This is a genomic window from Paenirhizobium daejeonense (genome assembly GCF_014280875.1).
GTDB classification, from domain to species: Bacteria; Pseudomonadota; Alphaproteobacteria; order Rhizobiales; family Rhizobiaceae; genus Allorhizobium; species Allorhizobium daejeonense.
This window is the reverse complement of the sequence record NZ_JACLAL010000001.1, coordinates 681,257-738,332: the sequence shown is the minus strand read 5'-3', so window position 1 is coordinate 738,332 and position 57,076 is coordinate 681,257. Positions and strand designations below refer to the sequence as shown.

At 60.3% G+C, this 57,076-nt stretch carries 56 protein-coding genes (1 of these 56 only partly in view); 30 read left to right on the top strand and 26 right to left on the bottom strand.

The window, feature by feature from the left end; translation table 11 throughout:
• Positions 1-1,617: the 5' portion of a pyruvate, phosphate dikinase gene (gene ppdK, locus H4I99_RS03565; protein WP_163904629.1), read on the bottom strand. The gene continues 1,062 nt to the left of window position 1, outside the view; only the first 1,617 of its 2,679 coding nucleotides appear in the window; the start codon lies at positions 1,615-1,617; its stop codon lies beyond the left edge, outside the window.
• A gap of 94 nt (positions 1,618-1,711) precedes the next feature.
• Positions 1,712-2,644, bottom strand: coding sequence for a LysR family transcriptional regulator (locus H4I99_RS03560; RefSeq protein WP_163904627.1), 933 nt, complete (start codon positions 2,642-2,644; stop codon positions 1,712-1,714).
• 129 nt (positions 2,645-2,773) lie between these two features.
• Between H4I99_RS03560 and H4I99_RS03555 the strand changes: the two genes are divergently transcribed.
• Both H4I99_RS03555 and H4I99_RS03550 read left to right on the top strand, forming a co-directional pair.
• The gene (locus H4I99_RS03555) at positions 2,774-3,025 is read left to right on the top strand and encodes a DUF1127 domain-containing protein (RefSeq protein WP_163904625.1); all 252 of its coding nucleotides are present in this window, start codon (positions 2,774-2,776) and stop codon (positions 3,023-3,025) included.
• 101 nt (positions 3,026-3,126) lie between these two features.
• Positions 3,127-4,125 (top strand): VOC family protein, encoded by a 999-nt coding sequence (locus H4I99_RS03550; RefSeq protein WP_163904623.1) that lies wholly within the window; start codon positions 3,127-3,129, stop codon positions 4,123-4,125.
• Between the two features lie 45 nt (positions 4,126-4,170).
• Here the strand turns inward: H4I99_RS03550 and H4I99_RS03545 are convergent, their stop codons facing one another.
• The 4 genes from H4I99_RS03545 to H4I99_RS03530 all read right to left on the bottom strand — a co-directional run bounded on the left by H4I99_RS03545 (position 4,171) and on the right by H4I99_RS03530 (position 9,523).
• Positions 4,171-4,593: an Ivy family c-type lysozyme inhibitor gene (locus tag H4I99_RS03545; protein WP_163904621.1), complete on the bottom strand. Its 423-nt coding sequence runs from the start codon at positions 4,591-4,593 to the stop codon at positions 4,171-4,173.
• A 34-nt stretch (positions 4,594-4,627) separates the two neighbouring features.
• The gene (locus tag H4I99_RS03540; RefSeq protein WP_163904619.1) at positions 4,628-8,092 is read right to left on the bottom strand and encodes a chromosome segregation SMC family protein; all 3,465 of its coding nucleotides are present in this window, start codon (positions 8,090-8,092) and stop codon (positions 4,628-4,630) included.
• A 78-nt stretch (positions 8,093-8,170) separates the two neighbouring features.
• A complete protein-coding gene (locus H4I99_RS03535) occupies positions 8,171-8,848 on the bottom strand; it encodes a DsbA family protein (protein WP_163904617.1) in 678 nt (225 codons plus the stop codon).
• A gap of 156 nt (positions 8,849-9,004) precedes the next feature.
• Positions 9,005-9,523 (bottom strand): DUF721 domain-containing protein, encoded by a 519-nt coding sequence (locus tag H4I99_RS03530; protein WP_163904615.1) that lies wholly within the window; start codon positions 9,521-9,523, stop codon positions 9,005-9,007.
• A gap of 271 nt (positions 9,524-9,794) precedes the next feature.
• Between H4I99_RS03530 and mutY the strand changes: the two genes are divergently transcribed.
• The 5 genes from mutY (at position 9,795) to H4I99_RS03505 (ending at position 13,966) form a co-directional block, all read left to right on the top strand.
• Positions 9,795-10,898 carry an A/G-specific adenine glycosylase gene (mutY, locus tag H4I99_RS03525; protein ID WP_425314352.1) on the top strand — a complete coding sequence of 368 codons (1,104 nt, stop codon included), beginning with the start codon at positions 9,795-9,797 and terminating at the stop codon, positions 10,896-10,898.
• A 3-nt stretch (positions 10,899-10,901) separates the two neighbouring features.
• Positions 10,902-11,513 carry an HAD family hydrolase gene (locus tag H4I99_RS03520; protein ID WP_163904611.1) on the top strand — a complete coding sequence of 204 codons (612 nt, stop codon included), beginning with the start codon at positions 10,902-10,904 and terminating at the stop codon, positions 11,511-11,513.
• Between the two features lie 102 nt (positions 11,514-11,615).
• A complete protein-coding gene (locus tag H4I99_RS03515) occupies positions 11,616-12,077 on the top strand; it encodes a MarR family winged helix-turn-helix transcriptional regulator (RefSeq protein WP_163904609.1) in 462 nt (153 codons plus the stop codon).
• Between the two features lie 46 nt (positions 12,078-12,123).
• On the top strand, positions 12,124-13,290 hold the full coding sequence (locus tag H4I99_RS03510) for an NAD(P)-dependent alcohol dehydrogenase (RefSeq protein WP_342345154.1): 1,167 nt from the start codon (positions 12,124-12,126) through the stop codon (positions 13,288-13,290).
• Between the two features lie 313 nt (positions 13,291-13,603).
• Positions 13,604-13,966 carry a nuclear transport factor 2 family protein gene (locus tag H4I99_RS03505; RefSeq protein ID WP_163904607.1) on the top strand — a complete coding sequence of 121 codons (363 nt, stop codon included), beginning with the start codon at positions 13,604-13,606 and terminating at the stop codon, positions 13,964-13,966.
• Positions 13,967-14,133: 167 nt separating this feature from the next.
• On the opposite strand, the gene H4I99_RS03500 is transcribed toward H4I99_RS03505, so the two are convergent.
• The 6 genes from H4I99_RS03500 to H4I99_RS03475 form a co-directional block, all read right to left on the bottom strand.
• Positions 14,134-15,264, bottom strand: coding sequence for a site-specific DNA-methyltransferase (locus H4I99_RS03500; protein WP_163904605.1), 1,131 nt, complete (start codon positions 15,262-15,264; stop codon positions 14,134-14,136).
• A 167-nt stretch (positions 15,265-15,431) separates the two neighbouring features.
• A complete protein-coding gene (locus H4I99_RS03495; RefSeq protein WP_163904603.1) occupies positions 15,432-15,854 on the bottom strand; it encodes a DUF1284 domain-containing protein in 423 nt (140 codons plus the stop codon).
• A gap of 2 nt (positions 15,855-15,856) precedes the next feature.
• Positions 15,857-16,435 carry a biotin transporter BioY gene (locus H4I99_RS03490; protein ID WP_163904601.1) on the bottom strand — a complete coding sequence of 193 codons (579 nt, stop codon included), beginning with the start codon at positions 16,433-16,435 and terminating at the stop codon, positions 15,857-15,859.
• 220 nt (positions 16,436-16,655) lie between these two features.
• Positions 16,656-17,324: a GntR family transcriptional regulator gene (locus tag H4I99_RS03485; RefSeq protein WP_163904599.1), complete on the bottom strand. Its 669-nt coding sequence runs from the start codon at positions 17,322-17,324 to the stop codon at positions 16,656-16,658.
• Positions 17,325-17,482: 158 nt separating this feature from the next.
• On the bottom strand, positions 17,483-17,833 hold the full coding sequence (locus tag H4I99_RS03480; protein WP_163906230.1) for an antibiotic biosynthesis monooxygenase family protein: 351 nt from the start codon (positions 17,831-17,833) through the stop codon (positions 17,483-17,485).
• Entirely contained in the window at positions 17,830-18,159 is a 330-nt protein-coding gene (locus H4I99_RS03475) for an NIPSNAP family protein (RefSeq protein ID WP_163904597.1), read from the bottom strand. Before H4I99_RS03475 ends, H4I99_RS03480 begins: the two co-directional genes overlap by 4 nt.
• 72 nt (positions 18,160-18,231) lie before the next feature.
• Between H4I99_RS03475 and H4I99_RS03470 the strand changes: the two genes are divergently transcribed.
• From H4I99_RS03470 to H4I99_RS03455, 4 genes are all read left to right on the top strand, one after another.
• Positions 18,232-18,912, top strand: coding sequence for an ArsR/SmtB family transcription factor (locus H4I99_RS03470; protein WP_163904595.1), 681 nt, complete (start codon positions 18,232-18,234; stop codon positions 18,910-18,912).
• Between the two features lie 104 nt (positions 18,913-19,016).
• Positions 19,017-19,364, top strand: a complete 348-nt coding sequence (locus H4I99_RS03465) for a DMT family transporter (RefSeq protein WP_163904593.1) — start codon at positions 19,017-19,019, stop codon at positions 19,362-19,364.
• The gene (locus H4I99_RS03460; protein ID WP_163904592.1) at positions 19,361-19,939 is read left to right on the top strand and encodes a TetR/AcrR family transcriptional regulator; all 579 of its coding nucleotides are present in this window, start codon (positions 19,361-19,363) and stop codon (positions 19,937-19,939) included. The genes H4I99_RS03465 and H4I99_RS03460 overlap by 4 nt, the downstream gene beginning before the upstream one ends.
• An 83-nt stretch (positions 19,940-20,022) precedes the next feature.
• The gene (locus H4I99_RS03455) at positions 20,023-20,712 is read left to right on the top strand and encodes an HAD family hydrolase (RefSeq protein ID WP_163904590.1); all 690 of its coding nucleotides are present in this window, start codon (positions 20,023-20,025) and stop codon (positions 20,710-20,712) included.
• Positions 20,713-20,749: 37 nt separating this feature from the next.
• On the opposite strand, the gene H4I99_RS03450 is transcribed toward H4I99_RS03455, so the two are convergent.
• Together H4I99_RS03450 and H4I99_RS03445 are read right to left on the bottom strand one after the other, a co-directional pair.
• A complete protein-coding gene (locus H4I99_RS03450) occupies positions 20,750-21,670 on the bottom strand; it encodes a YegS/Rv2252/BmrU family lipid kinase (protein ID WP_186663205.1) in 921 nt (306 codons plus the stop codon).
• Between the two features lie 97 nt (positions 21,671-21,767).
• The gene (locus H4I99_RS03445) at positions 21,768-22,325 is read right to left on the bottom strand and encodes a hypothetical protein (protein WP_163906228.1); all 558 of its coding nucleotides are present in this window, start codon (positions 22,323-22,325) and stop codon (positions 21,768-21,770) included.
• Positions 22,326-22,629: 304 nt separating this feature from the next.
• Between H4I99_RS03445 and thrC the strand changes: the two genes are divergently transcribed.
• From thrC to H4I99_RS03425, 4 genes are all read left to right on the top strand, one after another.
• Positions 22,630-24,036 (top strand): threonine synthase, encoded by a 1,407-nt coding sequence (gene thrC / locus H4I99_RS03440; protein ID WP_163904586.1) that lies wholly within the window; start codon positions 22,630-22,632, stop codon positions 24,034-24,036.
• Between the two features lie 21 nt (positions 24,037-24,057).
• The gene (locus H4I99_RS03435) at positions 24,058-25,359 is read left to right on the top strand and encodes a M16 family metallopeptidase (RefSeq protein WP_163904584.1); all 1,302 of its coding nucleotides are present in this window, start codon (positions 24,058-24,060) and stop codon (positions 25,357-25,359) included.
• 78 nt (positions 25,360-25,437) lie between these two features.
• On the top strand, positions 25,438-26,052 hold the full coding sequence (locus H4I99_RS03430) for a GNAT family N-acetyltransferase (RefSeq protein ID WP_163904582.1): 615 nt from the start codon (positions 25,438-25,440) through the stop codon (positions 26,050-26,052).
• Positions 26,053-26,108: 56 nt separating this feature from the next.
• Positions 26,109-28,961, top strand: coding sequence for an EAL domain-containing protein (locus H4I99_RS03425; protein ID WP_244624891.1), 2,853 nt, complete (start codon positions 26,109-26,111; stop codon positions 28,959-28,961).
• Positions 28,962-28,994: 33 nt separating this feature from the next.
• Here H4I99_RS03425 and H4I99_RS03420 read toward each other — a convergent pair whose 3' ends face one another.
• On the bottom strand, positions 28,995-29,600 hold the full coding sequence (locus H4I99_RS03420; RefSeq protein WP_163904577.1) for a YqgE/AlgH family protein: 606 nt from the start codon (positions 29,598-29,600) through the stop codon (positions 28,995-28,997).
• 175 nt (positions 29,601-29,775) lie between these two features.
• Here H4I99_RS03420 and H4I99_RS03415 point away from each other — a divergent pair, with 175 nt between their 5' ends.
• Together H4I99_RS03415 and H4I99_RS03410 are read left to right on the top strand one after the other, a co-directional pair.
• Complete coding sequence (locus H4I99_RS03415) at positions 29,776-30,609, top strand: protein-disulfide reductase DsbD domain-containing protein (protein ID WP_186663203.1); 834 nt, start codon at positions 29,776-29,778, stop codon at positions 30,607-30,609.
• A gap of 69 nt (positions 30,610-30,678) precedes the next feature.
• A complete protein-coding gene (locus H4I99_RS03410) occupies positions 30,679-31,164 on the top strand; it encodes a peroxiredoxin (protein ID WP_163904575.1) in 486 nt (161 codons plus the stop codon).
• A gap of 144 nt (positions 31,165-31,308) precedes the next feature.
• Here the strand turns inward: H4I99_RS03410 and ndk are convergent, their stop codons facing one another.
• Positions 31,309-31,731: a nucleoside-diphosphate kinase gene (gene ndk / locus H4I99_RS03405; protein ID WP_163904573.1), complete on the bottom strand. Its 423-nt coding sequence runs from the start codon at positions 31,729-31,731 to the stop codon at positions 31,309-31,311.
• 169 nt (positions 31,732-31,900) lie between these two features.
• On the opposite strand from ndk, the gene H4I99_RS03400 reads away from it, so the two are divergent.
• Entirely contained in the window at positions 31,901-32,767 is an 867-nt protein-coding gene (locus tag H4I99_RS03400; protein WP_163904571.1) for an AraC family transcriptional regulator, read from the top strand.
• A gap of 43 nt (positions 32,768-32,810) precedes the next feature.
• Positions 32,811-33,359: a YbhB/YbcL family Raf kinase inhibitor-like protein gene (locus H4I99_RS03395; RefSeq protein ID WP_163904569.1), complete on the top strand. Its 549-nt coding sequence runs from the start codon at positions 32,811-32,813 to the stop codon at positions 33,357-33,359.
• A gap of 3 nt (positions 33,360-33,362) precedes the next feature.
• On the opposite strand, the gene H4I99_RS03390 is transcribed toward H4I99_RS03395, so the two are convergent.
• On the bottom strand, positions 33,363-34,046 hold the full coding sequence (locus tag H4I99_RS03390) for a glutathione S-transferase family protein (RefSeq protein ID WP_163904567.1): 684 nt from the start codon (positions 34,044-34,046) through the stop codon (positions 33,363-33,365).
• 143 nt (positions 34,047-34,189) lie between these two features.
• Between H4I99_RS03390 and H4I99_RS03385 the strand changes: the two genes are divergently transcribed.
• The 4 genes from H4I99_RS03385 to H4I99_RS03370 all read left to right on the top strand — a co-directional run bounded on the left by H4I99_RS03385 (position 34,190) and on the right by H4I99_RS03370 (position 38,945).
• The gene (locus tag H4I99_RS03385; protein WP_163904565.1) at positions 34,190-34,699 is read left to right on the top strand and encodes a DinB family protein; all 510 of its coding nucleotides are present in this window, start codon (positions 34,190-34,192) and stop codon (positions 34,697-34,699) included.
• 189 nt (positions 34,700-34,888) lie between these two features.
• Positions 34,889-35,989, top strand: a complete 1,101-nt coding sequence (locus H4I99_RS03380; RefSeq protein WP_163904563.1) for a GGDEF domain-containing protein — start codon at positions 34,889-34,891, stop codon at positions 35,987-35,989.
• 121 nt (positions 35,990-36,110) lie between these two features.
• Positions 36,111-37,997, top strand: coding sequence for an ABC-F family ATP-binding cassette domain-containing protein (locus H4I99_RS03375; RefSeq protein ID WP_163904561.1), 1,887 nt, complete (start codon positions 36,111-36,113; stop codon positions 37,995-37,997).
• Positions 37,998-38,099: 102 nt separating this feature from the next.
• The gene (locus tag H4I99_RS03370; protein WP_163904559.1) at positions 38,100-38,945 is read left to right on the top strand and encodes a polysaccharide deacetylase family protein; all 846 of its coding nucleotides are present in this window, start codon (positions 38,100-38,102) and stop codon (positions 38,943-38,945) included.
• A 46-nt stretch (positions 38,946-38,991) separates the two neighbouring features.
• On the opposite strand, the gene H4I99_RS03365 is transcribed toward H4I99_RS03370, so the two are convergent.
• From H4I99_RS03365 to H4I99_RS03350, 4 genes are all read right to left on the bottom strand, one after another.
• Positions 38,992-40,149, bottom strand: a complete 1,158-nt coding sequence (locus tag H4I99_RS03365; RefSeq protein WP_163904557.1) for an MFS transporter — start codon at positions 40,147-40,149, stop codon at positions 38,992-38,994.
• Positions 40,146-41,477: an HdeD family acid-resistance protein gene (locus H4I99_RS03360; RefSeq protein ID WP_163904555.1), complete on the bottom strand. Its 1,332-nt coding sequence runs from the start codon at positions 41,475-41,477 to the stop codon at positions 40,146-40,148. The genes H4I99_RS03365 and H4I99_RS03360 overlap by 4 nt, the downstream gene beginning before the upstream one ends.
• Before the next feature lie 212 nt (positions 41,478-41,689).
• Complete coding sequence (locus tag H4I99_RS03355) at positions 41,690-42,139, bottom strand: DNA polymerase III subunit chi (protein ID WP_163904553.1); 450 nt, start codon at positions 42,137-42,139, stop codon at positions 41,690-41,692.
• A gap of 31 nt (positions 42,140-42,170) precedes the next feature.
• A complete protein-coding gene (locus tag H4I99_RS03350; RefSeq protein WP_163904551.1) occupies positions 42,171-43,670 on the bottom strand; it encodes a leucyl aminopeptidase in 1,500 nt (499 codons plus the stop codon).
• A gap of 223 nt (positions 43,671-43,893) precedes the next feature.
• Between H4I99_RS03350 and H4I99_RS03345 the strand changes: the two genes are divergently transcribed.
• From H4I99_RS03345 to rsmA, 7 genes are all read left to right on the top strand, one after another.
• Complete coding sequence (locus H4I99_RS03345; RefSeq protein ID WP_244624855.1) at positions 43,894-44,652, top strand: phosphatase PAP2 family protein; 759 nt, start codon at positions 43,894-43,896, stop codon at positions 44,650-44,652.
• Between the two features lie 109 nt (positions 44,653-44,761).
• Positions 44,762-45,940: an LPS export ABC transporter permease LptF gene (gene lptF, locus H4I99_RS03340; protein ID WP_163904549.1), complete on the top strand. Its 1,179-nt coding sequence runs from the start codon at positions 44,762-44,764 to the stop codon at positions 45,938-45,940.
• Positions 45,937-47,019 (top strand): LPS export ABC transporter permease LptG, encoded by a 1,083-nt coding sequence (lptG, locus tag H4I99_RS03335; RefSeq protein ID WP_163904547.1) that lies wholly within the window; start codon positions 45,937-45,939, stop codon positions 47,017-47,019. Before lptF ends, lptG begins: the two co-directional genes overlap by 4 nt.
• The gene (locus H4I99_RS03330; RefSeq protein WP_163904545.1) at positions 47,019-49,361 is read left to right on the top strand and encodes an LPS-assembly protein LptD; all 2,343 of its coding nucleotides are present in this window, start codon (positions 47,019-47,021) and stop codon (positions 49,359-49,361) included. Before lptG ends, H4I99_RS03330 begins: the two co-directional genes overlap by 1 nt.
• 185 nt (positions 49,362-49,546) lie before the next feature.
• Positions 49,547-50,488, top strand: a complete 942-nt coding sequence (locus H4I99_RS03325) for a SurA N-terminal domain-containing protein (RefSeq protein WP_163904543.1) — start codon at positions 49,547-49,549, stop codon at positions 50,486-50,488.
• A 14-nt stretch (positions 50,489-50,502) separates the two neighbouring features.
• Positions 50,503-51,528, top strand: a complete 1,026-nt coding sequence (gene pdxA, locus H4I99_RS03320) for a 4-hydroxythreonine-4-phosphate dehydrogenase PdxA (RefSeq protein WP_163904541.1) — start codon at positions 50,503-50,505, stop codon at positions 51,526-51,528.
• Positions 51,528-52,355 (top strand): 16S rRNA (adenine(1518)-N(6)/adenine(1519)-N(6))-dimethyltransferase RsmA, encoded by an 828-nt coding sequence (gene rsmA / locus H4I99_RS03315; protein WP_163904539.1) that lies wholly within the window; start codon positions 51,528-51,530, stop codon positions 52,353-52,355. Before pdxA ends, rsmA begins: the two co-directional genes overlap by 1 nt.
• Before the next feature lie 110 nt (positions 52,356-52,465).
• On the opposite strand, the gene gmk is transcribed toward rsmA, so the two are convergent.
• From gmk to H4I99_RS03290, 5 genes are all read right to left on the bottom strand, one after another.
• Positions 52,466-53,131, bottom strand: a complete 666-nt coding sequence (gene gmk, locus H4I99_RS03310) for a guanylate kinase (RefSeq protein ID WP_163904538.1) — start codon at positions 53,129-53,131, stop codon at positions 52,466-52,468.
• Positions 53,132-53,134: 3 nt separating this feature from the next.
• Positions 53,135-54,025, bottom strand: coding sequence for a YicC/YloC family endoribonuclease (locus H4I99_RS03305; RefSeq protein ID WP_163904537.1), 891 nt, complete (start codon positions 54,023-54,025; stop codon positions 53,135-53,137).
• A 23-nt stretch (positions 54,026-54,048) separates the two neighbouring features.
• The gene (gene mltG / locus H4I99_RS03300) at positions 54,049-55,266 is read right to left on the bottom strand and encodes an endolytic transglycosylase MltG (RefSeq protein ID WP_163904536.1); all 1,218 of its coding nucleotides are present in this window, start codon (positions 55,264-55,266) and stop codon (positions 54,049-54,051) included.
• Between the two features lie 128 nt (positions 55,267-55,394).
• Positions 55,395-56,654, bottom strand: a complete 1,260-nt coding sequence (fabF, locus tag H4I99_RS03295) for a beta-ketoacyl-ACP synthase II (RefSeq protein ID WP_099057312.1) — start codon at positions 56,652-56,654, stop codon at positions 55,395-55,397.
• A 118-nt stretch (positions 56,655-56,772) separates the two neighbouring features.
• Complete coding sequence (locus tag H4I99_RS03290; protein WP_099059947.1) at positions 56,773-57,009, bottom strand: acyl carrier protein; 237 nt, start codon at positions 57,007-57,009, stop codon at positions 56,773-56,775.
• Positions 57,010-57,076: the final 67 nt, after the last annotated feature.

The window sequence follows — 57,076 nt, the reverse complement described above, 5'->3', positions numbered from 1 at the left end:
TTGCATCAGCTTGGCGAAATCGCCGGAAAGCTCCGGTTGCAGCATAGGCACTTCGCCCTTGAGAACCTGGCCGGAAGAACCGTCGATGGTGATGATGTCTCCCTTACGGAGCGTCACGCCCATGCCGATCAGCAGCTCGTTCCTGAGGTCGACGCGCATGGTGCCGGCACCGGCGACGCAGGGAATGCCCATGCCGCGGGCAACGACGGCCGCGTGGCTGGTCATGCCGCCGCGTGTGGTAAGGATGCCCTCGGCCGCATGCATGCCGTGAATGTCTTCCGGGCTGGTCTCGACGCGCACGAGAATGACCTTGCGCCCCTCCTCCTCCGCCTCGACCGCTTCTTCCGCGGTAAAGACGATTTCGCCGGTTGCCGCTCCCGGCGAAGCGGGGAGGCCCGCACCGATAACGTGTCGATCGACCTTGGGGTCGATGGTCGGGTGCAGCAACTGGTCGAGTGACGAGGGCTCGATGCGCAACACCGCCTCTTCCTCGCTGATCACCCCCTCCGACACCATGTCGACAGCAATCTTCATCGCCGCCTTGGTGGTGCGCTTGCCGCTTCTGGCCTGCAGCATCCACAGCTTGCCGCGCTCGATGGTGAATTCGAGGTCCTGCATGTCGCGATAATGCGCTTCCAGCCGGTCGCAGATGCGGCTGAACTCGGCGAAGGCGTCCGGCATAACCTTTTCCAGCGACGGCTTATCGGAGCCGGAATCGATACGGGCAGCCTCGGTGATGGATTGGGGCGTGCGGATGCCAGCCACCACGTCCTCCCCCTGAGCGTTGACGAGGAATTCGCCGTAGAGCAACTTCTCGCCGGTCGATGGGTTGCGGGTGAAGGCGACGCCGGTCGCGGACGTAGAGCCGAGATTGCCGAACACCATGGCCTGAACGGTGACGGCCGTTCCCCATTCCGCCGGAATGTTGTGAAGCATGCGGTAGGTGACAGCACGCGGGTTCATCCAGCTGCGGAAGACGGCGCCGATCGCCCCCCAGAGCTGGACATGCGGATCCTGCGGGAAGGATTCGCCCAGTTCCTCCTCGATCACCTGCTTGAACAGCGCGGTGACATGCTGCCATTCGACGGCGGAGAGATCGGTGTCGAGTTCATGGCCAAACCGCGCCTTCTCATCCTCCAGAATTTCCGCGAAGACCTCATGGTCGAGGCCCATGACGACATCGCCATACATCTGGATGAAGCGGCGGTAGCTGTCCCAGGCGAAGCGGGCGTCACCGGCATTGTGTCCCAGCGCCTCGACCGTGTGGTCGTTGAGGCCTAGGTTCAGAACTGTATCCATCATGCCGGGCATGGAGGTGCGGGCACCGGAGCGAACGGACAGAAGAAGCGGCTGGTTGGCATCGCCGAAACCGCGACCGGTCGCAAGCTCCATGCCCTTTATGCCTTCCAACACCTGCGCCTTCAGGTCATCGGGCAATCCACGGCCATTCTGATAATACCAGGAGCAGGCATCGGTGACGATCGTGAGGCCCGGCGGCACCGGAAGACCCAGGCTCGCCATCTCGGCAAGATTGGCGCCCTTGCCTCCCAGATGTTCACGATCCTCCGCCCCACCCTCGGCCTTTCCGTTGCCGAAGGTGTATACCCACTTCCTCATGCCTTTGCTCCACCCAAACAGGCTGTTTTCCGACGCTTTACAGCAAATACGAATGCTTGGGAACGCCACATGCTGATCTTCATGCTGCAATGCATCATAATTGCGGCAGAGGCACGGAGAGCCCGGCCTCAGGCGAGAGGAAGGCCGGTCGCCCCTCGGGCGTCAGGCGCGCATTCGCCTCCAGCCAGTCCAGAAAGATGTGGGCGTTCTTCGTCAGCTTCCCGCGACGGGTGTCGTAGGGGCGGACATAGAAGCCTTCCTTGAACACCAGAAAGCCGGCAGGCGCGACCAGCGCACCGCTCGCCAGCTCCTCCTCGATCAGAAAACGCGGGGCAATAACCGCCCCCATGCCCATGCGCGCCGCCTCGAAAGCCAGATAGGAATGGTCGTAGGTCATCGCTTTTTTCCAGTCCACAGCGATGCCGGAGATCCTCGACCAGTTCGCCCAGACGATTTCCGCTCCGCGCCTGTCAATCCGGGTCGCAAACGAAAGGATAGCATCGGCAAACGTGTGGGGATGGGACGGAGACACGACAGGTCCCATATGCACATCGCCGAGCGAAACGGTGAAGGTCTCCTCCCCCATCGGCGTCAGCAGCCGGTCCCAGGACATGACGAGGTCGGGCGCCACCTCGAGCTCGCGGCTGCCGATCGGTCCGACAAGCCTGATGAGGATATCGATATCGGGGTGATCGATATTGAACCTCGATACCGTCGGAATGGCCCAGACACGGGCGAAAGTGGCGCTGACGGCAATCGTCACCGTCGACTGGTCGCTCCTGCCCCTCAACGTCGCATAGCCGCCCCGCATCTCCTCGAAGGCCGCGGTGACGACCTTGGCAAAGGCCTTTCCGCCGGGTGTCAGGACAAGGCCCGTTCCCTGCTTGCGGAACAGTTCTACGCCTGCATGGTCCTGCAGCTGGTGCAATTGCTTGCTGACGGCCGAATGGGTGCGGCCGAGCAGATCCGCAGCACCCGTCACGGATCCAGTGCGGAACACAGCCTCGAAGGCCAGCAGTGACGACAAGGGAGGCAGATGTTCCAACGAGACACTTTCTGTAACTTTTTCTCACAGAGTCAATTCTTATTATTCAATTTTCTGCCCGAGAAACAAGCGTATCCTTCCACCCATAAAAGTGACAGGAAGGCAAGATCGATGAAAATGACAGTATCGGGAGTTCCCCGCATAACCCAGAGCGTAGCCGTTAGCCGCAAAGGCCAGCAACAGGCGGTCGGTGTCCAGTTCGGACGCATGATGGCAACGCTGGAGGTCTGGTACGGGCGTTATATGGAAAGACGGCAATTGCGGAACGACCTTTCCGCCATGACGGATGAAATGCTGAAGGACTACCGCCTGACCCGCAAACAGGCAAAAGAGATCGCCAACGCGCCGTTCTGGCGAGCCTGAAATACGAGGCCGTGTGAAGGCGAAAAAACACACGCAGTTGTGAGATGCAGAGCGACCTGCCGCCGTGTATCCCGAACGGAACACAAGCGACAGGAAGTCTGATGAGCGCCGCCCTTACCCGAAGAACCCTTCTCCAGCTTTGCGGCGGCGTAAGCCTTGCCAGCGCCATGGCCGGCGCCCTTCGGGCAGAAGGACTGACTTCGCCCGTGGCACCCCAGACGCAAGCCGCTGGCCTGCCTTTCGCGCTCACCACGCCCCTTCATGTCGGCGAAGTCAGCCTCAGGGCCAAGGACATGGCGCTGCTCAAGCGCTATTACCAGCAGATGCTGGGCTTCGAGGTGATCCGCGAAGATGGCGATATGGTCACACTCGGAGCCGGCGGAACACCTCTCCTGAACCTGCTGAACCGGCCGAATGCAGAATATGAAGCTGGCGGCGAAGCCGGGCTCTACCACACCGCCTTTCTGATGCCGTCGCGGGCCGACCTGGCGAAGTGGCTGGTGCATGTGGCGATCAACCAGATCCCGCTTGTCGGCTTTGCCGATCACAGCGTCAGCGAAGCGGTCTACCTCGCAGATCCAGAAGGCAACGGCATCGAGGTCTATTCCGACCGCTCCAAGGAGGGCTGGGTATGGAACGAGGGCCGCGTGACCATGGGAACCAAGCCGCTCAACGTCGATGACATACTGCACAAGACCGGAACCGGCACGGACCGGGACGTCTACACAGGTGCGCCCCCGGCACTGAGGATCGGCCACATTCACCTGAAGGTGGGCACGCTTGAAAAGGCCCGCTCCTTCTATCAGGCGGGCCTCGGGCTGGACGTCACCTCGGGCTCAGACGAGCGCGGTGCGTCCTTCCTCTCCTCCGGCGGCTATCACCACCACATCGGCGCCAATATCTGGGAAAGCGAAAATGCCGGTCAGCGCAACGAGACCACGACCGGCCTCGACTGGTTCTCGCTGACGACGGCCGATGCTGGCATCATCGACCGGCAGAGGGAACAACTGAAGGCGCAGGGCTTCACCTTTGCCGAAACGGGTAACGGCATCGAGGCAGCCGACCCCTGGGGCACCCGCGTTCGTCTGGCAAAGGTCTGAAATCCGGGCGTCTGAGCAGCCGCCCGCTGAGGCCGCGAAAGGAGTTCAGCGCTCCAGCGCTTCCTTTTCCCCGGCGCTCGGATCGCCGAGAAACTGCTCCCCGCGCTTCTTGTCACGAACCAGTACGACGGCATGCTTGCCATCGGCGGAAAAAAGCACCCGCATTTCGCTGTCCACGCAGGTTCTCGGCTCGCAGGTCTTGAAGAACTGCATCGGGCGTCCTTCGACCTCCACCTTTTCCGAGGCAAGGGAAATATAGCGGGGATCGGTCATCATCGACTTCACCCAGACCGGCATCCGTTGCCTGCCCTTGATGAGCTTGGTCAGCGAGACACGATGCGGTTCGGAGGAGGCAAGCACGGAAGCGAGGAAGTTTCCGGAGAGCACCGGCTGATCGTCTGCCTGCCCGGAACGAGCAAGAGCGAGAAGAACGAATGCGGCAAGACTGGCGGTGATGGCAGCTTTCATTCGCATCCTGCCTGAGGTCTGCCGCATGTCGCGATCACACGACTTCTCGCTCGCGCAGCGCCTCCGCGGTCTGGAGGTCGACGGAGACGAGCTGCGATACGCCTTGCTCGGCCATGGTCACCCCGAACAGCCGGTTCATGCGCGCCATGGTGATCGGATTGTGGGTGATGACGACGAAACGGGTCTCGGTCGAAGCCGCCATCTCGTCCATCAGGTTGCAGTAACGCTCGACATTGTGGTCGTCGAGCGGAGCATCCACCTCGTCCAGCACGCAGATCGGCGCGGGGTTGGTGAGGAACACCGCGAAGATCAGCGCCATAGCCGTCAGCGCCTGCTCGCCGCCGGACAGCAGCGTCATGGTCTGCGGCTTCTTGCCGGGCGGCCGGGCGAGGATTTCGAGGCCGGCTTCCAGCGGGTCTTCGCTCTCGATGAGCTGAAGCTCTGCCGTGCCACCATTGAACAGATGGGTGAAGAGCCGCTGAAACTGGGCGTTCACCACGTCGAAAGCGGCAATCAGCCGTTCGCGGCCCTCGCGATTGAGGCTCTGGATCGCGCCGCGCAGCTTGCGGATTGCGTCGATCACATCGTCGCGCTCCTTAACCAGCGCTTCGAGCTTGTCGGAAAGTTCCTTCTGTTCCTCGTCTGCGCGAAGGTTGACCGCGCCGAGACGCTCGCGCTCGATCCGCAGGCGGTCGAGGTCGCGTTCCACTTCGCGAAGATCCGGCATCTCTGCCGGGTCCTTCAGGCCAGTCAGCCGGAACGCCTCGTGGGGAGGCACATTCAGGCCTTCCTGAATACGCTGCTCGGCCTCCTTGCGCCACTCGCGCGCCGAAACCAGACGTTCTTCCGCGCGGCCGCGCTTTTCCCTGCTTTCGGCAAGTTCTGAAAGGGCAGCAGCCGCCTTCTTGTCGGCTTCCCGCTGACGTCCCTCGGCCTCGATCAGGCGGTCGGCGGCTTCGCGCCTTGCCTTATCGGCCTTATCCAGTTCCGACAGCAGGGCGCGGCGTTTTTCGTCGAACTCGTCGGGCGCGAGTTCCAGCGCCATCATTTCGTCCTGGGCTTCCGCCTCACGTTCACGCAGGGTGGCGATATGGTCTTCCGCGCTTCTGGCACGGGCCTGCCATGTGGACCGCTCCTGCCGGATCGCCAGAATGCGACGGCGGCGGCTCTCGTCCTCGCGGGCAAGGCCTTCGAAACGGGCTCGCGCCTCGGCAAGCCTGCCGCGATCGGTGGCGACTTCGGCCTCGGCCTCGCGCAGACGACTGTCGAGCGCGGAAAGATCCGGCGTTTCCTCGATCTCTATCCGGGCGTTTTCTTCCTGTTCGAGAATTTCCTCGATCTGGCCCTTAAGGCCGTTGACGGCTTCCTCGATGACGACACGGCGGCGCACGAGATCGCCGGAGGCGCGCTCAGCCTGGGTCAGCGCTTCACGCGCATCGGCAAGGTGGCGAACCGAAAGGCGCTGCATCTCGCGCGCTTCCGAAAGCCTATCCTCCTCCATGCGGATCGCTTCCATCGCTTCCGCGAGACGTTCCTCGGCCTCGGACAGCGCGTAACGCGCCTCCTCGACCTCGCCCTCGATTTCGGCAAGACGGTTTTTCTGGGCCAGACGAAGCGCCGCAGCGCTCGGCGCTTCGGAACCCGTCACATGACCGTCCCAGCGATAGACCGCACCATCCTTCGTGACCAGTCGCTGGCCGGGACGAAGTTGCGACATCAGCCTCAGCGCCGCGGCTTCGTCTGCGATACCGATCTGGCGCAGACGGCGGGCAAGCGCGGCTGGCGCGGTCATGTGCGCAGCAAGCGGAACAACCCCTTCCGGCAGCGGCGGATCACCGGCACCATCGCCATTATCCGTCCAATGGGCCGGGGCGGAGGGATCCAGAGAACTGTCGAGATCATCACCGAGTGCGGCACCGAGCGCCGTTTCAAAACCACGGTCAACCGTCAGTTCGTCGGCAACAGGCGAAAAATCTCCGGCGGCGGCAGAGGCCAGCATGCGGCTGATCGTACGCGCCTCGGTTTCCAGCCCGTTGAGCTTCGAACGAGCAGCTTCAAGCGGTGCGCGCAGCATGCTTTCGCTGCGGCGAGCCTCGGCAAGAGCTGTTTCTACATCCGCGACGGCGACCTCGTTGTCTGAAAGCGTCTGTTCGGCCGCTTCCACCATTTCCCGTTTTTCTTCCGGGTCGGGAAGTGCAGCGATGCGGGCGGTGACCTGGTCCAGTTCGCGGGCAGCCTCTTCCGCCTGCCGTTCGATACGCTGGCGGCGGTCGGCAAGATCGCGGATCAGGCGTTCCAGCTGGTTGCGGCCGGCAGCAGCTTCGGCGCGCTCGGCGGTCAGCGCAGTGAACCGCTTCTCGCTCTCTGCAAGCGTCGCAGCGGCGGCCTCGAAAGTCTCGCGCGCTTCTTCGCCGTAGCGGCCGGCATCGGCAAGAATCTCCTCAAGCTCAACCTCTTCCGACGAAAGCCGTTCGAGCACTTCGGCGTTGTCCGCGACCATGCTCTCTTCGCGCCGGATGTCTTCCCCAAGCTGCGCCATCCGCCGGGTGAGCTCGTCGCGACGCTTGAGAAGGCGGCTCACCTCTTCGTCAAGCTGGGTACGGGCAATCTGCAGGCGCTGGAGGGCGGCGGCGGCGCGCGCCTCCTCCTCACGCAGTTCCGGCATCTTCAGGCTAGCAATGCCCTGGGCCTTAGCCGCCTCCATCTGCGCCTGCGCCTTTTCGGCTACGATGGCGGTTGCCTGGTTCAATGCGCTTTCCGCCTCGCCTTCAGCCTGCTTGGCCTGGCTCCAGCGGATATGCAGCAGGATGGCTTCGTGCGCGCGGATATCGGCAGAAAGCATCTTGAAGCGATTTGCCTGACGAGCCTGACGTTTCAGGCTCTCGATCTGGCTTTCAAGCTGGGCGGTGATGTCTTCTAGCCGTTCGAGATTGGTTTCGGCAGCACGCAGTCTGAGCTCCGCCTCATGACGGCGCGAATGCAGGCCGGAAATGCCGGCCGCTTCTTCCAGCAATTGCCGACGCGCCTGAGGCTTTGCCTGAATGAGTTCGCCGATGCGGCCCTGCCCGACCATGGAGGGTGAGCGGGCGCCGGTGGAGGCATCGGCAAAGAGAAGCTGAACGTCTTTCGCACGGGCTTCCTTGCCGTTGATACGGTAGACCGAGCCCTCGCCGCGCTCGATACGGCGCGTTACCTGGATTTCATCGGCGTCGTTGAAGGATGCGGGCGCGGTACGATCCGCGTTATCGAGGTAAAGACCGACCTCGGCGGTATTGCGCGCCGGACGGTTGCCTGAACCGGAGAAGATCACGTCGTCCATGCCGGACGCGCGCATGTTCTTGTAGGAGTTTTCACCCATCACCCAGCGCAGGGCTTCGACAAGATTGGACTTGCCGCACCCGTTAGGGCCGACAACGCCTGTCAGGCCTCGCTCGATGATGAATTCCGTCGGCTCCACGAAGGATTTGAAGCCGAGAAGGCGGAGACGGTTGAACTTCATTCAACCTCTCCGCCGACGAAGATCGGGAAATCGGCCGCACGTGTCCTGCCGCCGCCCGACATCAGTCCGAAGCGCGGATCAGAGCAGACTGTCGATGAGCGCCGACATGGTTTCAACCGACATGTCTCCAGAATAGCTCTTGCCATTGATCAGGAAGGTTGGCGTCGACTGGATGCCGAAATCCTTTGCCGCGTGGTCCCTGCCCGCCGTCACATCAGCGGCAAGCTGCGCGTTCGTCAAGCAGGCGTCAAAGCTCTCCTGTGTAAAACCACCAAGTTTCGACAGTTGCAGCATCGCCGCCCGCACATCGTTATCCGCCGGAGCGGCCCAGGCCATCTGCTGCTTCAGGAACATGGAGACGAAGGGGAAGTAGCGATCCTCCGGCGTGCAACGCGCCAGCATGAAGGCGGCGAGCGATGCGGTGTCGCGCGGGAACGGGAATTCGCGAAGGATGAAATACACCTTGCCGGTATCGATGTATTTTTCCTTGATCGTATCGAAGGTCTTGGCATGGAAATTGGCGCAATGCGGGCAGGTCATTGACATATATTCGACGATCTTGACCGGAGCGTTCGCGTCGCCGAGCGCCATGTCCTTCAGCGGGCCCGGCTTCAGCACTTCTTCCATGTCGACGTCGCGGTCCGGCTTCGGAATGTCAACGGCAGCCGCGGGAGAGGAAAACGCCACGCCGACACCGGCGACGGCAATGCCGCTCAGCAGGCTGCGCTTGGTGAGTTTAAGTTCAAGGTTCGACATGGGACACCCGTTAGAGCTGTTTTGAGTTTGAACCACCGTTATAATGCGACGCGGCCGCAAACAAGGCGGCGGGAATGCCGTTTCATCAAAGAATCGTGACCTTTTCACCGCTAACAGATTAATTCTTCTCCATGTTTGCGGTATGACGACAGTGCGTCAACGCTTACGCCGCGACAGCACACCGGTGCCGAGCCGCTCGATCGCCAGTCTCAGCTTCTCATCCTCGATCCCATCCATCATCGCGGCAAGCCTTTTCGCCTTTTCGCCTTCCAGCTTGCGTGGACGGGAAGGACGCAAAGAGGCCGTCGACACGGGTTTCTGGACAATGCGGATCTGACTGATCGCGGGATAACCAAAGAAGCCGTTGATACGAGCGATCAACTCTCCCTGGGCATGGGAAAGGAAAAGCGCCCGCGCGCCTTCGCAGGCAATCGTCAGGACACCGGGCCGATGGCCTCCCTCGTCACCCGGATCGCCGCGACGTGGCCAGGCGATCTTTTCCGGACGGGAACACTCGGCAAAGTTCTCACCGGCGATTTCGTCCCAAGACCCAAGTAGCGCAGTCGAAATACCCGCACGGCGCGACAGCACCGGATCGATGATTCCATTGGCGATTTCGGAGATCTGCAATTCTCCCCTACGCCTGAAGCGCTGAGACTTTTCAATTGGGGCCATGACCCGCATTCATCCTGTTCGAGAGGAACGAAGCATTTCGCCCCCATATAGCAGTCATTGAATTCCATACCACGTCTTGGCGACGCCGATCACGGGCGTCTCGACAAAAAGATATATCGCTGGAAAGCCTGTGTAAAAAGACGGAACGCGCGGCACAGGCACCTGCCCGTTGGCACGTTCCGTTCCCGGCACCGCCGAAGGGGGCCGCATTCCCCAACTTTTGCACAGGCGGCAATTGGCGAAAAGCGGCGCTGCCCCTATGTTCCAGCCAATGAACACCTCCCCCACTCCGACAACAGGGCGCACGCTCGCAGAAGAACTGCTCGACTGGTACGACCGCCATCACCGCGATCTTCCCTGGCGGATTTCTCCGTCCATGGCGGCGCGCGGCATCCGGCCGGAACCTTATCACATCTGGCTTTCCGAGGTGATGCTGCAGCAGACCACGGTTCAGGCAGTGAAGGCCTATTTCGCCAAGTTCGTGGCGCGATGGCCAACCATCGACGCACTGGCGGCCGCGCCCTCCGAAGACGTTATGGCGGCCTGGGCCGGCCTCGGCTATTACGCCCGCGCCCGAAACCTGAAGAAATGCGCCGAAGCGGTTGCAAGCCTTCATGGCGGGCGCTTTCCCGATACGGAAGACGGTCTTCGCAGCCTTCCCGGCATCGGCGACTACACCTCCGCAGCCGTCGCCGCTATCGCCTTCAACCGCCCTGCGGCGGTGATGGACGGAAATGTGGAACGGGTGATTTCCCGCCTCTTTGCCATCGATGCCCCCCTTCCCGGTTCGAAGCCCGCAATGAAGACGCGTGTGGCAGAACTGACGCCAATCGATCGTCCAGGGGATTTCGCGCAGGCGATGATGGATCTCGGAGCAACCATCTGTACCCCGAAGCGGCCTGCCTGCGCACTCTGTCCGTTTCGCGGCGACTGTCGCGCGCTCGACGGACATGATCCGGAACGATTTCCGGTCAAAGCCGCCAAGAAAGACAAGCCGATCCGTCAGGGGGCTGCCTTCATCGCCATCGACATGGAGGGCAAGGTGCTCCTGCGCCGCCGGGTTGAAACCGGACTGCTGGGCGGCATGACGGAGGTGCCGACGACTGCCTGGAACTCCCGCAAGGACGGCGAAACGGGAACCTCCGCGGCCCCCTTTTCCGCCGAATGGCAGGCCTGCGGCACTGTCACTCACGTCTTTACCCATTTCGAACTTCGCCTGAGCATCTATCGCTTTCATGGGCCGGCGCCCGAAGGCGCCGATGTTCACGGTTGGTGGGAGGATGTCGCAAATCTTGATGCGCAAGCCTTGCCAACCGTAATGAAAAAAGCGATTTCGCAGGCCATTCCGGAAGCCTTCCCGGTCAGCAGAGGATAATGCATGTCCGCCATCCGCCACATCGTCTTCGACATCGGCAAGGTCCTGATCCATTACGACCCCAACCTCCCATATTCGAAGATCATCCCCGACGAGGCGGAGCGCCGCTGGTTTTTCTCCAATGTCTGCACCAGCGCCTGGAATCTGGAACAGGACCGTGGAAGAAGCTGGGCCGATGCGGAGGCAGAGCTCATTACCCGCTTCCCCGATCGCGAAGCCGATATCCGTGCGTTCCGCAAGAACTGGCGCGCCATGGTTCCCTACGCCTACCAGGATAGTGTCGAGATACTGACGTCCCTCGTCGATGCAGGCCGCGACGTTACGATGCTGACCAACTTCGCCGCTGACACCTTCAGGGAAGCGCGCGAAATCTTTCCCTTTCTGAACCTTCCTCGCGGCGTTACCGTTTCCGGCGAGATCGGCCTCATCAAGCCGGATGTCGAGATCTACCAGTGCCATGCAGCGGATTTCGGGCTGGAACCATCGGCGACGCTCTTCATTGATGATGTGATGGAAAATGTCGAAGGCGCACAGGCCTCCGGCTGGCAGGCCGTGCAGTTCATCGGCGCCGAGCAGCTGAAAAGTGACCTCGCCAGCTTCGGCGTCACACACTGACCCGAAAGGCCAGATTTCGCCGGTTGCCTCAGTTTAGCAACCGCGCCACGATAGACGACCACCCCAAATCGGGGTGGCAAGATAATGGGGTAAAAGAAGAAAATGGTCAGGCCGGAAGACGCGGAACGACTTTGGGAATGCCTGCGCCGCATGGCGCCGCTGTTCAAGGTCGAATGCCAGATCATGGCAGACACACCCTATTCCAGCCTCAACCTCTCCGATCTATCGGTCATCGCATTCGTCGGCGCCTATCCTGACTGCACCATGGGCGATGTCGCCAACGAACTCTCCTCGCCTCTTTCGACAGCCACCACCGTCGTTGACCGTCTCGTCCGCAAAGGCCTGATCGTGCGTCGGCGGTGTGAGGAAAACAGGCGTACCGTCCGACTTCAGCTCACACCGCTGGGACAGCAGTTGCAGGATCGCATTACGGCCGCCAAACGAGCAAGCTGTGAGGCGGTGCTGGAATCCCTGAAGTCCGGCGATCGCGACATCTACATCGATCTTATGGAGCAGATTGCGGAGAACGCACAGTCTCTTCGCCGCGACGCAAAAATTCGATAGACGAACACTTCGTAATCCGTATAGTTATAAACAGGTCGCTTTTTGAGTGACCGGTTCGTCCCCCACCGAGCCCGGCATTCCGGTATCATCCGCCACCGGAATGCCGTTCGTGGCGGGAGAACTGTTGTTCAGTTCCACCACGCGTTGGAGGCTATCGATGATTGCGAAGGGCTATGCCGCATCCGAAGTAGGCGGCTCGATGATCGGGTGGACATTCGACCGGCGCAAACCGAGACCGGAGGATGTGGAAATCGACATCCTCTATTGCGGCGTCTGCCACTCCGACCTCCACCATGCCAGAAACGACTGGCAAAACACCGTGTATCCCGTTGTTCCCGGCCAGGAAATCATCGGCAGGGTTCTTGCCGTGGGTGGTTCGGTACGAAAATTCAGGCCGGGAGATATCGTCGCCGTCGGCCCCATCGTCGATGCCTGCCTCGAATGTGCCCACTGCGCCGCTGGCGAGGAGCAATATTGCCTCAACCGTCCTACCTTGACCTACAACAGCCGTGACCGGGTAAGTGGCGAAGTAACCTATGGCGGGTATTCAACCGGCATCGTCGTATCGGAAGAGTTCGTGATACGCCTTCCCCAAGGCCTTGCGGTGAACCGCGCAGCGCCGCTGCTGTGCGCCGGCATTGCCGGCTGGTCGCCACTGCGCCGTTGGGAGATCGGCGCTGGCAGCCGCGTAGGCATCGTCGGCCTAGGCGGCGTCGGACATATCGCGGTCAAGCTTGCGGTGGCGCTCGGCGCGCAGGTCACAGTCATCACATCATCGCCGACCAAAATCGAGGATGCACGGAAACTCGGGGCAACAAATGTGGTTCTCATCTCCGACGAGCAGGCCATGGCGGATGCGTCGGGCCATCTCGATTATATTCTCGACACGATCCCGGTCCCCCACGACCTTTCCATTTACCTCGACCTTCTGAGCCTCGAAGGCTCGCTCGTCATCATCGGAAGTCTGGGCAGCCATGGCACGATAAGACCGGAATCCCTATTGCGAGGCAGAAAGCAGATTTCCGTATCCATCGTCGGGGGCATAGCCGAGACGATAGAACTTCTGAAATTCTGCGCCGAACGTCAGATCCTTCCCGACACCGAGACGATTGCGATGCAGGACATCAACATGGCCTTTGCCCGCATGGAACATCGCGATATCAAATACCGGTTCGTGATCGACATGGCGACGCTGAAGGCTGAAATAGCCTGAGGGTTTGGCGCCCTACCCGTGCCTTGCAGAAAAGATCGCAAAAAAGTTCTGGCGCAGGCGGGACTGGCGGTTCCCATCCTGCGCCAGTCCAACCGCTAGCGCGGCCGAATTGGACTGTAGACACGAGCCAATAAAAGCTCGCGGCAGCGAACTTTCCGACTGTGTCGTTGCGGTTGGGAACCCTCCTCCCCGTCCGTTCTTATTTCCGAATATTCATATAAAGCAAAACTTGCCTGTAGCTGTCTTTCCGTCAATAGCCTTTCAGGGCTAGAACCGGGCCATTGATCCCGGTTTGCACAGAAAGGAATCTTGCGTGAGTTTCGACCCGGCCCATGCAGTGCGTGTTTTTCACGAAGCCATCAACGCACTCGACTTCGACACAATCGACGACTTCTTTGCCGAGGATGCGGTCTATGGTTCGGTCAAGGTCGGCGGACTGAAGGGCAAGCCTGATATCATGGCAGCCTTTCGCCGCTATTTCGAAACATATCCGGATCAGGTCGCAACCGACGAACTGATCGAAATCGTCTCGCCATCGGCCGCACGCTCGGTCTGGCGCCTGAAGGCTACCAATGCGCAGACCGGTGAACCCCTCATCCGCTTCGGCGAGGAAACGATAACATTCAACGCAGACGGTAGGATCATCTCGGTCGATGTGACCGACTACAAGGTTTGATCAAATGAAATGACGCCCGGTGCGTGGCACACCGGGCGTCAAGGTCTCCTGCCGGGACTAGAGGTACTTAACCGGCCGGAGAATTCTGGAAATCGGGTCGCGGCTATCAAAAGCTGGTGGATCGTCCGGTTCAAAACCTCGACCCGCCGCCGGTATTCGGCGGGGGATCAATCCAGCTTCGACATTCCGCTGCGAATGACAGCCCTGAGTTCGTCGATGGGTCGAAGAGCGCTCCCGTCCTCGAAGTGCCAAAAGGTCCAGCCGTTGCAGGCATCCAGTCCCTGGACGCGAGCGCCGAGGCGATGAATGGAGCCGGCTTCACCACCAGATGCAATGGTGCCATCGGCACGCACGATTGCCGAATGGCGACGACGCGCATCGGTCAGCACCTGACCCGGCTTGACCAGACCGCTCTCGACCAGCGTGTTGAACGCGACGCGCGGCTCGGCCTTCTTGCCAGTCATGACGGTGAGTTCGGCCTTGCCTAGCGGTTCGACAGAGGCGATGCGTGCCGAGGCAGCGTCGATATAATCCTGCTCGCGCTCGATGCCGACGAAATGGCGGCCGAGACGCTTAGCGACAGCACCCGTGGTTCCCGAACCGAAGAAGGGGTCGAGCACGATGTCGCCGGGCTTGGTGGAGGCCATGATGACACGGGCCAGCAGGGCTTCCGGCTTCTGGGTTGGATGCACCTTCTTGCCATCATCGCCCTTCAGCCGTTCGCCACCGGCGCAGATCGGGAAGAGCCAGTCGGAGCGCATCTGGACGTCGTCGTTCGACGCCTTCAGGGCATCGTAATTAAACGTATAGCCCTTGGCCTTGGCATCCGGAGAGGCCCAGATCATGGTCTCATGAGCATTCTGGAACCGCCGTCCCTTGAAGTTCGGCATCGGGTTGGTCTTGCGCCAGACGATGTCGTTCAGGATCCAGAAATTGAGGTCCTGCAACGTCGCGCCGACGCGGAAGATGTTGTGATAGGAGCCGATGACCCAGATGGTGCCGGTCGGCTTGAGAACGCGGCGGCAGGCGAGCAACCATGCGCGGGTGAAGGCGTCATAGGCCTCGAAGGATGCAAACTGGTCCCATTCGTCATCGACGGCATCGACCAGCGACTGGTCGGGGCGATGCAGGCTGCCGCCAAGCTGCAGGTTATAGGGCGGATCGGCGAAAATCGCATCGACGGACTTGTCGGGAAGCGCTTCGAGCGCAGCGACGCAATCGCCCTTGATGATGCTGTCGACCCAGGAAAAAGGATCGGTGGAACGGCGAAGATCGGCGAGCGGAAATACGGAAGCCATCGGATACTCACTGTTACGCTGACGCAGCACGGGGATACGAGGCTTATGGTTACCGAACTTGGTTACCAAAGGCTGAATGGCTGAGGCGAATTTCCATTGACGAGGATCAGGACGGCACAAGGAGTGCCGGAAATGCGCAGGCGGCGGTCAATGCCGCCGCCTGCAAATCAACGGATACGCACCTCGCGGTATCCGCCTTCCGCAACATGATCGCAAAGGCTCCCCCACTCGCACCCGGCACAGGCGGCGCGAAGCCCGCCGGATGAAAAGTGAAGGCGAAGCTTTCTGAACAGGCTCGGGCCGGGCACGATCGAGGAGCCGACAGACAGGGGGCGTCCGAGCAGGTGCGAGACCGCGGCAAGCGCTTCGGCATCGCGACCGCAGACGCTCTCGCCGAGGCAATGGGGAACGTTCTCGTCTTCCAGCAGAGGGGCACAGATATCGTCCGGCCCCTCCACGAGGATGATGGTTTCGCCTCGGGAAAGTCGCCGCGCCAACACCTCGTAATTGGCGGTGAAACGCGGCGAATATCCCCTGCCGACGAATGTCAGCATGCACAGAAGGTGATGAGGCCTGAGGCGGATCGCCACCTTCAGTTCCTGACGAAACGACGTCCGATCGCCATGAGAACGGCAGCAGCCAGAGCCGACTTCAGGACGGCCCCGAGGATGAAGGGCGTCACACCAAGGACGAGCCCCTTTTCCACACCGAGAAGAGCCATCAGCCATGCGCCGCCGATGGCAAGGCAAAGCAGGTTGGCGAGAGCGTGTGCGGAAAAGCTGAGCGCCACGCGCTGTCCCGTCCAGCCCTTCTCAGCCAGAAAGCCGACAAGCGCTGCGATGATCGGGAAAGATACTAGATAACCGGCGGTCGGCCCCATGAACGGTGCAAGCCCGCCGGTGCCATTCGCCAGCACCGGCAGCCCGATGGCAGCCTCGCCGAGCCAAGCCAGGACGGTTGCGGCACCGAGACGCCAGCCATAGAGCACGCCGATCATGGTGATCGCGAAGGTCTGCATGGTGATCGGAACCGGCACCATCGGCACCGAAATCTGCGAGGCAAGCGCAAGCACAGCGGTGCCGGCAAGAACAAGGGCGGCCCGAACAGCCGCCGGACGCGCAGCGATGCCGAACGGGTCGAAGCGACCGGTCATGGAAGAAGAGGAAGCCATCTGGATCTCCATTTTATAGATAATTTTCTTCACGCGAGAATTTTTATCTATTTTTTGATTCCAAACAAGCCAAGAAGATCGCCCGCATACGAGAGACAGAAATCTTCTCAGCGGGAAAGCGACCCTCAACCAGAGAAAAGAGATCCTGAAAAACAAAAAAATCCGTCAAATACAATATCATGGTCGGATCAAAATTGACTTCAAATTTTATCTATAATTTTTAGCCAACAATGGCGAAACCTTCGTCCTCGCGGGCACCGGTCTTCGGCATGGGAGCGCGGCCGATCCACTGCACGTGCCGCTCAAGAATGGCACAGGCATCGGACGCCCTGCCCTGACGGAGCGCGGAAAGGATGGCGCGGTGGTCGTGGTCGGTGCGGGCTTCCCAGCCCGCCCGCCAGGCGATGAAGAGAAAACGGGCGCTGACTGCATGCAGGTCGTCGATGACAGCGAGCAGGCGCGGCATGTCGCAGGTGGAGACAATCAGGCGATGGAAGCGACGGTTCGCCTCTTCCCAGGTCTGCACATCTCTTGCGGCATCGGCATCGCTCGCCGCCCGCTCGGCGGCATCGAGCACATCAGGCGTCATGTTGGGCATGGCATGCCTGAGAGCGAGAACCTCGAGAGCCGCCCGCATCTCCGCGACTTCGCGCACCTGCTTCAGGTCGAAGGAGGCTACACGCACGCCACGGCGCGGCAGGCTGATGACGAGGCCCTGCGCTTCGAGACGACGGAAGGCTTCGCGCACCGGCACATGGCTCGCTCCGAATTCCTCGGCAATGTGGTCCTGGGCGAGACGGGAGCCTGGCACGAGCTCGCCATGGATGATGCGCTCGGCAAGGGCCCGACTGATGCGGCTCGCAATCGTATCGTCCTGATCTTTCTGCATGCGGACATGCATAGTCGGCGGCACCCGGCTTGTCGAGGCAAGCCGGGTGCCTAAAGCGCGTCGCGATCTTTCAGATTTGCTCCCACGCTTTAAGTCTTTGATTTTTCGCATGCCGTTATCGCAAAACCGCTGCACACTTTTGCGCGACATGCTTTAGATCACGATGCGGAATGGATTGCCCTGCTGTGCACCGGCGCCTCGTCGCGCCGGTCGAGACCGTAGTCTCGCAGGACATGCGCGACCCGAAGCCGATAGTCGGCAAAGACACCTTCCCTTCCAGCCCGCTGGGCGGCGCGATGTTCGGGAAGATTGCGCCAGCGCGCCACTGCCTTTTCGTCCCGCCAGAAGGAAAGGGACAGGATCTTTCCCGGCATGGAGAGACTCTCGAAACGCTCAATGGAGAGGAAGCCATCAATGTCCTCAAGGCGAGGCTTCAACTCCGCCGCGATATCGAGATAGACGTCACGCGCGCCGGATGTCGGCACGACCTCGAAAATCACGGCAATCACCGCACCGCCCTCGCGGCATGAGGCGTGGACACGCATTTCAGGAACAGGCGATCCTCGCGGATGATGAATTTTTCGCTCGCGGCGAACTGGTAGTTTTCCCGTCCAAGGGGATCCTCGGCCAGCCGGGCTCGATAGGCTTCGTATTCCGCAAGGCTCTCCAGATGATAGATGCCATAGGCGGTGGTCGAGGAGCCCTCATGCGGGGCGAAGTATCCGACGAGATCGGCTCCGCAGCGCGGAATGGCCTCGCCCCAGTTGCGGGCATAGGTGGCGAATTCCTCCTTGGCGAAGGGATCGATCTCGTATCGGATGACACAGGTAATCATTGGCATTCTCCTTTGCTTCCTACCTCCTTCTGCCATATTGCCGGCACGGTATGCTTCGGTTACGATCGAAGTATGAAAGAGGGACCGGACATTGCCCGCATCGCCGCCCTGATCGGCGACCCCGCCCGCGCCAATATGCTGCTGTCTCTCATGGGAGGCGGCGCGCTGACGGCGACGGAGCTTGCCGGCGCGGCCGGAATCACCCTGCAGACGGCAAGCTCGCACCTAGCCAAGCTTGAGGAAGGCGGCCTGATCCGCCAGCGCAAGCAGGGCCGCCACCGCTATTTCACCTTTGCCGATGCCGGCGTCGGAGCCCTGATCGAAAGCCTGATGGGATTTGCGGCGAGCCGCGGTCACCTCCGACACCGGACGGGACCGAAGGAACCGGCACTACGCAAGGCGCGGATCTGCTACGATCACCTTGCCGGAGACTATGGCGTTCGTATGCTCGACAGCCTGCGCGCAACCGGCGCCATCGCGGGCGACGAGGAGCATCCGCAACTGACCGAGGCGGGGGAGAAGATGGTTACCGGTCATGGCATAGACGTCGACATGCTCAAAGCGCTCAGGCGGCCCATTTGCCGAGCCTGCCTCGACTGGAGCGAGCGGCGCACGCATCTCTCCGGCTCCCTCGGGCGGGCGCTGCTTTCCCATTTTCTCGATGCCGGCCTTGCCCGCCGGGAAACAGGAAGCCGGGTCATCCATTTCACCCCCGAAGGCGAACGGCGATTCGCCGCCATGTTTCCTATTTAAGACTAGCATTGCCCGCCCTTTCCGTACTCACTCATGGTCACATCTTGAAAAGATACCGACCAGACGGTATCCTTATGGCAACCAAATGTGAGATCCATCCATCCATGAATCCCGTTGTCCTTGCCTACAGCTCACTTGCCGGCGCAATCATCTGCGAAGTAATCGGCACGACTTTCCTGCAAAAATCCGCCCAGTTCACCAAGCTTGGGCCGACCGTGGCCATGGTCGCGCTTTATGCCGTGTCGTTCTATCTTTTGTCACAGGCGCTCAAAGGCATGCCACTCGGCATCGCCTATGCAATGTGGGGCGGCCTCGGCATCATCCTCACAGCCCTCATCAGCGTCTTTGTGTTCAAGCAGTCGCTCGATCCGGCGGCGATGACCGGCATCGGCCTGATCGTGGCTGGTGTAATCGTGATGAATGCATTCTCCAACTCGGTCACGCACGGATGACGGAAAGCGCCTATACCAGACGCAAACAGCCGGACCTGGTTCGCCGCGCGCTGCTGGACCAGACGGCTGCACTGGCGGTCGGCGGCGGACCGGCGGCGATCACCATTCAGGCAGTGGCGGATCGGGCGGGCGTCACCAAGGGCGGTCTCCTGCATCATTTCGCCAGCAAGCAGGCGCTCGTCGAGGCCGTCTTCGCCGACCTGCTCGAAAAGCTCGATCAGGAAATCGACCTCTACATGGCGGAAGATAGCGAGATGCGCGGGCGCTTCACCCGCGCCTATGTCAGGGCGATCTTCGCAGACCGAAAGCTTGGAAAGAGCAGCCCATGGGCCGCCCTTTCTGTTTCCATGATTTCGGAACCCGCGCTTCGGCAACTCTGGTCTCAATGGCTTGAGCGAAAGCTTGGTGAGCACCGGACGACGGATGACGCGCCGATGCTGGAAATTGCACGCCTTGCCGCCGATGGCGTCTGGCTCGCAGACCTGTTGCAGGAAGACCGGGAAACGGTCCGCGACCTCCCCCATATCGAACGGCAGCTGCTCGCGCTTGCTTCGTCGAAACCGCAGGGCACCTGACGTCCGTCACTTGCGGATTGTCCTTTGCTGGCTCTTCGTGTACGTGAAGCCTCCTCCCAACGGTACCCACAGGACCTCCCACCATGAGCGGTTTCGACCTTACCATTTTCGATTGCGACGGCGTGCTCGTCGATTCCGAGATCATCGCGGCCCGGGTCGAATCCAAGCTTTTGAATGAAGCAGGCTATCCGATCAGCGTCGAGGAAATGGGCGAACGCTTCGCCGGCATGACGTGGAAGGACATCCTTCTCACCATCGAGAAGGAAATCGACATTCCGCTTTCGGCAAGCCTGCTCGACAAGTCGGAAGCCCTGCTCGACCAGCGACTGGCACGGGAAGTGAAGATCATCGATGGTGTGGTGTTCGCGCTTTCGCGACTCAAGGGTCCTCGCTGCATCTGCTCGAACTCCTCTTCCGCCCGCCTCGACATGATGCTGACCAAGGTCGGCCTCAAGGAATTCTTTACGCCGCACATCTATTCGGCCAAGGATCTCGGCCCTGACAGGGTCAAGCCAAAACCGGACATCTTCCTGCATGGTGCGGCGCAGTTCGGCGTAGCCCCAGACAAGGTCGTCGTCGTTGAGGATTCCGTACACGGAGTTCACGCGGCCCGCGCCGCAGGCATGCGGGTCATCGGATTTACTGGTGCCTCGCACACTTACCCCTCGCATGCGGACCGCCTGACGGATGCCGGAGCGGAAACGGTGATCGCGCGCATGGCGGATCTTCCAGCCGTGATAGCGGCAATGGAAAATTGGGCCGGGGTGATCTGATCTGCCTGATCCCCTCCCCGGCCTGGAACGGTGATCGTCAGATACGCATGGCAAGGCCTGCGGGCAGGATTTCGGCCCGCAGCGCCGACAGACCGGGATTTTCCCCATCCGCCTCGCAGGAAAAGCGTCCCTCACCGATGGGAGTGATCTCCACCGTACGCCCTTTGTGAAAACTCAACAGGGGATGGCTGACATGCGCCGCCCTGTGAAGCCGGGCCAGCAGTCCAAGTTGACCAATCTTGGAAGTCGCCCTCATCACGGCGACATCGAGCAGACCATCCGTCAGGTCAGCCTGCGGGACGACATGCATGCCACCACCGAACCATGCGCCATTGGCGATGCATGCCACCGTCACGGCTCCGGCATAAACGTCCTCTCCATCGATGACGACCCGCACCGACTGTGGCCGATAACGAATAATCCCAAGCGCGGAATAGAGCATGAAACGCGTCGAACCGCCCATCAATAGATTACGGGGCGCTTCGTTCATGCTGCGGACGATCTCTCCTGAAACGCCGACGCTCGCGATATTGGCGAAATGGCGAACGACATTGCCGCCGTCCACCGCCGTACCGCTGAGGCGCACGACATCGATGCAGCGAAGGGGAGCCGCAGCGATCTGATTAACGATAGACTCTGGCGTTTTTGCCAGCCTGAAATTACGGGCAAAATCACAACCGGTTCCGTTGGGGATCAGGGAAAAGGCCGTTCTGGGCCGACTGGAAGAGAGGATGCCGTCAACGACATCGCTCACCGTGCCATCACCACCGACTGCGATGACAAGTTCGCACCCGCAGTCAACAAGCTCACGCGCCAGATATGCCGCCTGTCCGGCAGCAGTGGTCTCGCGAACATCGATATCCGGGAAACGTCTGTTCAACGCCTGAAGAAGCGTCGGCCACGCGCGTGCGAACGCCTTCCCGCCGGACACGGGATTCCTGATTACTCCAGTTTTCACCTATGCCCCCCGGCATGTGGTGTCTTACCATCCGTTGCAGATGGCAACCTTTGCCTATTTTGTTTTTCGAGCTTGGCGGCTCTTTTGGCTGACGAACCTACTTTTTCTTCGGACCTTCGTCGAAACCGATGAAGACTCTTGTCAGTCCGCTAGCCGTCGCCGGAATGCTGACCTGCTTGGAAAAGATAAACTGCGTCGGCTGCGAGGCATCGGCAAGCGTTACCGGATGCTGTGTCAGTTCCGAGTAAAGTACGGTGTCGCCATCCGTTACCGCAACTCGGATCGGCAAATTGACGGCGCCTGCCTTTCCTTCCGGACCAGCCACAAGGCGCCCCTGAACCATCGCGGTGATCGTCAGGTTCGCTTCGTTCCGAACGCAGGAGCGCGTGGTGTCAGCAAGAGACGCCTGGTAGACGATCTTGGTCGCATCATCCTTCGCGCCCTTGGCGTAAGTCCGGTAATATGAAGTGCCGTCCCGCAAGGCGATCGTCGGGCAGAATCCCTGGACGACCGGTGCACCTGCAGAGGCGGCGGCGCTGGCTTCCGGCTTTTCTGAAGCCGAACCAAGGGCACCACCGGGATTGCCGGCGTTGCAGCCCGCTAGAACTATCATCGAAAATGCGGCCAACAGCCCGCGCGACATCTTCACAGACACGATATGCACCTTCCGCATTCTTGAGCTCCGAGAAGCCAAAAGCCATTCCATTTGGGCCTTTTCATGCCCTGGGAGGATGGTCTATACCAGCGGCGCAGCGAAAAATCGATTGGGTAGCCAGCGTTTTGCTTCGAAATTCAATACCGTCGGCATTCAGGGGCACGGCCCCACCCTGGACCAACCCGTTCGCGACTGCCGTGCCTGCGAAATCCGGCCGGCCTGTCTGGCGCAAAAAGACGAACTTCCGTTCCCGAAACGTCATAGTCTCGGACACCCAAACGCGCCCCTATTCTTCTGACCAAGGATGACCATCGTGGAATATATCTCGACCCGCGGAGAGGCCAAAAGCCTCGGTTTCAGTGACGCCTTGCTTGCGGGTCTTGCCCGTGACGGCGGCCTCTATGTGCCGCGCAAATGGCCGCATCTCAAAAAGAAGGAGATTCGCGCGCTTCGTGGCAAGACGTATCAGGAGATCGCCTTCGAGGTACTTTATGGATTCACCGGCGGCGAGATCGAGGCAGGCACGTTCCGATCGATGATCGATGAAGCCTACGCAACCTTCCGTCATCCGGCCGTGGCTCCGCTCGTTCAGACTGGCCCGAACGCCTTCGTGCTCGAACTTTTCCACGGCACGACGCTCGCGTTCAAGGACGTGGCGATGCAGCTTCTCGCCCGCCTGATGGACCATGCCCTTGCCCAGCGCGGCGAACGGGCGACCATTGTCGGCGCGACTTCCGGCGATACCGGCGGCGCGGCCATCGACGCGTTTGCCGGCCGCGCCCGCACCGACGTCTTCATTCTGTTTCCGCATGAGAAGGTGTCGCCTGTCCAGCAGCGGCAGATGACCACCTCCAATGCCGAAAACGTCCATGCCATTGCTGTCAGGGGCAATTTCGACGACTGCCAGAATCTGGTGAAGGCGATGTTCAACGACAACGCTTTCCGCGACACCTACAAGATCTCCGGCGTGAACTCGATCAACTGGGCCCGCATCATGGCGCAGGTGGTTTACTACTTCACCGCGGCGATCTCGCTCGGCGCGCCGGACCGCAAGGTCTCCTTCACCGTTCCGACCGGCAATTTCGGTGATATCTTCGCCGGTTACGTCGCCAAGAAGATGGGCCTTCCGATCGATAAACTGGTAGTGGCCACCAACGAGAATGACATTCTCGCCCGGACGCTCAAGACGGGGCGCTACGAGATGAAGGGCGTTTCAGCCACCACCTCGCCGTCGATGGACATCCAGATTTCCTCCAACTTCGAACGCCTGCTGTTCGAAGCCTATGACCGTGACGATGCGGCCATCCGCTCCTCGATGGAAAGCCTGAAACAGTCCGGTTCCTTCGAGATCAAGCCGGATGCGCTGAAAGCGATCCGCAAGGACTTCCGCGCCGGCCGCGCCAGCGAAAAGCAGGTAGCAGACACGATCCGCGACACCCTGGCCCAGGCCGGCTATCTGATCGATCCGCACACCGCCGTTGGCGTGTATGTCGCGTCGAAGTTTGCCAAGCCTTCGAGCCCCATGGTCACGCTCTCCACCGCCCACCCCGCGAAGTTCCCCGCTGCAGTAAAATCCGCAAGCGGTATTGACCCGGCGCTTCCGGCGTGGCTTGCTGATCTGATGACCAGGGAGGAGCGTTTCGATATCCTGGACGCGGACCTTAAAGCCGTCGAAACCTTTGTCGGTGAACATGCCCGCACAGACAATTGAGAAGCGCAGAAAGACGGATCGATGAATGTTGAGTGTACCCGGCTGCCCTCTGGGCTGACGGTCGTAACCGAGAAGATGCCGCATCTCGAAAGTGTCGCGCTCGGAACCTGGATCAAATCCGGTTCGCGCAACGAAACCGACGGGGAGCACGGCATCGCCCATCTTCTCGAGCACATGGCATTCAAGGGCACACAGCGACGCAACGCTCGCCAGATCGCCGAGGAAATCGAGAATGTCGGCGGCGAACTCAACGCCGCCACGTCCACCGAAACCACGTCCTACTACGCCCGCGTACTCAAGGATGACGTGCCGCTGGCGGTCGACATCCTCGCCGACATTCTGACCGAATCGGTTTTCGACGAAGAGGAACTGAGCCGGGAAAAGCAGGTTATCCTGCAGGAAATCGGCGCGGCCAACGACACGCCCGACGACGTGGTCTTCGACCGCTTCTCGGAAATCGCCTTTGCCGGACAGACGCTGGGGCGGCCGATCCTCGGCACGCCCGATACCGTAATGTCGTTTACCAGCGACGAGATCAGGGGCTACCTTTCACGCAACTACACGACCGACCGAATGTTCGTCGTCGCCGCCGGTGCTGTTGACCACGACGCCTTCGTTCGCCAGGTGGAGGAACGGTTCTCGGGACTTCGGACGGAGCCTGCTGTGCCGCCAGTATTCGAGACTGCCCGTTATCTTGGTGGCGAGGCACGCGAAGAACGTGACCTTATGGATGCGCAGGTGCTGCTAGGTTTCGAAGGCCGCGCCTATCACATGCGCGACTTTTACTGTTCGCAGATCCTTGCCAACATTCTCGGCGGAGGCATGTCCTCTCGCCTGTTCCAGGAAGTGCGTGAATTCCGCGGGCTCTGCTATTCTGTTTATGCGTTCCACTGGGGCTTTTCCGATACTGGCATATTCGGCGTTCACGCCGCCACCGGCGGAGAGAACCTGCCGGAGCTCGTTCCGGTCATCATCGATGAACTCAGAAAGTCCTCGGAGATGATCAACCAGCAGGAAATCGACCGTTCGAGGGCACAGATCCGCGCACAGCTCTTGATGGGGCAGGAAAGCCCTGCTGCACGCGCCGGACAGATTGCCCGGCAGATGATGCTTTATGGGCGCCCGATCTCTAATCAGGAGATGATGGAGCGGCTGGAAGGGATCACTACCGAACGGCTGACAGATCTCGCCGGACGGCTGTTCTTCGAGACCGTACCGACACTCTCGGCCATCGGCCCGCTGGAGCAGCTTGCGCCGATGTCGGAAATCACACAGTCTCTTACCAGCGGCAATGCCAGCGGGGGCCTCAAGGCGGCCGGCTGATAACTGCGCGTAAACGGGGCAAGGGGTTGCCGGCGAGCAAGCGGCTCATGACCGCCCTCGCCTTTTTGGGGGCATGGCATGACACGGTCGGTCTTTCGGTTTCTGTCGCGGCAGCCGGAAACCCCTGAACTCTATGGGCCAAACCATTTTCTGCGTCTTCCGCGCTACCGTGACTTCGACCAGTGGCACAAGCTGCGTAGCGAAAGCCGGGCTTTCCTGCAGCCGTGGGAACCGACATGGCGGCCTGACGAACTGACCGAAAGTTCCTACCGGACGCGCGTGCTGCGTAACGAACAGGAATTCAACACGGGTCTGGCCGTCCCCTTCTTTCTCTTCCACAGGCCGGACGACATTCTTCTCGGCGGCCTGACAATCGGCCTCATCCGCCGTGGTGCCTCGCAAAGCTGCATGATTGGATACTGGATGGGCGAGCGATATGCCGGCCAAGGCCATATGTTTGCCGCACTTCGACTGGCTATTCCCTATATCTTCAGGGTGCTTGAGTTGCACCGGATCGAAGCAGCCTGTATTCCAGACAACGGCAACAGCATCAGGTTGCTCGAAAAAGCGGGATTTGAGCGGGAAGGTCTCTTGCGGGAATATCTCAAGATCAACGGGCGCTGGCGCGACCATGCCATCTATTCGCTTCTCGCGGATCGGGCCACGGACAACGGCGGCAAAGAGCCCTCATGAAACTTACCGATAACAGGCAGCCCACCGCCGGCCAGACGCTGGCGGCAGCTTTCGCTATGGTCATGCTCGTGCTTGCAGGCCTCTTCGCGACGACCGCGAATGCCGCCGAGCCGGTGAAGATCGCCCGTGACGACACGGCGCTCGACCTCACCGCGACGACTGAAATCTACACCAACCAGGGCGATGCCTTTCAGGTTTCCACCGCGGCCGGCGCCGATGGCATCCGCCGCCGCATCGAGGTTCGGTCCAGCTCACCGCAGCATCAGGGCGACTGGGCAGTCTTTGCGCTTGCCAACGTTTCGGAAGAGCAGCTGGAGCGCGTGATCGTCGCCCCGCATTTCCGCCTCGTGAATTCCAAGCTGTTCTGGCCAGATCTCGGCTCGCAGCGCATCATCGCAATCACGCCGTCGGAAGGCTTCGCGCTCGACCGCCAGCCGAGCACGGAAGCTGACGTCTTCCGCATCACGCTCAACCCCGGCGCGGTCATCACCTTCGTTGCCGAGCTCTCGACGCCGCAGCTTCCGCAGATCTATCTGTGGGAACCCGACGCCTACAAGGACACGGTCAACGCGTTTACCCTCTATCGCGGCATCGTGCTCGGGATTGCCGGCCTGCTCGCGGTGTTCCTGACGATCCTCTTTGTGGTCAAGGGAACCTCGATGCTGCCGGCGGCAGCGGCGCTCGCATGGGCGGTGCTTGCCTATATCTGCGTCGACTTCGGCTTTCTCGAAAAGCTCATCAGCGTAACCTCCAGCGACCAGCGAATATGGCGAGCGGGCGCGGAGGTGGCGCTCGCATCGAGCCTTGTCATTTTCCTCTTCACCTATCTGAACCTCAATCGCTGGCACGTACACCTGGGATACGCGACCTTCGCATGGATCCTCGGTCTCGGTCTGCTGTTCGGGGTCGCCATCTACGACCCCTCGGTCGCCTCGGGCATCGCACGTCTCTCTCTTGCGCTGACCGCCACCGCCGGCATCGTGCTCATCATCTATCTCGGCTTCAATCGTTACGACCGTGCGATTCTTCTCGTACCGACATGGGCACTGCTTCTCGTCTGGCTGTTCGGCGGCTGGCTTACGATTACCGGGCGACTGGACAACGACATCATCCAGCCTGCGCTGGGCGGCGGGCTGGTGCTGATCGTGCTTCTGATCGGCTTCACCGTCATGCAGCACGCCTTCGCCGGCGGCGCATACCAGCAGGGACTGTTCTCCGATCTCGAACGACAATCGCTGGCGCTCACCGGCTCAGGTGACACCGTCTGGGACTGGGACGTCGCGCGCGACCGCGTGGTAACGAGCCCTGATATTTCTATTCGTCTCGGCCTTGCTCCCGGCACCATGCATGGCCCGGCGCGCAACTGGCTCCCGCGACTTCATCCCGATGACCGCGACCGTTTCCGGGCCACGCTCGACGTTCTGCTGGAACATCGCAAGGGCCGGCTGAACCACGAATTCCGTATCCGCGCCGAGGATGGCCACTTCCACTGGCTGAAGATCCGGGCGCGGCCGGTGCTGGGCTCGAATGGCGAGGTCATCCGCTGCGTCGGCACGATCATCGACGTAACCGAGCAGAAGAATTCCGTCGATCGCCTGCTTGCCGACGCTATGCATGACAATCTTACGGGACTGCCGAACCGGGAGGTCTTCCTCGACCGCTTGCAGTCGGTGCTGGCGCTTGCCAACGGCTCCGAAGCATTGCGGCCGACGGTGATGTCGATCGACATCGACCGCTACAAGCAGGTGAACGACAGCCTTGGTATCTCCGCCGGCGACAATATCCTAATCGCGCTTACCCGCCGCCTGCGGCGTCTCTTGAAACCGCAGGACACGCTAGCCCGCCTTTCCGGCGACGAGTTCGGCCTGATCCTGGTTTCGGAACGCGATCCAGCCAAGGTCGCGGATTTCGCCGACGCCGTCTCCAAGGCGATCATGGTGCCGATCAACTTCGCCAACCGGGAGATTATCCTGACGGCTTCGATCGGCCTCGCTTCATGGGTCGACCAGCAGGAAAGCGCCACCGGCCTGCTGTCCGACGCCGAACTGGCGATGTACCGCGCCAAGCGCGCGGGCGGCAATCGCGTCGAGCCCTTCCGCCCCGCCTTCCGCGCCGGCGGCACGGATCGCCTGCAGCTCGAAACGGATCTTCGCCGCGCCATCGACCGCAAGGAGCTGTCGATGGTCTACCAACCGATCATGCGGCTTGCGGATGGCGAGGTTGCCGGCTTCGAGGCGTTGATGCGATGGGACCATCCCAAGCGGGGCAGCATCCCACCGTCGGAATTCATTCCGATTGCGGAAGCCTCGGATCTCATCGAGCCGCTCGGCATGTTCGCGCTGGAGCGCGCCACGACAGACCTGACGGATTGGGAGAAGCAGACGGGCGACGTGCCGATCTTCGTGTCGGTCAACCTGTCGAGCGCACAGCTTCTTTCGAGCGAGATCTACAACGACATCCGCGCCATGCTGACCAAGACCCAGTGCGATCCACGCCGTCTCAAGCTGGAACTGACGGAATCCGTTGTGATGGAAAATCCTGAACAGGCGCGTCTTGTGCTCGGCAAGCTTCGGGATACCGGCATCAGCCTGGCGCTCGACGACTTCGGCACCGGCTACTCCTCGCTTGCCTATCTCACGCGCTTTCCGTTCGACACGATAAAGCTCGACAAGGCTCTGGTCTGCGATCATTCAGACAAGCGCGCCGTGCTGCTGAAATCGATCATATCCATGGCGCGCGGCCTTGAAATGAAGGTCGTGGCGGAAGGCATCGAAACGGAGGAGGATGGTCAGGAGCTCGCCAAGATGGGCTGCGACTACGGCCAGAGCTATCTCTACGGCGCACCGATCGGTGCCGAATCGGCTCTTCGTCTTTTGCGCGAACGCTTTCCTTTGACGAAGCGGGCGTGATAGGGCGGATCCGACCAGAAATCCCGGCCGCGCTCAGGCGTGGCCGGCTTCCATCGAAAGCATTGCGGGGCTGACTCCCATCAGGGCCAGAGCGCGCTCATACTTATTGTCGAGCGCCCGGTCGAAAATCAGATCTTCCGTCGCCGCGCAATTCAGCCATCCGTTGTTGGCAATCTCGAATTCGAGCTGGCCCGGTCCCCAGCCGGCATAGCCGAGCAGCATGGTGGCCCGCCGCGGGCCGCGTCCATCGGAAATGGCGCGCACAATGTCTAGCGTCGCGGTCAACGAAATATCGTCGCTAATCGGGATACTGCTGTCGCTGAGGTAGTCGTCAGAGTGGAGTACGAAACCGCGCCCCGTTTCCACCGGCCCACCGCTCTGGATAGGGAAATGCCGGGCATGATCAGGCAACATGATCGCATCATTCTTGTCGATCAGTTCGAGATGCAGCAGCACATCGGCAAACGTCACCGGCTGGGAACGATTGATGATGAAGCCCATGGCGCCAGCCTGAGAATGGGCGCAGATATAGACGACCGCACGGGCGAAATTTCCGTCGGTCATCCCAGGCATGGCTATGAGGAACTGGCCATCCAGGAAGCCGCGCTCGCGATCTTTCTTCAACGTCGATAAAGCCATGCTGGACCTCCAGCGTCATCTGCCATCGGGACAAACGATACACACTTCATGACGAAGCGCTTCATCGCATGTTTTAGCAGGATGAGGCAGACTGCCCCAGCAATCAACTGAAAATGACATATGGGCAGAAAACCGTTACTGGCTAGGCTCCGGACAATGCATTAAACGCAGGATCATGAGCACCCTATCCCGCCCAACGCCTCGTTTTCGCCATTTCGTGACAGCCTTTGCGACAGCGGCCATGCTTCAAGCCGGTAGCGCACAGGCGGCGAGCAGCGAATGGGCGACCAATGAAGGCGGGCGCATGCGGCTTGTGGTTCTGCCGGCGGCAGCCGAGGGAACATTGCAGGCAGCGCTGCAGATCGAGCCGACGCCCGGCTGGATCACCTATTGGCGCGAGCCGGGCGATGCCGGTATTCCGCCGGCGATCAGCCTCGCCCCCGAGAGCCAGTTGACGCTGGGAGAGGTTTCCTTTCCCGTGCCGAAGCGCATCGACAATGGAGACATAAGAGACATCGGCTACGACACCGCCGTCACCCTCCCTTTCACCATACGGGGTGCGGTGACTGCGGCAGACACGGTGAAGGCGAATGTCTTCATCGGCATCTGCAAAAACATCTGTATTCCATTTCAGGCGGATCTCACCGTCGCGCTCGACGCGACGAACGATCCGGAAGAGGATGCCATCGTGGCCACCGCTCGGAAAGCACTGCCCGACCCGGCATCCGACAGCTTCGGGGTGGATAGCCACCAAATGAGCGCGGCGCTCGATCGGCTTGACCTGACACTTGCACTCCCCTCCCCGGACGCCCATCCGCAGGTTTTCGTCACAGGGCCGAGCGGCCATGTATTCATGGACTACGAAGTCGTTTCATCAGCCAACGGCAAGCTCGACATTTCGATGCCGATCGACGAGTTGCCGCGCAATTACAAGATCGCCGGAAAGACATGGGGTATCCTCGTCCTCTCGGGTAACAGGGCAATGGAAAGCACACTTGCCTTTGACTAACGTCAATCTATAGTCGGTGCCGACACATCACCCGGCAACGATCGGGTCCAATTCAGCGAGGACAATTTGATGACGATTTCCATCGGCGAAAAGCTGCCGCAGGCGACCTTCAAGGAAAAGACAGCCGACGGTCCGGTCGAGATCACCACGGAGCAGCTCTTCGGTGGCAAGCGCGTCGTGCTCTTCGCGGTACCCGGTGCCTTTACACCGACCTGCACGCTCAACCATCTGCCCGGATATCTGGAAAACCGCGACGCCATCCTGTCGCGTGGCGTTGACGATATCGCCGTGATCGCCGTCAACGACTGGCATGTGATGGGCGCCTGGGCGCAACAGTCCGGCGGCCTTGGCAAGATCCACTTCCTTGCCGACTGGGATGCCTCCTTCACCAAGGCGCTCGGCCTCGACGCCGATCTTTCCGGCGGTGGCCTTGGCGTCCGCTCCAAGCGTTATTCGATGCTGGTCGAAGATGGCGTGGTGAAGTCGCTCAACATCGAGGAAAATCCCGGTCAGGCGACAGTTTCCGCTGCCGCCACGATGATCGAACAGCTCTGAACAGAGCGCCGACAAGACAAAAACAGCCGCGGCGGGTTCCGCGGCTTTTTGTGAGCGGATAACGCCCAACAAAAAACCGGAGTGTCGCCACTCCGGTTTTTCGATTCCGATCAATCGGTTGAGGCCGAAGCCTCAAAAATTGAATCAGCCGACGATTTCGGTTTCAGCGAACCAGTAAGCGATTTCCTGAACGGCGGTTTCCGGAGCATCCGAACCGTGAACGGAATTTTCGCCAATCGACAGGGCAAACAGCTTGCGGATGGTGCCTTCGTCGGCATTGGCCGGGTTGGTGGCGCCCATCAGTTCGCGGTTCTTGAGGATGGCGTTTTCGCCTTCCAGGACCTGAACGACGGTCGGGCCGGAGGTCATGCCTTCAACCAGTTCGCCGAAGAAGGGGCGTTCCTTGTGAACAGCGTAGAAGCCTTCGGCTTCGCGCTTGCTCATCCATACGCGCTTCGAAGCGATGACACGCAGGCCGTTGTCTTCGAATACCTTGGTGATGGCGCCCGTCAGGTTGCGCTTGGTTGCGTCCGGCTTGATCATCGAGAAGGTGCGTTCAATCGCCATCAGTCTCATCCTTTTGTCTCATGGGGAAAGTGGGCGGTTTCTACCTGCCCCGAATCACGAAAACAAGGGGGATAGACGAATTTCACGCGACCGTCATACTATCGGACCAGAAACGGCCCGGACGCGCCCTTCAAAGGGCATTCCGGCCCGGCAGCGTACTGGAAACATCATGCAGAAATTCTCCGAAGGTACGCGACGCTACACGCGGGTGTTGCCGGATATTGCCATCCATTGCTCGATCCTGCAGGCCTCCACCGGTCGCTTCCGGCATTTCCTCATCGACCAGCCCTCGGTCATTCATGTGAAGAGTGGCCGGAAACGTATTCTGAGCAAGGGGGCCGATGTCTCGGCCGGTCCCGGCGACGCGATCTTTCTGCCGCAGGGCCTTGAATGTACCGTCATCAACGCAGCCGAGGAGAACGGCGCTTATCACTCCGATGCCTACATCTTCTCCCCCGCCCTGATCTCGCTTTATGCCGAGGCGGCCGCACATCCCACGAGCGAGGCCATCCGCATCGAACCGGACGCGGGATTTCTCGATGCGCTGGAGCGGTCTCGCCTCGCGATAGCCGACGAGAGCGCAACCACCATCGGAATACACCGGCACATCCTCGGCGAACTGGTCGTCCGGCTGCAGGCGCTCGGGATAAACCTCACGCCCGACCCGCGGGAGAACCTCTGCCTGCGGATCCGTGGTCTCGTTCGCGAAGAGCCGGGCCGGGAATGGCCGGCGAGCACCATCTCTGCCGCGCTTGGCATGAGCGAGCAGACGTTGCGGCGGAAGCTGGCGCTCCTCGGCACCAGCCTCACTGACATCATCGCCGATGTGCGCATGACGATGGCGCTCGGATTGCTGCAGGCGACCGAACTGCCGATCAACCGGGTGGCGCTCGAGGTCGGATATGAATCGGCCTCGAAGTTCGCAGCCCGCTTCCGCGCGCGTTTCGGACTGTCACCAAGGGATATCCGCGTGGCGGCAGAACAGGATGAGCGTTGCGGGACGGAATTCGAGCGTTCAAGAGCCGCAGCCGGCTAAAGCCAGCGCTAGGCTCAGGCTCCCATTTCGAAAGGAGCCAACCATGACCTTCAGACATCTCGCTCTCGCCGCCGGATTGACCGCGTTTTCCTGCCTGCCAGCTCAGGCTACGGAGTTCGCGCTTTCCAGTCCGGACATTACGGAAGGTGGAGTGCTTGACGGAGCACAGGTGGCCAACACCTTCGGCTGCGCCGGTGGCAATGTTTCGCCGGCACTTTCCTGGTCGAACGCGCCGGAAGGCACGAAAAGTTTCGTGGTCACCGCCTATGATCCGGATGCACCGACCGGCTCCGGTTTCTGGCACTGGGTGATGTTCAACATTCCGGTCGGCGTGACGGAACTCAAGGGAGGCATCACGCCGGATGACGGCGCGCCGGCCGGCGCAATCCAGAGCCGCGCCGATGCCGGCTTCTCGAGCTATCTCGGCGCCTGCCCGCCACAGGGGCAGACGCATCGATATGTGTTCACCGTGATGGCGCTTTCGGTTGAGAAGCTCGATCTTGACGGCAATGCCAGCGGCGCGCTGATCGGCTTCATGGCGAACGCCAGTGCGCTGGCAAAGGCGTCGATCACCGTCCATTACGGACGCTGAGGCTCAGGCGACCGCCCTCGCCTCGCTGCCATGAAGGTCGAGGCAACGCTCGAACCAGTCCTTCACCGGATCGTCATCGGCCAGATGCACCGATCCGGTGGTGATCCGCAGCCATTGCAGCGCTCCGAAGACGATGTAGTCGGAAAACAGTGGACCATCACCGCCGATAAAAGGTTGCGTCTTCAGCATGTGCCGCAAGGGCTTGAGGGCGTCCGGAAGGGTGGAGATAGCCGTCTCCCGGGCGGTCTCCACCTCCTCCAGCGTCTTGCCGAGGAATTTCTCGCGGGTTTCCCGGAAATAGGCCTGGTCGACGGGCGCCAGCATGTCATGGATGTTCTTCAGCGCGATGCGGGTGACGACGGGATGAATGGTCGTCTGGGAATAGGCCTCGACGAAGCGGGCCATGGCCTGACCACCCTCTCCTCCGAAAAGCGTCGGCGCATCCGGATAGGCATCTTCGAGATAGAGTGCAATCTGGAAGCTGTCGGAGACAAGGCGGTCGCCATCCCTCAGGATCGGCACCGTTTTCGAAAAGCCGCTTTCGGCAACCGGGATCGCGGTGAAAGCAAGCGGCCTTTCCGAGAAGGAAAGCCCCTTGTGGCGAAGCGCCATGACCGTCTTCCAGCAATGGGGAGAAAACGGGCGGGCGACGTCTGCTCCGCAAAGGGAATAAAGCGTGATGGACATGTCTTCTCCTTTGTTATCATTCCGACCATACGATGCATGCCGGTTCGCGGTCGATCAAATCATTATATTTAATGGATTTCATAAGCCCCTTTGTCGCGATGTCGCGCTAAGGTCATGCGCTAAGGGAAGGAAAGGATCTGCACATGCTGGATACGTTCAAGATGTTCGCGGCCTATAACCAGTGGGCCAACAATGCCGTCTACGCTGTGGCGCGGGAATTGACACCAGAGGAATTGAATCGCGACTGTGGGGCCTTCTTCGGTTCGCTGTTCGGAACACTCAGCCATATCCTCGTTGCGGATCGCGTGTGGCTCCGGCGTTTTACCGGCGAAGGGCCTGTTCACTCGGCGCTGAACGAGAGGCCCTACGCGGACTTCGCTGAACTCGAGGCGGCAAGGATCGCTGAGGATCGCCGCATTCTGGAGTGGATCGACGGCCTGACGGAAGAGGCCATTCGCGGATCGCTCACCTATACGCCGATCACCATACCGAAGCCGATCACCCACCGCTTTGGGCCTGCGATATCGCATTTCTTCAATCATCAGACACATCATCGCGGGCAGGCCCACATGTGCCTCACCGTGCTCGGCAAACCCAGCCTTTCGCTCGATCTCATCGCCTTTCAGCGGCTCCAAGGCACGCGGTGGCTGTAACTTCCAGGGAACGCCTTCCCGCCATATCAGCAATCCCGTATTAACCCTGCTCCGCGGAAGAACCCCGCGAAGCAGCCCGTTTCCTGCGCCTTTAACGAAATCAAGACCTCTTTCATGGATGTTGCGCCCAACAGACAGTCGACATTCATCGCGCAGAAAGACCGGAGTACATCCGGCGAGGGAAGAGCCATGCAGTTCGATGCCAATGCCAGCCATCAGCGAATCCAGCTGGGGAACGCGCAACAACAGAAGCCGCCCGTTGCTCAGGATAGCCTGCAGAAGATCACAGCTTTCATGGCCAAGCACCAGATCGCCGGTCTGCCGCGCAATTTCGAGCTCGTCTACGAGGCGATGGTGAGCCGCAATGCGGAGCTAGCCCGCGACCTCGTCGCTCTAGGAACTCAGCCAAGCCAGATCGCTCTGGACCATCTGGGCCTGAAGCATCGGCTGGTGAGCCATTGCGGCCTTGCCGATGAACACGTGCAATGCGAAGCGACGGCCGCATTGAAGCGCCTCGCCGAACAGGTCTCCCTCGGGCTCATGCGCAAGCAGACCTTCACGCGCGGACTGGAAACCATCGTTAAGTCGATCCGCGAGGACGAGACCCGCGGGCTCTCCGAAATCATGGAGGAGCTTGAGTTTCTGGATTCGGCCGCACGCGATCTGATCCGCGATGAAGCCGAGATCGAACAGAAGCTCAAGGCAGGACTGGCGCAGATCGAGGCGGCCGAGCGTACGGCGGAAGCCGCGCGCGCTATGGTACTGACCGACCGGCTGACCGAACTGCCGAACCGCATCGCCTTCATGAACCGGCTGGAAGACCTCTACGACCGCGACAGCGCGCCGTTTGGAACGGCCATGCTGCTGGTGGACATCGACAACTTCAAGGAAATCAACCGACAGTTCGGCGATGAAGCCGGCAACAAGCTGCTCAAGCGGCTGGCCGCCGTCTTCCGCAAGACGATCAAGAAGCATGATTTCGTCGCGCGAATCGAGGGCGATGACTTCGCTTTCCTCTTCAGCGACGTCGGCGCAACCGAGGCGCAAGCGATTGCCGAGCGGCTTCGGGCCGCAGTTGAAAACAATCTCATCTTTGCCACGGAACAGGGGCGCAGCCAGGGCAGCCTCGGCCTATCGATCGGCTTCGCCATGACCGCCGATGCGGCAACACCGAGCGAACTGATCGCGCACGCCGAATCCGCGCTTGCGACCGCCCGTACCATCCCTCGCCATCCGGTCGCTGGCTATGGTTGCGAGCGTCAGCGCAGCATGGGGCGTAACGTCGCCTGACCACGTTTACCGGCGCATCGATGTTGCACCGGTGCCACCGCTGGCCGCCTGATTGCCGTGAAAGCCTTCGCAGCCCGGCGGCCGCTTGCCTTTGGCCGACAGTTCGGCCAAAAGCCAAGACATGATTACGATCACCGATATCTCCGCCCGCATCGCCGGCCGCCTGCTCATCGACCATGCCAGCATCTCGCTGCCGGAAGGCACGAAGGCGGGACTTGTCGGGCGTAACGGCGCGGGCAAGTCGACGCTCTTCAAGATCATCACGGGCGACCTTGCCTCCGAGACGGGGACGATCACTATTCCGAAGAATGCGCGGATCGGACAGGTGGCTCAGGAAGCCCCCGGCACCGAACAGCCGCTGATCGAAATCGTGCTGGCCGCCGACAAGGAACGCGCCGCTCTTTTGAAGGAGGCGGAGACCGCAACCGACCCGCACCGCATCGCGGAAATCCAGACCCGTCTCGCCGACATCGGCGCGCATTCGGCGGAAGCGCGCGCGGCCACCATTCTCGCGGGCCTAGGCTTCGACCATGAGGCACAGCTTCGCCCGGCTTCCTCGTTTTCCGGCGGCTGGCGCATGCGCGTGGCGCTGGCGGCAGTGCTGTTTTCCGAACCGGACCTGTTGCTGCTCGACGAACCGACCAACTATCTCGACCTCGAAGGCACGCTGTGGCTTGAGGACTATGTCCGGCGCTATCCGCACACCGTCATCATCATCAGCCACGACCGCGACCTGCTCAACACCGCCGTCAACGCAATCATCCATCTCGACCAGAAGAAGCTGACCTTCTATCGCGGTGGCTACGACCAGTTCGAGCGGCAGAAGGCGGAAGCCGACGAGTTGCAGATGAAGGCCAAGGTCAAGAGCGACGCGGCCCGCAAACATCTGCAGAGTTATATCGACCGCTTTCGCTATAAAGCTTCGAAGGCACGGCAAGCCCAGAGCCGCATCAAGGCGCTGGAACGCATGGGAACTGTTGCGGCCGTGATCGAGGACCATGTCCAGCCGATCACCTTCCCGGAACCCGAGAAGCAGCCGGCCTCCCCGATCATCGCCATCAGCGGCGGTGCCGTTGGCTATGAACCCGGCAAGTCCATCCTCAAGGGCATCAACCTGCGTATCGACGCCGATGACCGGATCGCCCTGCTCGGCTCGAACGGTAACGGCAAGTCCACCTTCGCCAAGCTGATAGCGGGACGGCTGAACCTTCAGGCCGGCGAAATGAAGCTCGCGCCGAATCTTTCGGTCGGTTTCTTCGCGCAGCATCAGCTGGACGATCTCGTGCCCAACGAAACGCCGGTGGACCACGTACGCCGGCTGATGCCGCTTGCGGGCGAAGCGCAGGTCCGCGCTCGCGTCGCGCAGATGGGTCTTGCGACCGAGAAGATGGCGACCGCCGCCAAGGATCTTTCGGGCGGCGAAAAGGCGCGTCTGCTGATGGGACTTTCCGCCTTCCACGCGCCGAACCTTTTGATCCTCGACGAGCCGACCAACCATCTCGACATCGACAGCCGCCGCGCGCTGATCGAGGCGCTCAACGACTATAACGGCGCCGTCATCCTGATCGCCCACGACCGCCACCTGATCGAAGCGACCGTCGACCGCCTCTGGCTCGTCAACAACGGCACCGTCAGCGTCTTCGATGGCGACATGGAGGATTATCGCAGCCTTGTCGTCTCCTCCGCCCGCAAGACGGACGACCGGGAGAAAGCTGACGCCGCCGTTCAGGTCAACAAAGCCGACCAGCGCAAGGCCGCCGCGGACAAGCGCGCCTCGCTTGCTCCGCTCAAGAAAAAGATCAATGAAATCGAGTCCCTGACGAAAAAGCTGGAGACTTTGATTCAGGCGCTTGATGCGGAACTTGCAGATCCGGTGCTTTACGAAAAGAGCCCGGCGAAGGCTGCGGAAAAAGCCAAGCAGCGTGGCGAAGCCGCCGCCAAGCTTTCGGCTTACGAAGAGCAGTGGCTGGAGCTTTCCGCCGAATACGAGGACGCGATGGCGGGCTGATCCGCCATCAATCCAACAACATCCGGCGACGCGCCAGAAACCGACCGTTAACCATAACTGCATAAAACTTTACTCGAATCATTTTCCGTTCGAGTGGCTTTCATGCTTTCTTTACGCATTGCGGCGAGCGCCCTGCTTGCCTTGTCCCTGGCGTCATGCGCCTCCACCAAGACGGAAAAGCCGTCAGCTAAGACGGCCTTCGTCGCGTCTCCGGAAAACCCGGCAGGCAAACCGCTAGCCGCTGGCGAACGTGTTCCGATGGAACCGGCTGCCTGGTTCAAGCCGAACCGACCCAGGAGCGGGCTTGCTGGCCGCACACTGGAAGTCGATTCGATACAGGACATCAAGCTCGGACCGAAGGAAGTCGCCCTGACCTTCGACGACGGCCCAGTTCCTGGTCGTACCGAACGCATCCTTGACACGCTGACCCGCTACGACGTGAAGGCGACCTTCCTGATGGTGGGCGAGATGGCTAAGGCGCATCCAGCCATCGCCCGCAAGGTTGCCGATGCCGGACACTCGATCGGAAGCCATACGTGGAGCCACGCGGACCTGCATAAGCTGAGCTTCGACCAGGCCATGGCCGACATCACCAAGGGAGAGCTCGCGGTAAAGGCCGGCACGGGCATGGATCCGGCATTCTTCCGCTTCCCATACCTGTCCGATTCGAAAAGCCTGCGCACACGCATGGCGCAGCGTAACGTCGTCGTTCTCGACGTCGCCATCGACAGCAAGGACTATTTCAGGTCGTCGCCCTCCGAAATCGTCGAGCGCACCATGGCGACCCTGCACCGGCGCGGGCGCGGCATCATCCTGATGCACGATCTGCACCTGCGCACCGCTGTGATGCTACCGATGCTGCTCGAGCGCCTAAAGGCCGAGGGTTACAAGGTTGTGGCGCTGCGTCACGAGCGCAAGAGAACGATGATGCTGGCATCCGCCGACTGACACAGGAGCCGTCCCGCCGGACATTCTCCGGCGGGCACGCTCCCCGTCACCCCTCCCGGCGCAATGCCACGACAAGCGCAAAGACGAGGCAGGCGACAGCGGTGAAGACAGGCAGGCCGTGCGTGCCGATCTGAAGCGACACACCAGCAGCAAGCGGTCCCACCAATGCGCCAGCACCCCATGCCAACCCCATGAGCGCATAGATGCCGACGAGATCTCCGCCCGAAAACCGGCTGCCGACGATCGTCAGTGTCAGCGTGTAGATACCGACGAAAACCCCGCCCCAGACAAACAGCAGCGCATAAGTGGCAAACGGATAAGCCAGGGCCCAGGGCCAAAGCGCAGCGCCAGCTGCGGCCACCAGCGCACAGGCAAGCACCAGCTTGCGGCGGTCGAACAGGTCACCCAGCCAGCCGATCGGCAGTTGCAGCAGGATCGCTCCGCCCATCATCACGAACATCAGTTGCGCGGCGTCATCGGCATTCCAGCCAAGACCCACGGCATAGAGCGCCAGAAACGACAGGCCCGCCGTCTCGACGGCCGCGTTCAGCACGATCGCGCCGATTGCCACCGGCGCCAGCCGAAGGAAGCGCAGAGGGTTACCGGAACTCGGCTTTTCAAAAGCGGGCGCCCGCACCATCGGCAACAACACGAAGGATGCAGCCGCCAAGGCGATGACGGCGCCGACCATGAACGGCAACGTGCCGTGCGATCCGATCAGGGAAAGCAACAAGGGACCGAGTGCAAGTCCCAGCGAAAGCGCCGCCGTATAGATGGCCATGAATCGGGCGCGGGTATTTTCAGTGCTGAGCGCGTTAATCCAGGTTTCGGAAAGCACGAATAGTGCTTCCGAGGCCATGCCTAGCAACAGGCGCAGGGGAAACCACAGCCAGATATTATCGACCAGAGCGATCGCCACCAGCACGGCGGCGGATACTACAAGCGACAACAGGATCAGGCGTCGCGGCCCGACCTTCGACACTACGCTCGGAAGCACCAACGCCACCACGAGGACACCGATCGCATGCATCGCGGCATTGGCGCCGACAAGGCTCTGGCTTGCGCCCCTGGCAACCATCTCAAGTGCAATCAGAGGCGCACTCAGGGAATAGGTCAGCCCAAACATGGCGACGGTCAGGATCACTGCGATACGGGAAATCAAAGCACCCGTTTCCGAGGCGGCGGACAGATCCGTCGCGCTCATCGGGCGAAGTCCCTCGCCTTCAGCGAAGCGCCGAGATGGTGCAGATGGGCAAGCAGCTTTTCACGCCACGGCACGGTTTCCGGCTCGACCAGGCGCTTCAGCGCGCGCGCATAGTCGAGCACCATGCCGGGCGTCCAGCACAGGTGCGCCGCCCGCGAACGGATGTAAGCGGCCTCCCACAAGGAAGGCGTCACCAGCAGACGTAGAAGACGCAGCCACGGACGCGAGCAGTCGAGGCTCCCTTCGAGCGCTGCTTCAAGCGCTCCCGCCGCGGCAATCGAACAGTTGCGATTGGTGACGTTATAAGTCGAATGCCGACGATAACCTTCCCAGAAGGCTCTCAGCCGCAATGCGTGGAACCGGGTGAACGCCACTTCTTCGTCGGCGGCCGTCCAGCAGACCTTTTCCTGTTCGTAGGACGGCTGGAAGAGGCCGGCCACATCGTTTTCCTCCCCGGCGAAGAGAGTCTCGACTATCTCCTCGCGATCCGGTTCGATCTCCTCTGCCGGCCAGTGGCTGATGTAGAGGTCAGGCCCCATCTCAACAGCAGAATGGCCGGTCGAGACCTTGCCCTCCTTGTCGAGCACAGCGAAGTAACGATCGACCAGAGGGCGTCGCGGTTCGACCGCCGCTGCGCCGGTCGGGGTCCAGACAAGGATACGCATGTTCTGGATGGTGTCGTCATCCGGGCTGTCGTCGGGCATGACCACAGCCGTTTCCTCGTTCCAGCCTCGACCACACAGCATGGGGAAGGAATAGATCGAAACCGAGCTGTCATGCCGCCGTAGCGCACGGGCAAAATGGATCATCGTCGCTCCGGAGAGTACGAGGAAAAGGCTGATGCAAAGCGGAACGTTGAGATGCTGCGGAAACGGCCAGTTCACGACCAGCATGACGGCGAGCATCAGTTCCAGGCCGCTCGCAATCGCCGCAACACCCCAGCGGCGGAAACGAACCAGCACCACGGTCGCTAGCCGCGAAAGGCCATCAAAGGCAAAGCCGAGGGCAAACAGCCACGACAGCAGCCAGTCGCTCTTCAGCGGCGTGTCGATGATCAGGAACGCGACCGCAAGCATGATCAGCGCCTTGACGCCATCGGCGAACCGGCCTGCATTGGTCTCACGCGTGACCGTCGACAGCAGCCCGAAAAGCCCCTGAAAAAGAAATAGCAGCCCGAAGAGCTGGACAGTGACCATGGTCAAGCCATCGGAGAGATCGGCCACGATGACGAAGGCCAGTGCAATCATGACGCTTCCCAGCGCCGCCGGCTCCCACCAGTCCTCGCGAAAAGCTCTGCCGCCGATGAGCAAGAATGCAAGTTTGATCATCTTATTGTTTCTTGATACAAATCCCAGATCGCAAATGCGCTCGAAACAATAAAAAAACAATAAGGCCACGAAGCCGAAAATTGGACTTTTATGGATAAGACCAGATTTGGCCTATCCATTGCCCGTTACGGTAATGATTACCAAAGCCGGATAGTTATAGAAATAATATTCAGAGATATAATTGATTAACCGGAAACTTGGCGCGTCTTGCGCTAAGCCTTCTTTTCCCATCGACCCTCTCTGGTCTGCTGCCAGTAGGTCAAGGCATGGCCTTCCGTCTTGAGTCGCTTCCACTGACCGCGCGCTGCCTCGAGTTGGCTCTGATCGTGTCCATCGAAAACAAACACGACCCTTTCATAGTCGAGGTTGATGGGAGGCTCGGCACCATCCACCAGAAAGCGAACGGTTGCGCCGTTGAGATTATCGTCGTTCGAGGTGAGCAGCACCGGCTGGTTCTCCGGTGCCTCGGCTTCCTCGGTGGCATGGGGCAGGAAGCTTTCGTCACGCCATGTCCACAGATGGGTGTCGAGCGCGTCGCGACGGTCGGTATCGGCGGTCTGCACCGCTACCCGCCAGCCGCGTTCCAAACTCTTTTCAAGAAGCGGCGGAAGGGCGTCCTCGAGCTTCGATTCCGTCAGGTGATAGAAAAGAATGTCTGCCAATGGCCCTGCCCCTGCGCTGCCTCTATCTCGCTCAGTCTTCGTAGTTGGCGCGAACGAGTTCGTCGAGCAGGCGAACACCGTAGCCAGAGCCCCAGGACTGGTTGATTTCATCCGAGGGCGACGACATGGCAGTGCCGGCAATATCGAGATGCGCCCAGGGCGTATCCTTGACGAAACGCTTCAGGAACTGCGCAGCGGTGACCGAACCGGCATGGCGACCGCTCGAATTCTTCATGTCAGCGAATTTCGAGTCGATCATCCGGTCGTAGTCCTTGCCCATCGGCATTCGCCACAGCCGTTCGTTGGTGACGAGACCGGCAGTCAGCAGTTGCTCGGACAGCGTGTCGTCATTCGAGAACAGCCCTGCATGCAAGTTACCGAGCGCCACGAGGATGGCGCCGGTCAGCGTTGCAAGATTGATCATGAAATCGGGCTTGAAGCGATCATTGCAATACCAAAGGGCATCTGCAAGAACGAGCCGTCCCTCAGCATCGGTGTTGATGACCTCGATCGTCTGGCCGGACATCGACTTCACGATGTCGCCAGGACGCTGAGCGTTGCCGTCCGGCATGTTCTCGACGAGACCGATGATGCCGACGGCATTGACCTTGGCCTTGCGGGCCGCAAGCACATGCATCAGCCCGGTCACGGCGGCCGCCCCACCCATGTCGCCCTTCATTTCCTCCATGCCGGCTGCCGGCTTGATCGAAATGCCGCCGGTATCGAAAACCACGCCCTTGCCGACGAATGCCACCGGCTTGTCCTTGGCCTTGCCGCCATTCCATTGCATCACGACGAGACGCGGCGGACGAACGGAACCCTGAGCAACGCCGAGAAGAGCGCCCATACCGAGCTTCTTCATTTCCTTTTCGCCAAGGATTTCGATCTCGACCCCGAGCCTTTCAAGTTCCTTCGCCTTAGCGGCAAACTCTTCCGGTCCCAAAATGTTGGCCGGTTCATTGACGAGATCGCGGGCAAGATTGACGCCATCGGCAACGGCCTGCGCATCGGCAAAAGCCTTCTTCGCCGCGCTGGCTGCCGCCGTGACGATGGTAACCTTCACTTCCTTGTCGACGCTCTTACCCTCTTCGTCATCGGTCTTCTTCGACGTCTTGTAGGTATCGAACTTGTAGGCCCGCAGCAGCATACCGAGTGCGAAATCGGCGGCAGCCTTCGCGGTGACGTCCAGACCCGGCGCATCCAGATAGACGGTGACCTTCTCCGCACCCTTGAGCGACGCAGTGGCAGTGCCGCCTGCCTTCAGCCAGTCGTGAGCGACAATCGACTCAGCCTTGCCGAAACCGAGCACCACGATGCGATCGGCATCGGACCCGTGCGGAGCGACGATATCCAGCGTCGACAGCGACTTGCCCGTGAACTTCGCCACCTTTGCCGCGCGTCCGTAGACGCCAGCCGGATCAGCCTCTTCCACACCGGCCGGGAGATCGGCCTCAACCGTCTTCAGCAGTAAAGCGACGCCGGACGAGGCGCGGTGAGATTTGGCAAAAGCGATATCGAGCTTGAGCGACATGGGCACTCCCTGAAATCCATTAACGAAAGCAGATGGCGCGATCTTCACCTTTTCCCGGAGAAAGGCAAGGAGAACCCGACACTTGCGGGTTAACGCACAAGGCATTTCACACACTTCCAAATGCCCTCTTGTGACCGCAGAAGAGTGACGCTAGTTTCCGCGGCGCTCTGCCAACTGGCCGGGCGCCCCTTTCCACCTGGTGCCGCCGGCTTTGAGATCCAGATTGAACGCCCTCTACGATGCGATCGTTCACGACCGGCGAGCTCGCCGGTGGACCATCCTTGCACTTGCAATGGTATTCCTGTGGTTCCTGTTGCTTGTGCTTTTTCATTTCCTGCCGCAGATCGACATTGCAGTATCGCGGGCCTTCTTCGTGCCGGCGACATGTCCGGAAGCGAATCCAACCCGGGTTTGCGGTGGCTTCACATATGGCCGTGACGCCCTTTACGCCTTTCTTCGCAAAGCGTTGTTCTACGCGCCGGCGATCGGCGCGGTGGCTCTTGTCATCGCGTTGCTGAATGCACTTCGTAATCCCCGATCGCCCGATAGCACCAGGCGCATCAAGAATTATGCGGTATCGCTGATTACACTGTTGCTCGGCCCCTATGTACTGGTGAACCTGATCCTGAAGCAGGTTTCGGAACGGCCCCGTCCTTATGAGACGGATCTGTTCGCCGGCCCTCTTCCTTTCGTTCCCGCGGGCTCCTTTGCCGGCCAATGCGAGGATAACTGCTCCTTCATTTCCGGCGAGGCAGCCGGAGCAGGCTGGCTCGTATGTCTCATCTTTCTTCTGCCCGACAGACTGCGCCCGGTGCTTGGCCCGGCAATCATTGTCGTGTCGTTTGTTACCTCGGCTTTCCGGGTGGCGTTTGGCGGCCACTATCTTTCGGACGTCCTGCTGGGCTGGCTTTCGACGCTGGTGCTTTTCACTGCGGTCTTCGCCGTGTTCGAAATAGCGCGCTCACGAAAAAATCAGCCATGAAGGCACGGAAAAATTCCATACCGACGTCGCCAAAAAGCCGCGAGCAGCGTAGACCATACGTGATTTCACCCGCGGGAATGACTCCGTCGTTCCCTATTCCGGATAAGGCATGAAACTACTCGAACTCTACATCCTGCGGCGTACCGTGCAGATGTTCCTCACCGCGCTGGTGCCGGTGCTGGCAATCATCTGGACGACGCAGGTGTTGGCCCGAATCAATCTGGTGACGGACAGCGGGCAGTCCGTCGGTTCGTTCATGTTGCTCGCCACGCTCATCCTGCCGACCATCATACCCGCCGTTCTGCCGTTCGCGCTCGTGATCGGGATCACCCAGACGCTGACGGCGATGAACAACGATTCGGAGCTTGCCGTCATCGACGCTGCCGGCGCCCCTCGCCACACCATTCTTCGTCCGGTTCTGTCGCTCGCCGCGGGCATGGCAGTCGTCTCCCTGCTGATGACGAATTTCGTGGAGCCGAAGCTTCGCGTCGGCGTCCGTGAAATGATCGCAGCCGCCTATGCCGACCTGCTTTCAACCGTCATTGAGGAAAAGAGCTTCCGCCGGATCGAGGACGGACTTTACGTCCAGATCTCGGAACGCCTGTCAGGTCGAGTATTGAAGGGATTGTTCGTGGCGGATTCACGCGATCCCGCCTCCGAACTCATCTATTATGCACGCGAAGGTGCCGTGGATGAAGGCGGAGCGGCCCTCGTGATGAAGGACGGCGAAGTGCAGCGGAAGTCGCCGAATGGAGAGGTTTCGATCGTACGCTTCGATTCCTACTCCTTCGACCTCTCCGACTTCTCCCAGTCCCGCGGGCAGGCCCGCCTGCACGCCGGTGATCGCGACCTCGGATTCCTGCTCAATCCCGATCAGAACGACCCCGACGTTCAGCGAAATCTCAAGGACTATCGTAGCGAACTGCATCGACGCCTGAGCACCTGGACTTTCCCCTTCGTCTTCGCGCTGATTTCACTCGTCATCTGCAGCGATGCCCGTTCGCACCGTGAAGCACGGCTGCATCCGATGGCAATTGCCCTCACGCTCTCGCTCGCGCTCTTCTGGCTTTCGAACTATACGGTAGAGCTTGCAGGCAACTCCCTGGCGTTCGTGCCCCTTGCCTATCTCGTTCCGCTGGGAAGCGGTCTGATTGCGGCCATCATGCTCGTTCGCAGACGCCACCCGCACAAGACTTCGGTCGTGACAACCTTCCTTGCCGATCGCCTGTCGGCGATCCTGCGGCGCTTTACCCCCAAAAGTGATGCGACCGGGGGAGGCACGACATGATCAGCACCCTTGGCCGTTATTTCTTCCGGCGCTACGTCGTCACTTCGCTATGGTTCTTCGCCGGCGTCATAGCGATTGCCTATCTGGTCGACTTCAGCGAGACCTCCGGCAGGTTTGCGGGCTTCACCGGTTATTCGGTGGCGGGCGTTCTTTGGCTGACGGCGCTGCGCTTGCCACTCATCCTGCAGCAGACGATTCCCTTCATCTCGCTCTTCGTCGGCATGACCACGTTGATTGCCCTTAACCGCAAGTCCGAACTCGTGGTCGCACGCGCCGCAGGGATTTCGGTATGGCAATTCATGACGCCCTTTGTAATGGGCGCCTTCTTCGTCGGACTTATGGCTACGCTAGTGGTCAATCCGCTTGCCGCCTGGGGACAGCGACAGGCTCTGCAGATTGAGGCGGACTGGCGCGAGGCGAGCGACAGACCGAAGAATACAGTCGTTCCGTGGATGCGTCAGATCAGTGGAAAATCCGATGTCATCATCGGTGCACGAACGATCGAAGAAGAAGGTAGCCTGCTCAATGACGTTGTCCTGATCTATTTCGACACAGACGGACGCATCGAAAAGCGGCAGGATGCACGCACAGCAAAATTGGAAAATGGTTACTGGAACCTTACCGACGTATTGGAAACGCGTCCCGGTGAGATACAAAAGCGCCTGCCTACGGACAAGGTGCCCACCAATTTGAAGAAGGAGTTTGTCTCACAGCGGCTGGCAGAGCCCGATACCGTTGCTTTTTATGAGCTTTCTCACAAAATTGCAGTGGCCAGATCTTTCGGCGTTTCAACCAAGGCACTGGAAACACAATTCCATTCCCTGTTGTCTCTGCCTTTCCTTTTGGTCGCAATGACGCTTATCGCTGCAACCGTCTCGCTTAAATTCAGTAGGTTCAACCAGTCCCGTTCGGTGATTCTGGGTGGAATCCTGTCAGGCTTCGTGCTTTATGTTGTCACCGTGCTTGTTAAAGCATTCGGTAGCAGCGGTGTCGTGCCGCCTTTCGTTGCGGCCTGGGTTCCGGTCGTCGTGGCGATGGCACTCGGAGCGACAATCCTGCTCCACAAGGAGGATGGTTAGTGGCGGTAAAAGACCGCAAGAATATCAGGAGGCTCACCCGAGCCCTGCTGACCGGTGTAGCTTTGTGCGGCCCGCTTCTCCCAGCGGTAGACGCCTTGGCTCAGAGCAGCAATTCGACGGGTTATGCCGATGTTGTCGTTCCCGAAGACGCCAAGCTCCTGTTGGCGGCTAACGAACTGACTTACGATCGTGATTCGGAACGCGTGATCGCGGCTGGCGCGGTTCAGATCAACTATGCCGGGTACCAGATGGTTGCCCGCAAGGTTGAGTACAATCAAAAAACAGGTCGGGTGCTCGCATCCGGCAATATCGAGTTGGTGGAACCGGGTGGAAACCGGATCTACGCCGAGACGCTCGACGTCACCGACAACTTTGCTGATGGGTTCGTGAAGTCGTTGCGTATCGAAACAACCGATAACACTCGCATGGCCGCAGAAAGCGGCGAGCGCGTCGCCGGTACTGAAATGATTCTGCACAAGGGCGTCTACACAGCGTGCCTTCCGTGCGCGGAGGATCCAAAGCGTCCGCCGATCTGGCAGGTGAAAGCCGAGAAGGTCATCCAGAACGGCCAGAAGCATACGGTTCGGCTCGAGAAGGCCCGTTTTCAGCTATTCGGCCGCACGCTTGCAGTTCTGCCTTTCATCGAAGTGCCCGACAACACGGTCAAGCGTAAGTCCGGCTTTCTGTTTCCGGAGATGAGGACGTCCGAAAATCTCGGCTTCGGCCTCGCCGTTCCCTATTACATCGCGATCGCGAACGATCGGGACGCCACGATCACCACGACCGGCTACACCAGCCAGGGTCTTTTGCTCGAAGGCGAATATCGCCAGCGATTCGAGAAGGGTACGGTCACACTACGCGCCGCCGGTATCGACCAGATGAATTCCGATAACTTCACGGCCGGCACAAGCGATGCCAGGCGTGATCAGCGCGGTATGGTCGCATCCAAGGGCGACTTCCAGATAAACCCACGCTGGTCGTTCGGCTGGGACGTTATGCTGCAAAGCGACAACAACTTTGCACGCACTTACGATCTTGCCGGCCTGGACCAGTCCACCCATACGAACCAAGTCTATCTGACGGGTCTTGGCAAGCGTAACTATTTCGACGCGCGGGCCTTCTATTTCGATGTGCAGGATGCCGACTCCGACAGTACGGCCGAGAAGAAGCAGCCTACCGTGCTGCCATCGATCGACTACAGTTACTACGCGCCAGAACCGGTGGCGGGTGGTGAATTGTCTGCCAGGATGAACTTCACCACCCTCTCCCGGTTCAAACAGGACGAGGAAAGTGTCGATACCAACGGCGACAACCTCGACGATCTCATGCGCTATCGCGGCCTGGAAGGCACGATGAGCAGGTTGACTGGCGAAGCGGAATGGAAGCGTAGTTACATCGTCCCCGGCGACCTGCAACTGACGCCGCTTCTTGCCGCCAGAGGCGACGCCTTCGGCCTCGACATGAATAATCCGACCGCATACGCAGGTGAATATACTTCCGATGCGACGGCAACCCGCGCTATGCTGACCGCGGGGCTCGAAGCTCGCTATCCGATCTTGATGACGACTGCCAACAGCACCCATGTCATCGAACCGATCGCACAGGTCTTTGCCCGAAACAACGAACAACTGGCTGGCATGTTGCCGAACGAGGATGCGCAGAGCTTCGTGTTCGACGCGACCAACCTGTTTGAGCGCGACAAGTTTTCCGGTTATGACCGTGTAGAGGGTGGTACCCGCGCCAATATCGGCGTGCAGTATACCGGCACCTTCGACAACGGCTTTGGACTGCGCGGAATTTTCGGTCAATCCTACCATCTCGCCGGACAGAATTCCTTTGCAACCGACGACCTCGTCTATGCGGGCGCCAATTCAGGCCTCGAAACGGACGTTTCCGACTATGTCGCGATGGCCGGTATAGACATGCCGAACGGTGTGAGCCTGTCGACCAGCGTACGACTGGACGAAAAGACACTGGAGCTGCGTCGTACGGACGCCGCCATTTCCTACAACAACAAGCGACTGCAATCCGAACTGGTCTTCACCCAGCTCGACGCCCAGCCGGAATACGGCTTCACCAATGACAACCAGGCGGTTCAGACGTCGCACACGTTGAAGATCAACGAGTACTGGTCTGTCTTCGGCTCGCTCACCTATGACATAGACGAAAATGTCTTCTCGCGGAGAAGCGTTGGCCTAAGCTATGCTGACGAATGCACCATCCTGACCGTTGCGTTCTCCGACAAGTACGATCCAGACGCGGAAGTCGCGAGCGACTGGACCATTGCCGGGCGCCTGACTTTCCGCACCCTCGGGGATATCAGACTCGGCAGTAATCAGTAGCTATCGACCGCATAAGCAGCGCCGGAAGATCGAATTCTTATCGACTTCCGGCGAAAGGCGGGTCTATTCGCTCGGCGTCATTGTTTTGCCGCACGGATTATGCAATCCATGCGGCTGATTGTACATTGATTGGCGGATGCATGTCCGGCGACCGCACAGACCGCGTCCGAGGGAAGGAAATACAGATGACCTTTGCGAAGAAGGGGTTGAGAACCCTGTTGGCTGGCACATTGGCGCTCGGTCTTTGCGTGGGCCCCACTGCCTTTGTCGAAAACGCGAATGCTGCGAGCCAGGTGGTAGCTGTCGTCAACAAGACGGCGATCACAAATGGCGATGTTGCCCGCCGCGTCGCATTTCTCAAGCTCCAGCGTCGCAAAGGTGACCTCAACAAGCTTGCCAAGCAGGAACTGATTGAGGAAGCGCTGAAGCGACAGGAGATCGCACGAGTTGGTATGTCGGTTAGCACCGACGAGGTGAATGCCGCCTTCGGCCGCTTCGCGAGTTCCAACAAACTGTCTGAGGCACAGCTTTCAAGTATTCTCAGTCAGGCCGGCGTTGGCGCCGAGCACTTCAAGGCCTATATTGCCGTATCGATGAGCTGGCCGAGGCTTGTCAATGCCCGATACGGTAGCAAGGGCAAGCTTTCCAATCAGGAAGTGGTCAGCCGCCTGCTCGAAAACAAGCAGAAACCGGTGACCACAGAGTATTTTCTGAAACAGGTCATTTTCGTCGTGCCGGCATCCAAAAAAGGCATCGCAGGCAAGCGCAAGGCCGAGGCCGAAGCGTCCCGTGCAAAGTTCCCGGGCTGCGACGGAGCCATGGAATTCGCGAAGAACTATCTCGATGTATCCATCCGAAATCTCGGTCGTGTGCTTGAGCCGGAACTTCCGCCTGAGTGGAAGCCTTTGATCGAGAAGGCCAGCGGCGGCACCACCGGAACCCGCGTCACCGAGCGTGGCGTAGAATATCTGGCTATCTGTAACCAGCGTCAGGTTTCGGATGACGTAGCGGCAGAAGTCGTCTTCCGCGCCGAGGACATTGGCAAGGAAAAGGAGACCGGTGAGAACCCCAACTCCAAGAAGTATCTCGACGACCTTCGTTCAAAGGCGCAGATTGTCGAAAACTGATTCCGGAACACGATATGACCGCTGCCGACATGCTTCCTCTTGCCCTCAGTCAAGGTGATCCAGCCGGCATCGGGCCGGATATCGCGCTAACGGCGTGGCTGAACCGCGACCAGCATCAGCTGCCGCCTTTCATTTTCATCGGCGACCCTGCCGTCTTGGCCGTGCGCGCCCGGGAGCTTGAGATCGAGGTTCCGATCCGCGAGACCGATGCTGCGGGCACAGTTTCCATCTTCTCCAGTGCCTTTCCGGTATTACCGGTCGCTGCTGGTGTCGATGTCGTCGCCGGTGAGCCGCATGTGGCAACGGCAAAGGGTACGATAGCCTCGATCGAGACTGCCGTTTCGCTCTGCTTCGATGGCAAGGTTCGGGGCATGGTAACGAACCCGATCGCTAAATCTGTTCTCTATGAAGCCGGCTTCGGCTTTCCGGGGCATACCGAGTTTCTTGCTGATCTTGCCAAGAAGCGGACAGGCAAGACCTTCCATCCGGTGATGATGCTGGCAGGGCCGAAGCTCAAGGCTGTGCCTGTGACCATTCACATTCCGATCAAGGACGTGCCGACGGCCCTTTCCGAGGCGCTTGTCGTTGATACCTGCCGCATCGTTGCGGAAGACCTCAAGACGCGCTTCAGGCTTGCGCATCCGCGGCTTGCCGTTGCCGGGCTGAACCCGCACGCGGGTGAGGACGGCGCCATCGGCCACGAGGACCAGGATATCATCCATCCGGCTATCATGCAGTTGCGCGAGGAAGGTATCGATGCCTTCGGCCCCCTGCCTGCGGATACGATGTTCCATGACGATGCCCGTCGGCGCTACGACGTGGCGATCTGCATGTATCACGATCAGGCTTTGATCCCGGCGAAGGCCCTCGGCTTCGACGATTCGGTCAATGTCACGCTTGGCCTTCCCTTCATACGCACCTCTCCCGATCACGGGACTGCCTTTGGCATTGCCGGAAAGGGAATTGCACGCGAGAAGAGCCTCGTTGCCGCGATCCAGCTTGCGTCTGAAATCAGCCTGCTCACCGAAGCACAGATCTGATGGCAGCTCTAGACGGACTTCCGCCGCTGCGGGATGTAATCTCCCGCCACGGCCTCGATGCACGCAAGGCGCTTGGCCAGAACTTCCTGCTCGATCTCAACCTGACCCAGAAGATCGCCCGCACCGCCGGTTCACTGGAGGATGTGACAGTGTTTGAGGTCGGCCCCGGTCCGGGTGGTCTCACGCGCGCCATCCTCGCGCTCGGGGCTAAGAAAGTGATTGCCGTCGAACGGGATGCGCGCTGCCTGCCGGCGCTCGCCGAAGTGTCGGAACATTACCCCGGCCGGCTTGAGGTGATCGAGGGCGACGCGCTGAAGACCGATTTCGAAGCGCTTGCGCCCGAAGGCCCGATCAAGATCATCGCCAACCTGCCCTACAATGTCGGCACGCAATTGCTCGTCAACTGGCTGCTGCCAAGGTCATGGCCGCCCTTCTGGCAATCACTTACATTGCTGTTCCAGAAGGAAGTCGGCCAGCGCATCGTCGCTCGCGAGGATGACAATCATTATGGCCGGCTTGGTGTCCTCTGCGGCTGGCGTACAGAGGCGCATATGGCGTTCGACATACCGCCGCAGGCTTTCACCCCTCCGCCGAAGGTTACCTCCAGCGTCGTGCATCTTGTGCCGCGTGAAGCCCCCCTGCCTTGCGATCCGGATAAGCTTGAGAAGGTGACACATGCGGCCTTCGGCCAGCGCCGCAAGATGCTACGTCAGAGCGTGAAATCCCTCGGTGGAGAAGCGCTGTTGGCCAAGGCCGGGATAGACCCGGCGCGGCGTGCCGAAACGCTGAGCGTCGAGGAATTCGTCAGTCTGGCAAACCAGATCTGAATAATGCCGCGCAAAGGGGCTCGGCATTTTACCAAGCCTGCGAAAAAGCAAAAAGAAGCTCAAACGTCGGGGCCTTAAATCCCCGGAGGACAGGGATGTGTGGCTTGCGGTCAGAGCTTTGGCTCTTCGGTCAGCAACTGCTCCACGAAATCGAAGAGGCCGTAGCGGCGGTCGCGACGGATGCGTTCGGCGCCGACAATATTGCTGACCGCGCGAAACGCGTTATCCAGATCGTCATTGACGATCACATAGTCATATTCACGCCAATGCTCAATCTCGGAGCGAGAGTTATGAAGGCGGGTGCGGATGACCTCTTCCGTGTCCTCGGCCCTGCGGTGCAGGCGGGACTGCAGTTCGGTCATGCTTGGCGGCAGCACGAAGATCGAGACCACGTCGGCCTTCATCTTCTCCTGAAGCTGGCGCGCGCCCTGCCAGTCGATGTCGAACAGCATATCCTTGCCTTCAGACATCGCCTGCTCGACCGGCTCGCGCGGGGTGCCATAGAAGTTGCCGTGAACCTCGGCCCATTCCAGCAACTGGTCGGATTCGCGCATGCGCTCGAACTGCGGAATGCTGATGAAATGATAATGCTTGCCGGCAATCTCACTCGGCCGCTTGGCTCGTGTGGTAACGCTCACGGAAATACCGAGGGTCGGATCGTCCTCCAGTAGGTTTCGCGCAATCGTCGACTTTCCAGCACCGGACGGTGAAGACAGTACCAGCATCAACCCGCGCCGGGCGATCTTCACAGACGAGGACGGTGTTACCGGACTCATTTACTACTCCAAATTCTGGACCTGTTCGCGGAACTGGTCGATGACAACCTTCAATTCGATGCCGGCGGTGGTCACCGCCACGGCATTCGACTTGGAACAGATGGTATTCGATTCGCGGTTGAATTCCTGCGCCAGAAAATCGAGCTTTCGGCCGATCGGTCCGCCCATTGAAAGCAGATCGCGCGCCGCCGTGACATGGGCCTTCAGCCGGTCAATTTCTTCGCGAAGATCCGCCTTGGTTGCGAGAAGCGCTGCCTCGGCATGGAGCCGGTCGCGGTCGAGCGAGGGAGAAGAGTCGAGAAGTGCTGCGAGCTGGGCCTCCAGCTTGCGGGCGATTTCTTCCGGCTGGCGGGACGGATCGGCCTCGACCTTCTGCACGAGGTCCTGGATGCTTGACACATGGTCGGACAGCAGGCGACAGAGAGCATCGCCTTCCGTCTTGCGCATATCGCAAAGGGCACGGGCCGCCTGTTCCAGGCCCGCGAGAATATCAGCGTCGCGGGCAGCGAGTGCCGCTTCGTCATCCTGTGTTTCGCGGAAATCGACCAGCCCGCGGATTGCCATAAGCGCATCGAGGCGCAGCGGTGCGGGATCGACGAGAGCTGTACCAAGTTCGTCGCGCAGGCGCAGAACCGCGTCGAGAGCGTCGCGGTTCAACACGGCTTCGACCCGGTTTTCGCTGACGGATACGTTCAGACCAACCTGTATATTACCGCGGGTCAGGTGCTGACCAAGCAATCGGCGAACTTCCGGTTCGAAGCTTTCCATCCCCTGCGGGAGACGCATGCGGATGTCGAGACCCTTGCCGTTAACCGAGCGCAGCTCCCAGGCCCAGCGGTATCGTCCGCTCGTGCCTTCGGCGCGGGCAAAGCCGGTCATGGATTGCAGCGCCATAGCAGTTACTCCCGGCTGTGCTGTCAGTTCTTTTTCTTCTTGGGCGCCGCGGCTTCCGGATCGCCCTCAGGCTGTCCGTCGACCGCGATGTTCGGGTCCGAACCCTTCTCAGCCTCCAGCTTGCGCCAGCGCCGTACATTGGCGTTGTGTTCGTCAAGCGTCGGTGCAAAGACATGGCCGCCGGTTCCGTCCGCCACGAAGTAAAGGTCGGATGTCTTCCACGGATGAGCGACAGCTTCCAGCGCAGCCTTACCGGGGTTAGCGATCGGTCCCGGGGGAAGGCCCTTGATCACATAGGTATTGTAGGGTGTTTCCTTCTGCAGGTCCGACTGGTAGATCGGCCGGTCGGAAGGCTTTCCTTCGCCGCCGAACAGACCATAGACAATGGTCGGATCGGACTGCAGGCGCATGCCCTTGCTCAGGCGATTGATGAAGACGGAAGCGACGTGGGCACGCTCGTCATCCTTGCCGGTTTCCTTCTCGACGATGGACGCCAGAATGACGAATTCTTCCTTGGTCTTGATCGGCAGGTCCGGATCGCGGCGCTCCCAGATCTGGTCCACCAACTTTTCCTGGGCCGCCAACATCTGGCTGACTATTTCGGTACGCTTGGTGCCGCGGGAATATTTGTAAGTGTCCGGTCGCAAGGTGCCTTCGTCAGGCAGGTCCGATGGGAGATCGCCTTCGAGGATGGTATCCTCCGCGAGCCTGTGGAACATCTGCTGAACGGTCAGTCCTTCCGGCATGGAGACCGAATAGAGGATGGACTTGCCCGACTTCAGGAGTTCCATGATCTCCTTCATCGAGGCACCCGCCTTGATCTCGTATTCACCGGCCTTCAGCGTTTCACCTTCTCCCAGATAGATATCGGAAACGTAGCGGAAGATACGGCCATCGCTGACGATACCATTGCGTTCGAGGTTATTGCCGATTTCCGATGGGCCGGCACCGTTGCGAACAACGAAATTCGTGTTCACTGTCAGAGGGCCGCGCTCCTGATAGGCGGACATTACATAGTAGAAGCAGGCGACGGCTGCGATGCACATCGCTACCGCCAAGGTCATAATGAAATTCAGGAAGATAACGAGTTGGCTGCGGGCCTTGCGGGAACGGCGCGGCGGTGCGGGCACCCGCTCCGGTCGAAGAGCCTCGTTTGGCGACTTCGGGATGATCGGCCCTTTCGGCTGGCCCTCCGAGCCACGGCCGAAGGAAACACCGCTGTTCTGGCTATTGTCGCTCACCGGCAATCCTCTTCAGTTCGGTATCGCTGCTATCTGGCCAAGCAATGCGGCAAAATACAGGTAAGTCGTCCGTCCCGGCGACGGGACGGAGAACTCTTTTGCATCGCGACTGGCGATCCGGGGATCACTCAGCCTTCGTAGCGGCGAAGGACCAGCGACGCATTGGTGCCACCGAAGCCAAAGGAATTGGACAGGGCGACGTTAATATCCCGCTTGCGGGCCTTATGGGGCACGAGGTCAATCGCCGTCTCAACGGAGGGATTGTCGAGATTGAGTGTCGGCGGGGCGACGTTGTCGCGGATCGCCAGCGTGGCGAAAATCGCCTCGACCGCACCGGCGGCACCGAGAAGGTGACCGATTGCCGACTTGGTGGAGGACATCGAGATCCGGGAAGCCGAATCGCCGACCAGACGCTCGACCGCACCAAGCTCGATCGTATCCGCCATGGTCGAAGTACCATGGGCATTGATGTAGTCGATGTCGGATGCCTGCAGGCCAGCGCGCTTCAGCGCCATGGTCATGCAACGGAACGCGCCGTCGCCATCTTCGGACGGAGCCGTGATGTGGAAGGCATCGCCCGACAAACCGTAGCCAACGACTTCGGCATAGATCTTCGCGCCGCGAGCCTTGGCGTGTTCGAGTTCTTCCAGGACGACGATACCCGCCCCCTCACCCATGACGAAACCATCACGATCCTTGTCGTAGGGACGGGAAGCGCGCGTCGGGTCGTCGTTATGCTGGGTGGACAGTGCCTTGCAGGCGGCAAAACCGGCCAGCGAGATGCGGCTGATCGGAGATTCAGTACCGCCGGCCACCATCACATCGGCATCACCGAGCGCGATCAGGCGAGCGGCGTCGCCGATGGCGTGTGCACCGGTCGAGCAGGCGGTCACGACAGAATGATTGGGTCCGCGCAGCTTGTGGCGGATCGAGACCTGGCCAGAGGCGAGATTGATCAGGCGACCCGGAATGAAAAAGGGCGAAAGACGGCGCGGGCCCTTGTCGCGCAGAATAAATCCTGCCTCGACGATGCCCTCGAGACCGCCGATGCCCGAACCGATCAGAACGCCTGTGGCGCACTGCTCGTCATCCGTCTTCGGATGCCAGCCGGCATCCTCCAGCGCCATATCGGCAGCTGCGATCGCGTAAATGATGAAGTGGTCGACCTTGCGCTGCTCCTTGGCTTCCATCCAATCGTCAGGATTGAATGTGCCTTCACCTTCGCCGGTCGGAATACGGCAGGCGATCTTCGCCGGCAGATCTTCGACTTCGAATTCAGTAACGCGGCGCGCACCGCTCTGGCCATCCAGAAGACGCGACCAGGTCAGTTCAGTTCCACATCCCAGAGGAGATACCATGCCGGTACCGGTGATAACGACACGTCTCATCGTCCGTAGCCCGCCCCACTCTTGCAGCCGATGCCATTAGAATACAGTAAGGCCCGCTTTCCGCGGGCCTCAGCGGGACAAGCACTCCGAAGAGCCTTCCCGCAATGATGATAATCGATCAGGACTGAGCCTTCTCGATGAACTTGACCGCGTCACCGACGGTCAGGATCGAGTCAGCGGCATCGTCGGGGATCTCGACGCCGAATTCTTCTTCGAAGGCCATGACCAGTTCAACGGTATCGAGCGAGTCCGCGCCCAGATCGTCAATGAAGCTCGCGCCTTCAACAACCTTTTCAGCGTCTACGCCGAGATGATCAACAACAATTTTCTTAACGCGTTCTGCGATATCGCTCATGTCGGTTTCCTCGACCTTCTTTATCTCAAGGGCGGCCGTAATGGCGTCCCTACCCTGTATTTCGTCG

Bases quoted from the DNA above. Each gene is read 5' to 3' on its own strand.
- H4I99_RS03555 (WP_163904625.1), top strand. From the start codon at position 2,774: ATGAAAATGACAGTATCGGGAGTTCCCCGCATAACCCAGAGCGTAGCC.
- H4I99_RS03550 (WP_163904623.1), top strand. From the start codon at position 3,127: ATGAGCGCCGCCCTTACCCGAAGAACCCTTCTCCAGCTTTGCGGCGGC.
- H4I99_RS03545 (WP_163904621.1), bottom strand. From the start codon at position 4,593: ATGAAAGCTGCCATCACCGCCAGTCTTGCCGCATTCGTTCTTCTCGCT.
- H4I99_RS03540 (WP_163904619.1), bottom strand. From the start codon at position 8,092: ATGAAGTTCAACCGTCTCCGCCTTCTCGGCTTCAAATCCTTCGTGGAG.
- H4I99_RS03535 (WP_163904617.1), bottom strand. From the start codon at position 8,848: ATGTCGAACCTTGAACTTAAACTCACCAAGCGCAGCCTGCTGAGCGGC.
- H4I99_RS03530 (WP_163904615.1), bottom strand. From the start codon at position 9,523: ATGGCCCCAATTGAAAAGTCTCAGCGCTTCAGGCGTAGGGGAGAATTG.
- mutY (WP_425314352.1), top strand. From the start codon at position 9,795: ATGAACACCTCCCCCACTCCGACAACAGGGCGCACGCTCGCAGAAGAA.
- H4I99_RS03520 (WP_163904611.1), top strand. From the start codon at position 10,902: ATGTCCGCCATCCGCCACATCGTCTTCGACATCGGCAAGGTCCTGATC.
- H4I99_RS03515 (WP_163904609.1), top strand. From the start codon at position 11,616: ATGGTCAGGCCGGAAGACGCGGAACGACTTTGGGAATGCCTGCGCCGC.
- H4I99_RS03500 (WP_163904605.1), bottom strand. From the start codon at position 15,264: ATGGCTTCCGTATTTCCGCTCGCCGATCTTCGCCGTTCCACCGATCCT.
- H4I99_RS03490 (WP_163904601.1), bottom strand. From the start codon at position 16,435: ATGGCTTCCTCTTCTTCCATGACCGGTCGCTTCGACCCGTTCGGCATC.
- H4I99_RS03485 (WP_163904599.1), bottom strand. From the start codon at position 17,324: ATGCAGAAAGATCAGGACGATACGATTGCGAGCCGCATCAGTCGGGCC.
- H4I99_RS03475 (WP_163904597.1), bottom strand. From the start codon at position 18,159: ATGATTACCTGTGTCATCCGATACGAGATCGATCCCTTCGCCAAGGAG.
- H4I99_RS03470 (WP_163904595.1), top strand. From the start codon at position 18,232: ATGAAAGAGGGACCGGACATTGCCCGCATCGCCGCCCTGATCGGCGAC.
- H4I99_RS03465 (WP_163904593.1), top strand. From the start codon at position 19,017: ATGAATCCCGTTGTCCTTGCCTACAGCTCACTTGCCGGCGCAATCATC.
- H4I99_RS03460 (WP_163904592.1), top strand. From the start codon at position 19,361: ATGACGGAAAGCGCCTATACCAGACGCAAACAGCCGGACCTGGTTCGC.
- H4I99_RS03455 (WP_163904590.1), top strand. From the start codon at position 20,023: ATGAGCGGTTTCGACCTTACCATTTTCGATTGCGACGGCGTGCTCGTC.
- thrC (WP_163904586.1), top strand. From the start codon at position 22,630: ATGACCATCGTGGAATATATCTCGACCCGCGGAGAGGCCAAAAGCCTC.
- H4I99_RS03435 (WP_163904584.1), top strand. From the start codon at position 24,058: ATGAATGTTGAGTGTACCCGGCTGCCCTCTGGGCTGACGGTCGTAACC.
- H4I99_RS03430 (WP_163904582.1), top strand. From the start codon at position 25,438: ATGACACGGTCGGTCTTTCGGTTTCTGTCGCGGCAGCCGGAAACCCCT.
- H4I99_RS03425 (WP_244624891.1), top strand. From the start codon at position 26,109: ATGGTCATGCTCGTGCTTGCAGGCCTCTTCGCGACGACCGCGAATGCC.
- H4I99_RS03420 (WP_163904577.1), bottom strand. From the start codon at position 29,600: ATGGCTTTATCGACGTTGAAGAAAGATCGCGAGCGCGGCTTCCTGGAT.
- H4I99_RS03415 (WP_186663203.1), top strand. From the start codon at position 29,776: ATGAGCACCCTATCCCGCCCAACGCCTCGTTTTCGCCATTTCGTGACA.
- H4I99_RS03410 (WP_163904575.1), top strand. From the start codon at position 30,679: ATGACGATTTCCATCGGCGAAAAGCTGCCGCAGGCGACCTTCAAGGAA.
- ndk (WP_163904573.1), bottom strand. From the start codon at position 31,731: ATGGCGATTGAACGCACCTTCTCGATGATCAAGCCGGACGCAACCAAG.
- H4I99_RS03400 (WP_163904571.1), top strand. From the start codon at position 31,901: ATGCAGAAATTCTCCGAAGGTACGCGACGCTACACGCGGGTGTTGCCG.
- H4I99_RS03395 (WP_163904569.1), top strand. From the start codon at position 32,811: ATGACCTTCAGACATCTCGCTCTCGCCGCCGGATTGACCGCGTTTTCC.
- H4I99_RS03390 (WP_163904567.1), bottom strand. From the start codon at position 34,046: ATGTCCATCACGCTTTATTCCCTTTGCGGAGCAGACGTCGCCCGCCCG.
- H4I99_RS03385 (WP_163904565.1), top strand. From the start codon at position 34,190: ATGCTGGATACGTTCAAGATGTTCGCGGCCTATAACCAGTGGGCCAAC.
- H4I99_RS03380 (WP_163904563.1), top strand. From the start codon at position 34,889: ATGCAGTTCGATGCCAATGCCAGCCATCAGCGAATCCAGCTGGGGAAC.
- H4I99_RS03375 (WP_163904561.1), top strand. From the start codon at position 36,111: ATGATTACGATCACCGATATCTCCGCCCGCATCGCCGGCCGCCTGCTC.
- H4I99_RS03370 (WP_163904559.1), top strand. From the start codon at position 38,100: ATGCTTTCTTTACGCATTGCGGCGAGCGCCCTGCTTGCCTTGTCCCTG.
- H4I99_RS03365 (WP_163904557.1), bottom strand. From the start codon at position 40,149: ATGAGCGCGACGGATCTGTCCGCCGCCTCGGAAACGGGTGCTTTGATT.
- H4I99_RS03360 (WP_163904555.1), bottom strand. From the start codon at position 41,477: ATGATCAAACTTGCATTCTTGCTCATCGGCGGCAGAGCTTTTCGCGAG.
- H4I99_RS03350 (WP_163904551.1), bottom strand. From the start codon at position 43,670: ATGTCGCTCAAGCTCGATATCGCTTTTGCCAAATCTCACCGCGCCTCG.
- lptF (WP_163904549.1), top strand. From the start codon at position 44,762: ATGAAACTACTCGAACTCTACATCCTGCGGCGTACCGTGCAGATGTTC.
- lptG (WP_163904547.1), top strand. From the start codon at position 45,937: ATGATCAGCACCCTTGGCCGTTATTTCTTCCGGCGCTACGTCGTCACT.
- H4I99_RS03325 (WP_163904543.1), top strand. From the start codon at position 49,547: ATGACCTTTGCGAAGAAGGGGTTGAGAACCCTGTTGGCTGGCACATTG.
- pdxA (WP_163904541.1), top strand. From the start codon at position 50,503: ATGACCGCTGCCGACATGCTTCCTCTTGCCCTCAGTCAAGGTGATCCA.
- rsmA (WP_163904539.1), top strand. From the start codon at position 51,528: ATGGCAGCTCTAGACGGACTTCCGCCGCTGCGGGATGTAATCTCCCGC.
- gmk (WP_163904538.1), bottom strand. From the start codon at position 53,131: ATGAGTCCGGTAACACCGTCCTCGTCTGTGAAGATCGCCCGGCGCGGG.
- H4I99_RS03305 (WP_163904537.1), bottom strand. From the start codon at position 54,025: ATGGCGCTGCAATCCATGACCGGCTTTGCCCGCGCCGAAGGCACGAGC.
- fabF (WP_099057312.1), bottom strand. From the start codon at position 56,654: ATGAGACGTGTCGTTATCACCGGTACCGGCATGGTATCTCCTCTGGGA.
- H4I99_RS03290 (WP_099059947.1), bottom strand. From the start codon at position 57,009: ATGAGCGATATCGCAGAACGCGTTAAGAAAATTGTTGTTGATCATCTC.